General features: G+C 39.3%; 53 protein-coding genes, 3 pseudogenes and 1 riboswitch. Of the genes and pseudogenes, 14 read left to right on the top strand and 42 right to left on the bottom strand.

The features are described 5' to 3' along the window. Nucleotides 1-212: pseudogene (locus H8Z82_RS17170) on the bottom strand (MerR family transcriptional regulator); the annotation flags it as partial. A 31-nt stretch (nt 213-243) separates the two neighbouring features. Next, nucleotides 244-1,137: a hypothetical protein gene (locus H8Z82_RS13375; protein WP_118670301.1), complete on the bottom strand. Its 894-nt coding sequence runs from the start codon at nt 1,135-1,137 to the stop codon at nt 244-246. 449 nt (nt 1,138-1,586) lie between these two features. On the opposite strand from H8Z82_RS13375, the pseudogene H8Z82_RS17790 reads away from it, so the two are divergent. The 9 genes and pseudogenes from H8Z82_RS17790 to H8Z82_RS13420 form a co-directional block, all read left to right on the top strand. Further along, nucleotides 1,587-2,045: pseudogene (locus tag H8Z82_RS17790) on the top strand (CHAP domain-containing protein); the annotation flags it as partial. 202 nt (nt 2,046-2,247) lie between these two features. Continuing rightward, entirely contained in the window at nt 2,248-2,838 is a 591-nt protein-coding gene (locus H8Z82_RS13385) for a TetR/AcrR family transcriptional regulator (RefSeq protein ID WP_118670300.1), read from the top strand. A gap of 68 nt (nt 2,839-2,906) precedes the next feature. Further along, nucleotides 2,907-4,664, top strand: a complete 1,758-nt coding sequence (locus H8Z82_RS13390) for an ABC transporter ATP-binding protein (protein ID WP_025655070.1) — start codon at nt 2,907-2,909, stop codon at nt 4,662-4,664. A 1-nt stretch (nt 4,665) separates the two neighbouring features. Then, the gene (locus H8Z82_RS13395; RefSeq protein WP_015535505.1) at nt 4,666-6,390 is read left to right on the top strand and encodes an ABC transporter ATP-binding protein; all 1,725 of its coding nucleotides are present in this window, start codon (nt 4,666-4,668) and stop codon (nt 6,388-6,390) included. A gap of 11 nt (nt 6,391-6,401) precedes the next feature. Beyond that, nucleotides 6,402-7,901, top strand: coding sequence for an ABC transporter ATP-binding protein (locus H8Z82_RS13400; RefSeq protein WP_025655069.1), 1,500 nt, complete (start codon nt 6,402-6,404; stop codon nt 7,899-7,901). Next, complete coding sequence (locus tag H8Z82_RS13405) at nt 7,894-8,598, top strand: energy-coupling factor transporter transmembrane component T (RefSeq protein ID WP_025655068.1); 705 nt, start codon at nt 7,894-7,896, stop codon at nt 8,596-8,598. The genes H8Z82_RS13400 and H8Z82_RS13405 overlap by 8 nt, the downstream gene beginning before the upstream one ends. Before the next feature lie 14 nt (nt 8,599-8,612). Continuing rightward, nucleotides 8,613-9,200, top strand: a complete 588-nt coding sequence (locus H8Z82_RS13410) for an MptD family putative ECF transporter S component (protein ID WP_025655067.1) — start codon at nt 8,613-8,615, stop codon at nt 9,198-9,200. A 38-nt stretch (nt 9,201-9,238) separates the two neighbouring features. Continuing rightward, nucleotides 9,239-9,631: a metal-dependent transcriptional regulator gene (locus tag H8Z82_RS13415; RefSeq protein ID WP_025655066.1), complete on the top strand. Its 393-nt coding sequence runs from the start codon at nt 9,239-9,241 to the stop codon at nt 9,629-9,631. Nucleotides 9,632-9,636: 5 nt separating this feature from the next. Beyond that, nucleotides 9,637-10,044: a winged helix-turn-helix domain-containing protein gene (locus H8Z82_RS13420; protein WP_025655065.1), complete on the top strand. Its 408-nt coding sequence runs from the start codon at nt 9,637-9,639 to the stop codon at nt 10,042-10,044. A 247-nt stretch (nt 10,045-10,291) separates the two neighbouring features. Here the strand turns inward: H8Z82_RS13420 and H8Z82_RS13425 are convergent, their stop codons facing one another. The 14 genes from H8Z82_RS13425 to H8Z82_RS17390 all read right to left on the bottom strand — a co-directional run bounded on the left by H8Z82_RS13425 (nt 10,292) and on the right by H8Z82_RS17390 (nt 22,283). Next, the gene (locus tag H8Z82_RS13425) at nt 10,292-10,915 is read right to left on the bottom strand and encodes a hypothetical protein (protein ID WP_044926524.1); all 624 of its coding nucleotides are present in this window, start codon (nt 10,913-10,915) and stop codon (nt 10,292-10,294) included. 7 nt (nt 10,916-10,922) lie between these two features. Next, nucleotides 10,923-12,164 carry a relaxase/mobilization nuclease domain-containing protein gene (locus H8Z82_RS13430; protein ID WP_182437591.1) on the bottom strand — a complete coding sequence of 414 codons (1,242 nt, stop codon included), beginning with the start codon at nt 12,162-12,164 and terminating at the stop codon, nt 10,923-10,925. Then, nucleotides 12,113-12,493: a plasmid mobilization protein gene (locus tag H8Z82_RS13435; protein WP_118670298.1), complete on the bottom strand. Its 381-nt coding sequence runs from the start codon at nt 12,491-12,493 to the stop codon at nt 12,113-12,115. Before H8Z82_RS13435 ends, H8Z82_RS13430 begins: the two co-directional genes overlap by 52 nt. 514 nt (nt 12,494-13,007) lie before the next feature. After that, nucleotides 13,008-13,187, bottom strand: coding sequence for a hypothetical protein (locus tag H8Z82_RS13440; RefSeq protein ID WP_118670297.1), 180 nt, complete (start codon nt 13,185-13,187; stop codon nt 13,008-13,010). Between the two features lie 81 nt (nt 13,188-13,268). Continuing rightward, on the bottom strand, nt 13,269-13,721 hold the full coding sequence (locus tag H8Z82_RS13445) for a hypothetical protein (protein ID WP_118670296.1): 453 nt from the start codon (nt 13,719-13,721) through the stop codon (nt 13,269-13,271). Further along, nucleotides 13,718-14,662 carry a ParM/StbA family protein gene (locus H8Z82_RS13450; protein ID WP_178044156.1) on the bottom strand — a complete coding sequence of 315 codons (945 nt, stop codon included), beginning with the start codon at nt 14,660-14,662 and terminating at the stop codon, nt 13,718-13,720. Before H8Z82_RS13450 ends, H8Z82_RS13445 begins: the two co-directional genes overlap by 4 nt. A gap of 250 nt (nt 14,663-14,912) precedes the next feature. Next, the gene (locus tag H8Z82_RS13455) at nt 14,913-15,227 is read right to left on the bottom strand and encodes a helix-turn-helix domain-containing protein (RefSeq protein WP_019162573.1); all 315 of its coding nucleotides are present in this window, start codon (nt 15,225-15,227) and stop codon (nt 14,913-14,915) included. Between the two features lie 79 nt (nt 15,228-15,306). Further along, nucleotides 15,307-16,263 carry an ORF6N domain-containing protein gene (locus H8Z82_RS13460; RefSeq protein WP_118670294.1) on the bottom strand — a complete coding sequence of 319 codons (957 nt, stop codon included), beginning with the start codon at nt 16,261-16,263 and terminating at the stop codon, nt 15,307-15,309. Nucleotides 16,264-16,439: 176 nt separating this feature from the next. Continuing rightward, nucleotides 16,440-16,787: a TnpV protein gene (locus H8Z82_RS13465; protein WP_118670293.1), complete on the bottom strand. Its 348-nt coding sequence runs from the start codon at nt 16,785-16,787 to the stop codon at nt 16,440-16,442. Between the two features lie 348 nt (nt 16,788-17,135). Then, the gene (locus H8Z82_RS13470) at nt 17,136-18,620 is read right to left on the bottom strand and encodes a glycoside hydrolase family 32 protein (RefSeq protein ID WP_186995384.1); all 1,485 of its coding nucleotides are present in this window, start codon (nt 18,618-18,620) and stop codon (nt 17,136-17,138) included. A 25-nt stretch (nt 18,621-18,645) separates the two neighbouring features. Then, complete coding sequence (locus H8Z82_RS13475; RefSeq protein ID WP_186995385.1) at nt 18,646-20,325, bottom strand: type 2 periplasmic-binding domain-containing protein; 1,680 nt, start codon at nt 20,323-20,325, stop codon at nt 18,646-18,648. 21 nt (nt 20,326-20,346) lie between these two features. Continuing rightward, nucleotides 20,347-21,243 carry a carbohydrate ABC transporter permease gene (locus H8Z82_RS13480; RefSeq protein ID WP_186995386.1) on the bottom strand — a complete coding sequence of 299 codons (897 nt, stop codon included), beginning with the start codon at nt 21,241-21,243 and terminating at the stop codon, nt 20,347-20,349. 16 nt (nt 21,244-21,259) lie between these two features. Then, nucleotides 21,260-22,141, bottom strand: coding sequence for an ABC transporter permease (locus tag H8Z82_RS13485; RefSeq protein WP_243176481.1), 882 nt, complete (start codon nt 22,139-22,141; stop codon nt 21,260-21,262). Next, a complete protein-coding gene (locus H8Z82_RS17390) occupies nt 22,065-22,283 on the bottom strand; it encodes a hypothetical protein (protein ID WP_243176482.1) in 219 nt (72 codons plus the stop codon). Before H8Z82_RS17390 ends, H8Z82_RS13485 begins: the two co-directional genes overlap by 77 nt. A 140-nt stretch (nt 22,284-22,423) precedes the next feature. Here H8Z82_RS17390 and H8Z82_RS13490 point away from each other — a divergent pair, with 140 nt between their 5' ends. Beyond that, nucleotides 22,424-23,449 (top strand): LacI family DNA-binding transcriptional regulator, encoded by a 1,026-nt coding sequence (locus H8Z82_RS13490; protein WP_186995388.1) that lies wholly within the window; start codon nt 22,424-22,426, stop codon nt 23,447-23,449. A 229-nt stretch (nt 23,450-23,678) separates the two neighbouring features. Here the strand turns inward: H8Z82_RS13490 and H8Z82_RS13495 are convergent, their stop codons facing one another. From H8Z82_RS13495 to H8Z82_RS13550, 12 genes are all read right to left on the bottom strand, one after another. Continuing rightward, a complete protein-coding gene (locus tag H8Z82_RS13495) occupies nt 23,679-24,884 on the bottom strand; it encodes an ATP-binding protein (RefSeq protein WP_186995389.1) in 1,206 nt (401 codons plus the stop codon). A 507-nt stretch (nt 24,885-25,391) separates the two neighbouring features. After that, on the bottom strand, nt 25,392-26,966 hold the full coding sequence (locus H8Z82_RS13500; protein WP_186995390.1) for a response regulator transcription factor: 1,575 nt from the start codon (nt 26,964-26,966) through the stop codon (nt 25,392-25,394). Continuing rightward, entirely contained in the window at nt 26,944-28,590 is a 1,647-nt protein-coding gene (locus tag H8Z82_RS13505) for a sensor histidine kinase (RefSeq protein ID WP_243176483.1), read from the bottom strand. Before H8Z82_RS13505 ends, H8Z82_RS13500 begins: the two co-directional genes overlap by 23 nt. A gap of 204 nt (nt 28,591-28,794) precedes the next feature. Beyond that, nucleotides 28,795-29,643 carry an MBL fold metallo-hydrolase gene (locus H8Z82_RS13510; RefSeq protein ID WP_022380412.1) on the bottom strand — a complete coding sequence of 283 codons (849 nt, stop codon included), beginning with the start codon at nt 29,641-29,643 and terminating at the stop codon, nt 28,795-28,797. A 20-nt stretch (nt 29,644-29,663) separates the two neighbouring features. After that, nucleotides 29,664-30,494, bottom strand: coding sequence for a carbohydrate ABC transporter permease (locus H8Z82_RS13515; protein ID WP_330607974.1), 831 nt, complete (start codon nt 30,492-30,494; stop codon nt 29,664-29,666). A 1-nt stretch (nt 30,495) separates the two neighbouring features. Next, the gene (locus H8Z82_RS13520) at nt 30,496-31,380 is read right to left on the bottom strand and encodes a carbohydrate ABC transporter permease (protein WP_119254027.1); all 885 of its coding nucleotides are present in this window, start codon (nt 31,378-31,380) and stop codon (nt 30,496-30,498) included. A gap of 87 nt (nt 31,381-31,467) precedes the next feature. Continuing rightward, a complete protein-coding gene (locus tag H8Z82_RS13525) occupies nt 31,468-32,727 on the bottom strand; it encodes an ABC transporter substrate-binding protein (protein WP_186995391.1) in 1,260 nt (419 codons plus the stop codon). Between the two features lie 262 nt (nt 32,728-32,989). Further along, complete coding sequence (locus H8Z82_RS13530; RefSeq protein WP_207724678.1) at nt 32,990-36,136, bottom strand: response regulator; 3,147 nt, start codon at nt 36,134-36,136, stop codon at nt 32,990-32,992. Then, on the bottom strand, nt 36,117-36,674 hold the full coding sequence (locus tag H8Z82_RS13535; RefSeq protein WP_019160356.1) for a phosphatase PAP2 family protein: 558 nt from the start codon (nt 36,672-36,674) through the stop codon (nt 36,117-36,119). The genes H8Z82_RS13530 and H8Z82_RS13535 overlap by 20 nt, the downstream gene beginning before the upstream one ends. 119 nt (nt 36,675-36,793) lie before the next feature. Next, nucleotides 36,794-37,708 carry a 4Fe-4S binding protein gene (locus tag H8Z82_RS13540; protein ID WP_330607975.1) on the bottom strand — a complete coding sequence of 305 codons (915 nt, stop codon included), beginning with the start codon at nt 37,706-37,708 and terminating at the stop codon, nt 36,794-36,796. Further along, nucleotides 37,709-37,873 carry a CD1871A family CXXC motif-containing protein gene (locus H8Z82_RS13545; RefSeq protein WP_186995392.1) on the bottom strand — a complete coding sequence of 55 codons (165 nt, stop codon included), beginning with the start codon at nt 37,871-37,873 and terminating at the stop codon, nt 37,709-37,711. Between the two features lie 3 nt (nt 37,874-37,876). Continuing rightward, entirely contained in the window at nt 37,877-39,073 is a 1,197-nt protein-coding gene (locus tag H8Z82_RS13550) for a TlpA family protein disulfide reductase (protein WP_186995393.1), read from the bottom strand. A gap of 486 nt (nt 39,074-39,559) precedes the next feature. Here H8Z82_RS13550 and H8Z82_RS13555 point away from each other — a divergent pair, with 486 nt between their 5' ends. Together H8Z82_RS13555 and H8Z82_RS13560 are read left to right on the top strand one after the other, a co-directional pair. Further along, nucleotides 39,560-40,228: a response regulator transcription factor gene (locus H8Z82_RS13555; RefSeq protein WP_019160352.1), complete on the top strand. Its 669-nt coding sequence runs from the start codon at nt 39,560-39,562 to the stop codon at nt 40,226-40,228. Between the two features lie 4 nt (nt 40,229-40,232). Beyond that, nucleotides 40,233-41,393 carry a sensor histidine kinase gene (locus tag H8Z82_RS13560; protein WP_186995394.1) on the top strand — a complete coding sequence of 387 codons (1,161 nt, stop codon included), beginning with the start codon at nt 40,233-40,235 and terminating at the stop codon, nt 41,391-41,393. 25 nt (nt 41,394-41,418) lie between these two features. Here the strand turns inward: H8Z82_RS13560 and H8Z82_RS13565 are convergent, their stop codons facing one another. From H8Z82_RS13565 to H8Z82_RS13575, 3 genes are all read right to left on the bottom strand, one after another. Further along, nucleotides 41,419-42,474 carry a threonine aldolase family protein gene (locus H8Z82_RS13565; RefSeq protein WP_186995395.1) on the bottom strand — a complete coding sequence of 352 codons (1,056 nt, stop codon included), beginning with the start codon at nt 42,472-42,474 and terminating at the stop codon, nt 41,419-41,421. Nucleotides 42,475-42,574: 100 nt separating this feature from the next. Beyond that, nucleotides 42,575-42,979 carry a DUF1284 domain-containing protein gene (locus H8Z82_RS13570; protein ID WP_186995396.1) on the bottom strand — a complete coding sequence of 135 codons (405 nt, stop codon included), beginning with the start codon at nt 42,977-42,979 and terminating at the stop codon, nt 42,575-42,577. Nucleotides 42,980-43,149: 170 nt separating this feature from the next. Further along, on the bottom strand, nt 43,150-44,025 hold the full coding sequence (locus H8Z82_RS13575) for a DMT family transporter (protein WP_118342329.1): 876 nt from the start codon (nt 44,023-44,025) through the stop codon (nt 43,150-43,152). 604 nt (nt 44,026-44,629) lie between these two features. Next, nucleotides 44,630-44,733, top strand: a riboswitch (TPP riboswitch). A 112-nt stretch (nt 44,734-44,845) separates the two neighbouring features. On the opposite strand from H8Z82_RS13575, the gene thiW reads away from it, so the two are divergent. Together thiW and thiM are read left to right on the top strand one after the other, a co-directional pair. Then, on the top strand, nt 44,846-45,433 hold the full coding sequence (thiW, locus tag H8Z82_RS13580; protein WP_186995397.1) for an energy coupling factor transporter S component ThiW: 588 nt from the start codon (nt 44,846-44,848) through the stop codon (nt 45,431-45,433). Then, complete coding sequence (gene thiM / locus H8Z82_RS13585) at nt 45,363-46,142, top strand: hydroxyethylthiazole kinase (protein ID WP_186995398.1); 780 nt, start codon at nt 45,363-45,365, stop codon at nt 46,140-46,142. Before thiW ends, thiM begins: the two co-directional genes overlap by 71 nt. 153 nt (nt 46,143-46,295) lie before the next feature. On the opposite strand, the gene H8Z82_RS13595 is transcribed toward thiM, so the two are convergent. The 11 genes and pseudogenes from H8Z82_RS13595 to H8Z82_RS13645 all read right to left on the bottom strand — a co-directional run. Then, entirely contained in the window at nt 46,296-46,472 is a 177-nt protein-coding gene (locus tag H8Z82_RS13595; RefSeq protein WP_186995405.1) for a hypothetical protein, read from the bottom strand. A gap of 407 nt (nt 46,473-46,879) precedes the next feature. Continuing rightward, nucleotides 46,880-47,338: pseudogene (locus tag H8Z82_RS13600) on the bottom strand (lysine--tRNA ligase); the annotation flags it as partial. A 164-nt stretch (nt 47,339-47,502) separates the two neighbouring features. Beyond that, nucleotides 47,503-48,741 carry a site-specific integrase gene (locus H8Z82_RS13605; RefSeq protein ID WP_118401237.1) on the bottom strand — a complete coding sequence of 413 codons (1,239 nt, stop codon included), beginning with the start codon at nt 48,739-48,741 and terminating at the stop codon, nt 47,503-47,505. A gap of 36 nt (nt 48,742-48,777) precedes the next feature. Continuing rightward, the gene (locus H8Z82_RS13610) at nt 48,778-48,942 is read right to left on the bottom strand and encodes a CopG family transcriptional regulator (RefSeq protein WP_243176484.1); all 165 of its coding nucleotides are present in this window, start codon (nt 48,940-48,942) and stop codon (nt 48,778-48,780) included. A gap of 108 nt (nt 48,943-49,050) precedes the next feature. Next, a complete protein-coding gene (locus H8Z82_RS13615; protein ID WP_015543500.1) occupies nt 49,051-49,242 on the bottom strand; it encodes a DUF6462 family protein in 192 nt (63 codons plus the stop codon). A gap of 387 nt (nt 49,243-49,629) precedes the next feature. Next, complete coding sequence (locus H8Z82_RS13620; RefSeq protein ID WP_044924637.1) at nt 49,630-49,881, bottom strand: helix-turn-helix domain-containing protein; 252 nt, start codon at nt 49,879-49,881, stop codon at nt 49,630-49,632. Further along, nucleotides 49,853-50,305, bottom strand: coding sequence for a sigma factor-like helix-turn-helix DNA-binding protein (locus H8Z82_RS13625; RefSeq protein WP_118401238.1), 453 nt, complete (start codon nt 50,303-50,305; stop codon nt 49,853-49,855). Before H8Z82_RS13625 ends, H8Z82_RS13620 begins: the two co-directional genes overlap by 29 nt. Before the next feature lie 246 nt (nt 50,306-50,551). Further along, nucleotides 50,552-51,142: an accessory gene regulator B family protein gene (locus tag H8Z82_RS13630; protein ID WP_118401239.1), complete on the bottom strand. Its 591-nt coding sequence runs from the start codon at nt 51,140-51,142 to the stop codon at nt 50,552-50,554. Nucleotide 51,143: 1 nt separating this feature from the next. Next, nucleotides 51,144-51,293 carry a cyclic lactone autoinducer peptide gene (locus tag H8Z82_RS13635; protein WP_118401240.1) on the bottom strand — a complete coding sequence of 50 codons (150 nt, stop codon included), beginning with the start codon at nt 51,291-51,293 and terminating at the stop codon, nt 51,144-51,146. A 149-nt stretch (nt 51,294-51,442) separates the two neighbouring features. Further along, nucleotides 51,443-51,850: a response regulator gene (locus H8Z82_RS13640; RefSeq protein WP_117801568.1), complete on the bottom strand. Its 408-nt coding sequence runs from the start codon at nt 51,848-51,850 to the stop codon at nt 51,443-51,445. A gap of 100 nt (nt 51,851-51,950) precedes the next feature. Beyond that, a partial coding sequence (locus H8Z82_RS13645; RefSeq protein ID WP_186995401.1) for a sensor histidine kinase occupies nt 51,951-52,762 on the bottom strand: 812 nt, incomplete at its 5' end.

Consider the following 52,762-nt stretch of genomic DNA (forward strand, 5'->3'; position numbering starts at 1 on the left):
GGAAACCCCTCTGTCACTTCTTCCCTCAGCAAAAAAGTTACATACCGATCTGCCTTTTTTTGCCAAAGAATACTGGATTTTGGAAATAAGGAACTCATTTCCGCTGGTATAGTAAGCCCACGTTGTTCCTGTGGAAGTGTTTGCGTATGCTGCACCCGTGAATAAAGATACGGATTTTCAATATACCGACGCAGCTTGTCCCTTTCAATCAAGTCAAAAGATACAATGCAACAGTTACCTCTGCTATCCTTTGTTAATAACGCTTTTACTTCCCACATATGTCAACAGGAAATAACTTCCATATACGAACACAATAAATATTGATGTTACAAGGATCGTGGATGCTACATTCATATCTCCAAACACCTTAATAACTTCACGGCTTGCCACCGTCAAGCCGACGACTGAATGAATCACAGCCAGTAAAAGTGGAAGCAGATAATAGCTGAGAATTTGTATAAACAGTGCACGATTCAGTTCCCGGTGTTCTACACCCAGTTTTTTTAGGAGCTTGTATCGTTCTACATTGTCAGTGGCTTCGGAGAGCTGCTGAATAGCAAGGATTGCTGCACAGGCTATCATAAATACAATACCAAGGTAAATTGCCAGAAATGCTATGATTGCCTTTGTAGTGACCGAGGATTCATATGCCTGCTGCTTTCCTACATAATAGGCAAAGGCACATTCTCTTTTGCTCTTTTTCTGATAATTATCCAGCAATGTATCAAATTCTTTTGCTGCGTCTTCACTCACGCACTGTACATTCCATATCATCGTATCGACATTCATATTTTTCATCCATGTATCTGCGACTACAAATATGATTTGGCCCATGTCACTATTTGACATGGTAAATTCTTCAGCTTCATTCACCGGAGAAAGTACATTTTCCTCAATAGTAAGATTGATACTTTTATCATGAAATTGTTCTGCAAGTCCACGAACATTTTCTTTATTATATAAAATTCTATAATTGTTTTCTAATAAATCAACGCTGTCCATACCTTGTAGTTTACGCATGCCATTATAATCTGACAGGCTTACAAATGTCAGAGGACTATCTCCATATCCATAAGCAGACAATGTTTCTGGTATCTCAACATCGTAATCCTTATAATATGCCTTTCCCTCTGCCATGATCCCTTCCATACATCAACGCCGAGTACGAGGAAAAGCTGGAGGAAATCAAAACATCCCACACCTACGACGTGCTGGAGATGTCCGGCAGCCGGGCGGTTTGGAAAGAGGTGCTTGCGGTGTATGCCGTCAAGATCACCACCGACCCGGACGCTGCCCAGGAAGTGGCCACCATGGACGATTCCAAAAAGCAGCTCTTAAAGGATATTTTCTGGCAGATGAATGAAATCTCATCCAGCACCTCTACCCAGACGGAAACCATCATTGAAACCTCAGACGATGGGAACGGGAACATCGTAGAAACGGAAGTCACCGTCACCCGCACCTATCTGTATATCACCGTCAGCCACAAGACGGCGGAGGAAATGGCCGATCAGTTCAGCTTTCACGAAGATCAGCGGGAACAGATGGCGGAGCTTCTGGCCGATGAGAACAATTCCCTCTGGAGCCAGGTGCTTTACGGCATTACCGGAGGCGACGGCGAGATCGTCACCGTGGCGCTCTCTCAGGTGGGGAACACAGGCGGTGCGCCCTATTGGAGCTGGTACGGCTTTGGCAGCCGTGTGGAATGGTGCGCCTGCTTTGTGAGCTGGTGTGCCAATGAGTGCGGCTATATCGACGCTGGTGTTATTCCAAAGTTTGCAGCCTGTGCGTCCCAAGGCGTCCCGTGGTTTAAGGAGCGCGGGCTGTGGCAGGATAACAGCTATGAGCCGCGCCCCGGCGACATCATCTTTTTCGACTGGGATGATGGAGGCCAGGACGGTTCTTCCGACCATGTGGGGATTGTGGAGAAGGTGGAGAATGGCCGCGTCTACACGGTGGAGGGCAACTCTGGCGACTCTGTGCGTCAGAACAGCTACCCCGTGGGATACTATGAGATTTACGGGTATGGCACACCCGCCTATTAACAGCCCCAAAAAAGAAGAAGCCCAGCCGCGCAGGCGGCTGGGTACATAATGATAATAACAAAAGCATCGTCCCCTTGACAGCAAGACAAAAATATGCTATCCTAACTTTTGTTTGATAATTGGATTATCTTAAATAAAGTAATTATCCGAGAAGGGAGGAAATATTTTGAGTTACTGTTCCGACTTGACAAGAGAGCGAATTATGGAATGTGCGAAAGTGGAATTCCTAAAAAAAGGCTTTCAGGCAACGCAGCTTAAAGATATTGTTACCGCTGCAAAGGTTACAACAGGTGCAATATATCGACATTTTAAGGATAAAGAAGCGTTGTTTTTTGCCTTAATCGAAGATGTTTACCATTATACATTAGATTTTCTGGATAATGCAGAACCTTACGATAAAGTTGGAATTAGAGAAGCTATTGAGAGGGATTCTGTTGAAGCGTCATATGTTCAGGCAATGACATATGTCAACTATATGTACGAGCATTTGGAGGAATTTCAACTCTTGCTGAAATGCAGCAAAGGTTCTCGCGTCGAAAACTTTATAGAAGAAATTACAATTCAATATACGAAACAGAATGCCCTATTTGTAAAGGCGGCATATGAAGCGGGATATGCGAAATGTCTGCCAAACGATATAGAAATACACATTTTGACGCATGGATATATTACTGCACTATGTGAGTGTATTTTGCACGATGTTCCTTATGAAAAGGCGGAGGATTATGTAAAAAACATCATAAAATTCCAGCACTATGGCTGGTATGGTGTATTAGGGCTTCCGCTAAAATAAGTGGCTTTTGCCATTTATTTTTTGCCAAATAGTTAGTTTTTGCTAACCTATTTAAGGAGGATTTTTTCATGAAGAAAAAAACGAAACCTGGAGCAATTCAGCAATTGTTGAGTTATGCAGGAAATAATAAAAAGCAACTATATCTTTCAACCTTTCTTGCAACGCTGGGCGAACTATTCGGGATGGCCCCCTTTATTACAGTGTCATTATTAGTCGCGGAACTATTTAACAAAACAGCTACTATTCAAAATGTATGTATCTTGTTTGCAGTCGCTTTGGGCGGGCAAATATTAAAACTGTGGCTTACATATCAATCCTCTTTTATGTCGCATAAGGCTACATATAAAATATTGAAAAATATCCGTAGCAAAATCGCAGATAAAATGCTTCGGGTTCCAATGGGCATCATGTTGGATACGCCGACCGGAAATTTCAAAAATTTGATGGCAGATACAGTTTCAAAATTAGAGGATTCGATGGCTCATTTTATGCCTGAAATAACCTCTAATGTAGTGGCTCCCCTATGCTGTATACTACTGGTATTTATTCTTGACTGGCGCATGGGATTAGCTGCATTGATTACAATTCCCCTCGGACTTTTGGGTTACATTGGAATGATGAACGATTATGTGAATAAAAGTACCACTTATATGAAATCACAAAATGCGATGAACAGTACGCTGGTTGAGTATGTAAATGGTATAGAGGTTATTAAGGCATTTAATCAAGGAAGTGCTTCTTATAGTAAATTTACAGGTGCAATTAACTTCTTCCATGACAGTACTCTGGCATGGTGGAAGCAGAGTTGGCTTTGGTCAGCAGTCATTCAGGCTGTAATGCCGACAACATTGTTGGGAACGCTTCCGATTGGCGCATGGCTTTATATGACTGGAACATTACCATTATCAGATTTTATCACTTGCATTATCCTTCCTATTGGATTTATTGCCCCGCTTATGCGAGTAGGAAAATATTCTGAACAATTTAATATGGTGAAAGCCTGCCTCGATCAAATACGGGATTTTATTGAAAAACCGGAACTGAAACGTCCAGAAAAAAATGTTGCACTGGATGAAACAGCCTATCGCTTTGAAAATGTTTCTTTCGCTTATAACGAGACGGAAGTTCTGAAGAATGTATCCTTTGAAATCAAACCAGGTACTGTTTCAGCAATTGTCGGCCCTTCCGGTTCCGGAAAATCAACGATTGCAAAACTCATGGCTGGTTTTTGGGACGCCACAAAAGGAAAAGTTATTTTTGGCGGAAAGAATATTAAAGAGATTCCTTTCGCACAGTTGATGGGTGAAGTCAGTTATGTTGCACAGGACAATTTTCTGTTCGATGAAAGTATCCGTGAAAACATCCGGCTCGGAAAACCGGATGCGACAGACGATGAGGTGGTAGCTGCTGCAAAAGCTGCCTGCTGTCATGAGTTTATTGTAAAGTTGGAAAACGGATATGATACAAATGCCGGAGACGCAGGAGGAAAACTTTCTGGCGGAGAACGTCAGCGAATTACTATCGCAAGGGCAATTCTAAAAAATGCAAGAGTAATTATTCTTGATGAGGCCACGGCCTATGCTGATCCAGAAAATGAGTATCTCATTCAAAACGCTATCAGTAAACTTGTAAAAGGAAAAACCCTCATCGTAGTAGCTCATCGTCTTGCGACCATCCAGAAGGCTGATCAAATCCTTGTGGTGGAAAATGGAAAGATTGTTGGCTGCGGCAGGCAGGAAGAGCTTTTATCAGAATGCCCACTTTATCAAAGATTATGGAGTGATTATGTGAGTTCAGCTGATCAAGTGGAAGGAGGGACATTTTAATATGTTTTCAATTATAAAAAGGATTTTACGGTTATCTGGGAAATATCGTCCCCGTGTAATTGCCGGACTGATCTTCAATGCTCTGAAATCCTGCTGCGCTGCCTTTGTATTTTTTGCTGTGCTATTGGTAATGTTGAATATCGAACACTTAACAGAGACTGTCATTTTACAGGCATTTGGAATTGTTGCACTTAGTGTTTTGGGCCGCTTTTTGTTTCAGTACCTAAGCGATGTGCTAATGAGTGCGTCTGGATATGAGATTTTCCGGGAAAAGCGTCTTGAGATTGGAAATCAGCTCAAAAGGGCACCAATGGGCTATTTTACAGAAAATAATCTCGGCACCGTACAAACAGTATTGACAACAACAATTTCCGATCTGGAAGGGAATTGTATGCTTGCACTAACATTTTTGGTGGGAGGTTTTGTACAGGCGCTTGCCATGACGCTAATGTTGGGTATATTTTGCTGGCAGATTGGGTTTTTGGCTTTAACAGGAATTTTAGCGGGAATTCTTGTACTGGGCCAGATAAAAAAGCGGGCCGGCGCGCATACGGAAGATATGCAAAATGCTCAGGAATTGTTGGTGGGAAGTGCATTAGAATACATAAAAGGCATTTCTGTTCTGCGCATATTCGGAAAAGGCAAAGAAGGAAAAGGAAAAGTGGATCAAGCCTTTGAAAATAAGTGTCGCAGCGATATAGCGGTTACAATTTCTACTGCCGGAATTATGAAGCTGTATGAAGCCGTATTTAAGATTACAAGTTGCCTGTTATTTTTATTGTCAGCTTTGCTCTATTTGTGGGGAGTTATCACATTGCCCTATTGCCTTTTATTTATCATCTGTGCATTTTTAATGTTCATGGAATTGGAATTGATGAATGACGGGGCCTTTTTGAGTAAAATGCTCGCTACGCAGTTGGATCGGCTGGATTTCATCTCAGATATACCGGTTTTAGATGGAGACGGAAAGGATATTGTCCTGAAATCATATGAGATTGAACTGAAAGATGTTATTTTCGCTTATGACAGCCGTCCGGTTTTAGATGGAATCACCTTGAAAATCCCACAGAACTCTACTTGTGCTATCGTTGGGCCGTCAGGTTCAGGGAAAACAACTTTGTGTAATATGATTGCAAGATTTTGGGACGTAAATTCTGGAAGTGTTAAAATTGGAGGACACGATGTAAAAGAATTTACTTGTGATAGCCTTTTATCATATGTAAGTATGGTATTCCAAAAGGTGTATCTGTTTAATGATACGATTGAAAATAACATCAAATTCGGAAAACCTAACGCGACCCATGCGGAGGTGGTAGAGGCCGCTAAAAGGGCCCGCTGCCATGATTTTATAGAGGCGCTCCCGCAAGGCTATGAAACAATGATAGGAGAAGCAGGTTCCACTTTGTCTGGGGGAGAAAAACAGAGAATTTCAATAGCAAGGGCGATATTGAAAGACGCGCCCATCGTTATTTTGGATGAAGCGACATCCAGCGTAGACCCGGAAAATGAAAAAGCTCTTTTGGACGCAATTTTTGAATTGACGAAAAATAAAACACTAATTTCTATCGCTCACAGGCTGTCTACTGTTCGGACGGCAGATCAAATTATTGTCATTGATCAAGGCCATATTGTTCAAAAGGGAACCCATAAGGAATTAGCAGAAAAAGAAGGGATTTATCGTACTTTTTTGAAGTGCAGGGAGAAATCCATCAGTTGGAAGCTATGAGGTGTGTTGCCATGAAAAAACAATTTCCAATTATATCTTTTGAACATGCCTCTTTTCAGTATGAAGGACAGTCTCAGGAAAGTCTAAAGGATGTAAAGCTTATCATAAAATCGGGAGAATTTCTTGTTATTACTGGGCAGAGCGGATGTGGAAAGACCACATTAACCAGGTGTATCAATAATTTGATTCCCCGCTTTTTTGAAGGCAGATTATCCGGCGAAGTCATTGTATCGGGACGTTCCATAAAAGAATCGGACGCCGGTGAGGCTGGTAAAGAGATTGCTTCAATTTTTCAAGATCCCCGCAGTCAATTTTTTACTACAAACAGTTCCAGCGAAGTTGCGTTTGCCTGCGAAAACTATGGAATTCCACATAAAGAAATCGTTAAACGTGTTAACAGCGCCTTTCAGTCACTGAATATGGAGAACCTAAAAGACAGAGATATTTTTGCCCTGTCCAGTGGAGAAAGGCAAAAAGTTGCTTTTCTCGCAGCGACTACTCTTAATCCACAAATTTATGTGCTGGATGAGCCTTCGGCTAATTTAGACATTCATACAATCTTACAGGTAAGAGGGATTCTTTCTGCTTTGAAAGCCGCTGGACACACGATTATTGTTTCAGAACACAGATTGTTTTACTTATACGGACTCGCAGATCGCTTTTTAATTATGGAGGATGGTCAAATCTGCGAAGAATTAACAGGTGAGGAAATGGCAGAATTATCTGCTGTCCAAATGCACAACAGAAGGCTTCGCCCGTTAAATTTGGATTTAATACAAATAGAAAGGAAAGAATCTATTTGCCGCTCGGAAGTATTTCTCCAAATTAGAAATTTGAGCTTTTCGCATAAAGCCATGCCGGAACTTCTTCACAACATTTCATTAGAAGCCTACAAAGGCGAAACGATTGCCTTGATTGGAGAAAATGGTTGCGGGAAAACAACATTGGGGAAAATCCTGTCTGGCTTGATTCGCTGCCGCCAAGGTGCGTTTTACATTGATGGAAAGAATGTGAAGCAACAAAAATTATCCGACTATGTGTACTTTGTTATGCAGGAGGCAGATCACCAGCTTTATACAGACAGTGTGACGGAGGAATTGAGGTTAGGAAATAAAAGGATTCCAAGCATAGATGAAAAAGTGTCTCAAATTTTGAAAATGCTCCATCTGGAAAACTTCAAAGACTGCCATCCGTATGCTTTATCAGGCGGTCAAAAACAGAGACTGACAATAGGAGCGGCAATGCTTTCGGAAAAACCAATCATCGTTTTGGATGAACCAACAAGCGGGTTAGACTGGGATAATATGTGCGCTGTTGCCAATGCTGTTAATTATATGCGTGAGGCTGGAAAGCTGGTCTTTATTATTACGCATGATCTGGAGTTTATCAGCCTGACCGCCTCGCGCGCTTTGCTTTTGAAGGAAGGGATTATTAAAGATGATTTACAAATGACGGAACAAAACAATTTCAAAATCGTAAAGAATTTTATGGTTGAGGAAGGTGGTGAATAAATTGAGAAAGCATGGAGTATATTACGATTCTCGCATAAAACTTCTGTTGATTCTATTGACATCAGCTTTGGCGTTTGCTTTGGGTGGAGGCTTAACAGGCTTGTTACTCTTTGGCGTCGTTTGCCTGTTTGCTTTGCTAAGTGGACTTTGGAAAACAAGTATCAAATTTGCAATAGTTTATATAGTTCTGCTTGTGTTGGCGCAAGTCCTTCCAATTCATTTATCTTCCGTGATAACATTCTTTTTACTAAGAATTTTGACTATTGCACTTGCTTTGAATATTCTATTTCAGACTACGGAAATATCGGAATTGATAGCAGCGCTTCAGGCAAGTCATATCCCTCAAGCAATTGTGATACCAGTGGCTATCATATTGAGATTTCTTCCATCTTTGAAACAAGATGTGCTTTATATAAAACAAGGGATGAAAACGAGGGGCGTGGGATTGTCTTTTTGGAGAATAGTAAGTCATCCGGCGCAGACATACGAAGGCTTTTTAATCCCTATACTTATGCGCCTTCTGATGACGGCGACAGAATTATCCGCATCAGCGGAAACGCGAGGCATCAGCTATCCTTGTGAAAAAACTCACTATATATTAGTTGATTTCCGCTTAAGAGATAGTATTTTGTTGATAGGTATGCTTGCTCTTTTTGCGGTTGTCATATGGACATCGTTCCAACCAATATCATTTTAAGGAGGATTTATTTCATGCAAACCGAAAACAAAAAAGGCTTTCAAGTAAAGGATTTGATTGTCACAGCTCTTTTATCTTTGTGCGCACTTGTTATCTATATCCTTTGTGCGTTCCTATCTTTTTCTCCCTACACGATGTTAGTGGTAAGCCCATTGTGGTCACTATTGGCAGCTATTACATATTTCCTTGTAGCAGCTAAGACTAAGAAACCGTGGACACTGTTCATTTTTTGTGCGATAACAGGCATTTATGGATTTTATCCGCCCATGATAATTTGCTGCATTATTGCTGGCATTATTTCTGCGTTGATCGCGTGGAAAACAGGTTGCACTAATGGAAAAACACTTACGATCAGTTATATCATTTATATGGTTTTAGCAGCATTCAGTGGTACATATATTCCCTTCTTGTTTTTCTCAAATCAAACACTTGAGCAGTATGCGGGAATGTTTGGCGAAAGTTATTTGGGAATTTTGCAAACGTTAGTATCACCTGTAACAGCTATCATAATGCTTGTCGTTGTTGCAATTTGCGCCTTTGTTGGCGCGCTCAACGCTAAGAAACTGCTCAAGAAGCATTTCAAAAAAGCAGGTATGGTGTAAATGAAGTAATTATATGTGTCAGAAGGAGGTGTGCCATTATGCCCTTAACATCATCTATGGAGGACTATTTAGAGGCTGTGCTGGTGCTTCAGCAACAAAAGGGCTATGTTCGCTGCGTAGATGTGGCGGAGCTTTTGGATGTAAAAAAGCCTTCTGTGAGCCGGGCTGTCAAAGAACTGTCTAAAAAGAAATGCCTGATAAAAAAGGACGATGGCACACTCTCCCTCACAGAGCAGGGCCAGCAAATCGCCCAGCAAATCTATGAAAAGCACCAGTTCTTTACCAAACGACTCGTGGAAGCTGGTGTTCCACAGGATATTGCAGCACAAGACGCTTGCAAGCTGGAGTATGTTATTAGTGAGATAAGTTTTAAGAAATTGAAAGAGGCCGTTTGGATAAATGACCGGGAGGTGATACCATCGGAGAAATAATCATTATGAAACTGAACGAGGAAGAAAAAAAGATTTTTGAAGATTTCCTTTCATTTTTGCAGCTCCATCCAGAGCTAAAAAAATGGGAGCTTTCCTCGGAACCGGTGCTATCTCTCCCCGATCTTGAGATTGACCCCAGCCAAAGGCTGGTGCGCTGTAATCAAAAAGAAGTGGGCCTAACAGCAAAGGAATATAGTCTCCTATGCCTGCTGACAGTTAATAATGGACGAGTGTTGACCTATTCCCAAATCTATGAAAAGGTATGGGGTGAAGCTCTAACAATAAATGAACGAGGCACCATAGGATACCATGTACGAAACCTACGCAAAAAGCTCTATTCCGCTGATCCGCACCACCCTTTTATTATAGAAAGTGTCCGCGAGGTTGGGTATCGCTTTCAAACAACTTCCTAAATATTCACAGAGCGCAGTCTGAATGGCTGCGCTTTTCTTTTTCTCAAGGTGAGGCTATTCGGGAGGATTTTTCAAATTTCACACCTTGTCGTTTGTGTTTGACAACTTTCGGATGGATTGAAGAATGGATAGGCAGAGGTATGCAGGAATCCGCTAAGACTATGGCTGCACTATTGGCAACAAATGGAATGAAATAACTATATGTTACCCTTTCCAGCACTCCGCTGCTTTTCCTATACATTCTTATTCAATCATACATTTGAGGATATTTCTTTTTCAAATATGCTCTGAGCAAAATAGTTCCAATATTTATAAACAGAATCACAAGTATCAGATTAAGCGGAAGATATTCTCTTATCAAATTTCCCAATACTGCTACAAATGAAATACTGGATATTAAAACCATTTTATATAGGTCATCCCATATCTTCTTATATTGTTCAACTCCAGCCCAAACAAGGAATACACATCCGAGAATCCCAGCAGTAATCATAAGCATAGAGAAAAACCCTTTAAAGAGCATTTCTCCGGCAGTATCGCTTATATATTCCAACCGTTCAAACCATGCTATATATTCTTTGCACCAATTTATCGGTATCATTATTAGTTGCAGCACATCTTGTTGAAATGCTCCATTTTGAAGAAACGAAAAGAAAATTACACAAAGATATCCCCAGTCCCAAAAGAACTGATTTTCTTTCATATCAGCAATTTCCGATTTTGCTTTTCTCCTGGCTCTTTGTATCTCCATATCTGCCCGGTTCTTTTCCCTTTCAATCTGGTACTCTGCCTGCCTTGCCTGTTTTTCTGCCTCTTCCTGTTTCTTTTTTGCCTGTTCAACCGCTTCCACCGATGATTGGTTCACCTGCATTACTAATTTAGAGTTCCGGTCCCGAACGTCTTTTATTTCTTTTTCGAGCTGCTCTTGCTCGTTCCTTCTCATCAAGCCGTTTCTGTTCCTCAAGTCGTCGTTGCTCTGCTGTAAAGACTGATTGAGTTTCCGCATTTCGGACAATTCTTCTGTCATCTGCTGAATTTCGGCATTCGACTTCTGCATTTCTTCTTGCATTTCGTGATTCTCGAAGAATAGCCTCTGTTTTTCCATTTTCAGACTGTGTGTTCTTTTCTGAAATTCCAGGATAAACTCGTTCATCTTCTGATTTCTCACCTGTAACTCGTCCCTCTCTTCCGTCACTTTCTCCAGTGTTTCTGCCTGTTCCTTCACAAGCTGCTTCCACCTGTCGGTAGTACCCAATGAGTTCTTCGTCTGCTCCTGCTGTTCGCTCTGCTTCGGCTCGTATCCTTTCGTAATTTCCATTAAATTCATGCTCCAACGCCTCCTTACTGATATCCAGATGAAACGTTTTGGACAGATTGCTGTCACGCACTTTCTTCCCATCCTGATTCTGGAATGTGATATGCTTTCGCTTTTCCGTCCAGTTCACCCTCCATCCGAACTGTTTCATTTTTTCTATAAACTTTTCTTTGCTGATACAATTTTCCAGTGCCTTTAATACCGCCATTGCACAGTCCGCTACAAAACTGTCCTTTACCTGTTGACGGAACAGGTTATATTTATCTTTGCTCCATGCAATGACTTCCCCTTTTTCAATCTGGCTTCCATCAAAGTGCTTTCCTTTCTCGACAACTGTCAGTCCACGTTCTCGGCACATCTGATTGGTAAGCTGTTTCATACGTTCCAGATCCTTTTTGGTGTTATGCAGTTTTCTCCCATCTTCATAACTCACAGAATTTGTCACCAGATGACAGTGAATATGGTCTTTATCCTTATGGACTGCCACTAAGGTCTGAAATCCCTGAAACCATTTTTCTGCGAATTCTTTTCCAAATTCAAATGCCTGTTCCAGAGTAATCTGCTCGTCCTTATGCCAGGAAATAATGTTGTGAGCGTACATTCTCCCAGAATCTTTATCCCACACCTTCTTTTCCTCTAAAAATGCTCTGTACACCAGATCATAATTGATCTCATCATGGCAGTACGGTCCAGTCACATAGGTAAGTTGTTCACTAGTCTTATCCTGCCGCAGCACATATTCGATGCAGTTTCTCATTGCTCCATGTGTATTTGTCCGCTTATTAATCGTCTTATTAATAGCCATATCTTTTCACTCTCCTTCCTGTACTTAAGAATATTTTTATTAAGGAAATACAGCATACTGTCATTCGGAATTTCTCCATCTGTATGCAGCTTTCTTGCAATCTGATTGATATTTGTAGTAGCTCCACGAAGCTGACTGAGAATATCTGCAAACATCTGGTTCAATCTTTTCAGTTCTTCCACTTCCTCTGTAGAAGCTATCTTCAAGTCTGCAATTGCTTTTATCACAACTTCTTGCTGTGTTCTTCCGGATTCCTTTATTTTGCTTTGAAGTAGCTCATATTCCGCTTTATTCATCCGTATAGTTACTGTATGATTTCGTTTTCTCATAGGCTTTTATTTCCTTTCTCTACTTGATTTCTGCTCTATATTTACAACCATAGCGTTATGTCTAAATTAACAGGGGATTCCATAAGGGGATGTGTAACGTTCCCCTTTGGTAGATGCAAGACAACGTCTTAGCCAATCCGTGGCAATCTGAGAAGAAGTATCCAGTGGATATTTCTAACACAGAATTGTCACCATTGGCGTGCCGGGGTTCCAAGGGGCAGACGCCCATGGCAAGTTTAGGAACAGCCCAAAGGCTGGCTCCGGTGCAGAGTGGCTTGCCACTTTGCGAAACTTGCCTGTCATCTCCCCACCACTGAACCGACACGTACCAAGCCATATTTTCCACCCTACGTTATCAGATCAAAATGGAGATGACAGTGGTCTTGTGGTGCAGGAACTGACTGTGGAAGAAAAAGAAAAACTCCCCTTCCATAGATTTTCTCTTTCTGAAACAGGCTGTTCATGCATCACTCCGATACGAAGTATCGGACAATCCTATGCCGTATCCGGCACTTTATTCTTTTCTTCGCCTTGCTTGTTCAATCCGCCCATCTGCCAACGCTTTTCTGTTATATTTTCCTGTTATTTCTGTCTTTCTTTTTCTGGATCTCTTTCCATTTCTGCTAAAAGACATAATAATAGCAGTCGTAAACATTCCACTGATCTTTACCAATAGAAATGCCATCACTGCCATCGTCTTTTTCTGCTATTCTGTTTTTGTAAATCTATTCCTTACTGTCAGTTTGTTTTCCTGTTACTGCTATTTCATAACCATCTAAAAACTGTCTGCAAAATCCAGTGCTGCATCCATATCAGCTTCTTTCTCCCAGTCCAGATTATCTTCTGCGATCTCTCCATCCGTTTTCTCCATTATTAGTGTTCTGTCCGACAGATTACTTTCTCCTACCGATTCTTTTACAAACGGTACAAGCATTTCCATCAGGTTCTTCGCTATAGCCATCGGAACGGATTCTTTCACTCCATCCCTGACAGCTGTTTCCACTTTTTCCAAAAACGCATCTTCCTTTTCTCTGGTTTCCAGATACGGATCTGCTTCATTCCTGTACTCTCTGGAAAAATAATCGTTTAAAGCAACTACAACTGCTCTGGTGTACGATTTATATTTTTCCCTGTCCATCGTCTGCAAATATTCCCATGCCTGCCTGTCCTGTTCATCACAAAGATTTAAACGGATATTTGTATTGATGATTTTCCGTTCTTTTCTCATACAAGCATCCCTCCGTTTCTCTGGATTTTCCTTACGGTCATTGCTTCATAACCTTTCGCTGTGGCACAGATATCCCGTACAATCGTTACCCGACTCTTGTCATATTCTCCAAAATTCTGGATCATACAACCGCCACCGCCGACCACGTACAGACGCATCAGTTCTGGATTATATTCCCGTTCTCTCAGCTTATGGAAGATTTCTTTCGTATAATCTCCGGCAGCTTTACTAATGACTGTCAGATATTTCTCACCAATATCTGCTGTCCCGGTACGGATCACCTGCTCAATCACCAGATCGTCCACCACTGTTCCCAATTCTTTCAGCAGGGATTCCCTTACAGCAAGCACACACTGATGCGTTCCATATTTCTCTGTAAAGCATTTCTTCTCTAATGGACGGGAATTGTTGATATACATGATGTTCATAGTTCCGTTTCCAATATCTACCAGCATGTTGATTCCTTTGAAATCCTGTAAGCGGTAAAAGGCTGCTGCAAATCCCTGTGGGTAAATATCAGCTCCTGCAAACTCTACATGATACTCTTTATTACGGAATATAAAATCTACACTTTCATTCTGGAGAAGATATTTCTGGAAATCTTCTTTCTGTGTAGCTACCCAGGTAAGCGGAAGTCCGGCTGCAATGTGTACCTTTGCCCGATTCATTCCTTTCCCATCAAGTTCTCTTGCGATAACCGCCAGTGTCAGCACATAATAGTCCTCATCCTGCGTTTTCTCTGCACAGAACTCCTTGTGTTCCTCTCCGATCTGGTAATACATTCCATTGTAAACAAGAAGATTATTCTGAAAAATTGGCTCCTCGTCATATCTGGCTACACCGGATGGAAAGCATCTGGTGGCAGTTTTCATGTTTCCATAACCATGATCAATCCCGATCACCATAATTGTTTCATTTCTGTTATTTTTCATCATTCTCATAATCATACCTCATTCTTTCTTTTCTTATCCAATCCTATTAATACTTACGTGAATTGATAAGATAGATATTTTATTTACTAGTTCTTTAATAATTCATATTTAATAACATGGATTATTAATAGCAACGGTTTGTCCAGTATGGGATTTACCATATCTGGTTTTCCTATTTTCTGATGTCCGGAGATAGAAATTTCCTATGACCTGATTGTCCAAAATTGGACTGTCCACCATTAGGCATTTTCTCCTTCGCTTAATCATTTTCTTCTCCTAATGGAACTTCCCGGATAATATATTCGGTATCGCCATAAAAGCCATATTCATTACGCAATCTATGGCGTTCCACATATCCATGATGCTCTAATTCCTTAATTGCAGAACGAACAGAATCAATCCCATCTCTGCTCAGTGTTGCCAGTCCTTGCATATTGTAATTCCAGTCATCTGGCAAACTTAACATCAGCGATAATAGACCTTTCGCTTTCAATGTCAGATTCTTATTCTTGAAATGGTGATTACTCATTACCGTAAAATTCTTAGTTCTCTCTACACGAAAAATCTGTGCCATGCTCCCCACTTCCTTTCCAGACAGAAAAAGACGCAAGCCATATTCTTATGACTCACGCCTTTCTGCATAACTTACTTTTCTATTCTTCTGTTTCCAATTCCAATCTCTGTAAAATATCTCTTACAATACCTGCATCTTCAATCAGATTAATTCCAAAACATTTTTTACCTGCATCCTTCAAAGACGCACCCACATGATATGCTTTCGTTTTATCAAGAATTAAAAAACGATCATGAAATGCTCTTGTGTACTTCACATCCAGTTTAGGATACTGTGCATTAAAGTTATCTACATCTGTTTGAGATAATTTTGTCCGTTGCTGTGTATAAACTATCACCGCCACATTTTCTTTCTTCTTTGACAAAATATTTAATGTTCCTACATCCACATATCCATCTACCAGAACAATTTCCATTTCTGCTTTCTGAATCAGTCCTATCAATAAGTTGAATGCATCATATATCTGACCATCAAAAAATATCTTTTGATTAGACTCCTCATGATCTGATATGTACTCAAAAATCTGCTCCAGTTTTTCATCTGTCTTTTTCTGATATTCCAGTTGTTTTAGCTCAACGTTACTAATCCTTTCAAACAAAAGTGCATTGTTGGCTATAAACCGTCGCATTTCTACAAATGCACGCATAATACCTATACTTACATTAATTGCCACCTCGCTATGCAATACACTTGCAAGCATGGATATTCCCTGCTCTGTAAATACATACGGTAATGTACGTCTGCCACCATAACCATTTTCTGTTCCACTGCCATTTGAGGTGCCAAATTGGCATTTCAAGTTTTCATATTCATCTTTTGTAAGCTGAAATCGAAAATCTTCTGGAAATCTGGCAATATTTCTTTTAACAGCCCTGTTTAACGCTCCCGTTTCTACCTGATAAAGCATTGCCAGATCACTATCCACCATGACTTGTTTGTTTCTTACTACATAAATCAGATTTTCAACGTCCGGTGGCATGATTTCAACTATTTGTGTTTCCACTGGTTCCATTTCTCTTACTTTCTGATCCGCCATTCCATCTCCTCTATAACTTGAAATGCCAAACTGGCATTTCAAGTTACTTTACCGCACAATCATTTCTTATGAGTTTCCAAAATCCATGTTCCCATTTTACCCTATTTTTCTCATTCTGCCTACTGCTATTTTTCATACAATAATGAGGTCGCAATCCACGACCTCATCACCTTCATTTAAACATAAATCAATTCCTTGAGAATAATCTCTTCTGCAATTGCTTTGTGTTGATTAGCAGCTCTTACCCAGGCAATCTGATCTTTCTCTTTATCCGGCAATGGTTCTTTTTCTTCTAACTGTTTCAGTATTACCTCTTCCCGTTCTCTGGCTGCCTTGTCCACTTCCAGAAGATGCTCTCCTATGGTATCCTGTAAAAGCATCACCTGATAGGTTGAATTTCGATAGTTTTTCAGATAATCTCTGCGAAGAAAACCATACTTGCCAAGTTGCTCCATCTGCTCACCGGATTTATAGGTGAGATTAGGAATCAGGTATCCATTTACATTCGTATACGTTAATTTCATTTTATTAGCACTCTCCATTTCTCATCATTTTTTGACCACAAATTTACGACATTTACAACAAATCTGACACTGCTTTACAATACCAGACAAAATGACTGATTCTCCGAAAAGCCTGTAAAACAGGCACTTCCAGAGTACACAAGACAGGACAAAAATCAACTTCCATTATCAAGAGGTGAGTGCTAATTATTTTGTGAAGAATTTGTGAACTATTTATATGGAAGCAGTGATATTACCTCTATCATCAATACCCTATGCGCCTATACTGCAAAGGGGATTCCCGTTTCAGGAATCCCCCATCATTATCCATATGTCTTCAAACTCCATGTAAGTTTTATCATGTATTTCTCAAACCAGATCGTATTTCACTACATCAATTTTAGCTGCACCTTCAACAAAGAAGGAAATCCCGTTTGCCTCTTGTTCTGTAAATATGACAACCGACATAACCTGCTCGCCATCATTAATAAATATTTCTGCGCTGAATCTATCCAGAATCACACGAAGCTTTAATTCATCGGCATCTCCATTTACCAGACATCTTCTCTGATGAACCAATGCTCTTTCACTTCCTGAAAATTTTCTATCAATTTTCAGGACAGACTCATCCGGGCGGAAGCACAATTCTGTATGAAACCTCTCATTCTGTGCAAAACGTAATGCGAATTTCTTATAGACATTTTCCTTATCTTCCGGACGTATCACAAGTTCCATGTCTATGGTTCGTCCTTCGATTTTATCTAATGAGATCGTATCATTATTTATTACTACATTGTTGTACTCAACTCTGTCTTTTCGCATCTCATCGAGTTCTTTGATCGGCGTTTGATAAAGTCTTCCGTTTTTCACAGATAATTCTCTCGGCAGACTCATTTGTGCAAACCATTTTGAGTCATTGCAACGATAAGCAGTGGTGTCCCAGTTCTGCATCCAGCCAATCATAATTCTCCTGCCATCCGGGGCTTTCAACGTCTGCATTGCATAAAAATCAATTCCATAATCCACAGACTGCGTAAACTGCTCTTTTAAGGTATATGTATCCTTGTCCATTTCTCCTATGATACATAAAGTACCGTTTCCGTTATGATATTCCAAGCCTTCCGGCAGCATATCCTGTGGACTGGTCAAAAGAACGTGTTTCCCATCCAGTTCAAAGAAATCCGGACATTCCCACATCTTTCCAAAACGTTTTTTATTTTCTGCAAGAATGCTGACAAATTCCCACTCAAATCCGTTCTTGCTTCTATAAAGAAGAATCTGTCCACTTCCGTCTGCCGGTCTGCTTCCGATAACACAATAGAAGTTCCCGTCTTTTCCTTTCCAGATCTTTGGATCACGGAAATCCACTTTACTTGCACCTTCCGGAAGATCTTTGGCTGTCAGAACCGGATTCTTCTCATATTTCTTATAATCTCTTCCATCTCCAACAGCCACTGCCTGTGTCTGAATATCCCTTACAGTTCCATCTTCCATTTTCTCCTGATCCACTGCAGTATAGATAAGCAGCTGTCTGCCGTCTCCTAACTCTGTTGCACTTCCTGAAAAGCATCCAATCTTATCATAATCTTCATCCGGTGCCAAAGCTGCCGGAAGATATTCCCAGTGAAGCAGATCCTTACTAACCACATGCCCCCAATGCATACTGTTCCAGTGTGTATCGTATGGATGATACTGATAAAAAAGATGATACTCTCCCCGATAGTATGAAAAACCATTCGGATCATTCATCCATCCGACATATGGACTCACATGAAAAACCGGTCTGTCTTCTGCCTTTATCTGCTTTCCTTGTTCATCTTCATATTTTCTAGCCTTTTCTAACATCTCACTCATGCGAATTCTCCTATTATTCGTGTCGTTATTTTTTTTCACTCAATGACTCCTGATACTGATCAAAGTATTTCTGTTTAATTGAAAGATAATCAGGAAGTCCGTACTGTTCCATTTTCTTTAGATAGGAATCCCACTCTTTTTCAATTCCGCCATTCAAAATCCAGTCTGCTTTCTTTTGCTCTGCATATTTTTTAATATCTGTATCGTACTGAGATACTTTATTGGTATCATCAATGCTCATAAAGACGTTTGGATAAACATACTTGCTGTTCATATCCTGTAGATAAGTTTCATGCATATTGTCTAAACGCCATTTTGCATCTTCTGGCTGTGTTACATATACATCATAATATTCATTCAGTACTGCAAGCGGACCATTTACAGATTGTGCCTCACGTACTTCTACCGGTGACTGAGTTCCAAGATCCATATGCTTCAGCATTTCTCCGCCATCTTTATTCTTGGACAGTTCAAAAATGTTAAAAGAATCCTTTTCTCCATAAGTTCCCCAGTTATTCTGTGGTGACTGAAGGGGTGCATACATCTGATCGATCCATGCGGCAGCAAGTGCTGTGTCACGACAGCTGGATGTAAGGACACATCTTCCACGATCAAATCCGCTTGTTTCGCTGTTGTTCTGTCTTGTGATATTTCTCATTCCATCCGGTCCTGTCAAAGCCGGCAGCATAACATAATCTTCATTGTTATCAATATTTGCAATATCCCATGTAAAGCAGAGACCATATCTATGATTCTTTCCTTTTGCCACATAGGTGGACCACTCTTGTGTAAATGCTTCCGGGTCAACCAGATCCTCTGTTACAAGCTTATGCAACCATTCAATCCCTTCTTTATAACCCTCCTGAACCGTCGTGTAAATAACTTTTCCTTCATCCGTTACAGCAAAATGATCCCCTGTATCTCCATAACCTTCTCCAAATCCATTGATCAAAATTGCAGGATCCTGATCTCCATTATTGATAATAAATGACATTGGGATCACATCACCTTCAACGGAAAATTCTTTTTCAAGTTCATCTGCATGATCACGGAACTGAATTAATACCTGTTCCAATTCATCTGTTGTTGTCGGAATCTCAAGTCCAAGATAATCCAGCCATTTTTTGTTAATATACGGAATATCTCCGATTGCCTGAATGGCTTCTTTCCCAGCTCCAAGTTGCTCAATCCATGGAAATGAATAAATATGTCCATCTGGTGCTGTACACATTGTCCTGTATTCCGGATATTTTTCAAAAACCGCCTGTAAATTCGGCATATATTTATCTATCAGATTTTCCAATGGAATGATAATTCCCTGCTTTGCATAACGCAATAAATCGTAATCACTCATTCCGGCATTAAATAATCCATCCGGCAGATTTCCAAACTGAGCAAGTGCCAGGTTTTTCTTATCAGAAAACTGATCTGATACAAAACAAGTCCAGTCAATATGAACATTGGTCTGCTCTTCCATGCGCTGAAAGATCACTCGTTCATTTGGCTCCTGTGTTGATGTAGCCGGTGCACTTGTAATAAAGGAAAGTTCTGCAGTTTTCTTCAATGGAAACTGCACTTCCGATACAGGTGTATCCGGATCAATTTCAGCTGCAAGCTGCTGCTCTTTTCCACATCCTGCAACTCCCACCATCATCGTCATAGATAGTACAATTGCAAGTAATGCATTTACTTTACTTTTCTTCATATCTGTATCGTTCCTTTCTTATTAGCCTTTTACCGATCCTACCATAATTCCTTTGTCAAAATATTTCTGGAAGAATGGGTACATTACTAACAGTGGTAAACTTGATACTACAATGGTTGCATATTTAAGCTGTTCTGCTATTTTTGCCATTTCTGCCGTGCTTTGGATATCGGCGATCATTCCCGGCTGTGGTGTATTCTGTACCAGGATAGAACGAAGCACTAACTGCAATGGCTGCAGATTTGCATCATTCAAATAAATCATTGCATCGAAATAACTGTTCCACATTCCAACGAAAGACCAGAGTGCCAGAACTGCAATGATCGGCTTACATACCGGAATCATGACTTTAAAGAAATGCTGGATCTCATTCGCCCCGTCAATCGCAGATGCTTCTCTTAATTCTGTCGGAATTGATTGATAATAAGTTCTTGCAAGAATCATATTCCATACATTAAATGCCCCCGGAATCAAGATTGCCCACACCGTATTAACCATGTGCAGCTGATTGATCAAAATGAATGTAGGAATCATTCCACCCCCAAAGAACATTGTGATCAGGAAAATAATATTGAAAAATTTTCTTCCTACAAATTCTTTTTTAGACATCGGATATGCTGCCAGCAATGTCACGAAAACGGAAATAACTGTAAATGCAAGTGAATACAGGAAAGAATTCAAAAATCCACGCCAGATCATTTCATTCTGTAACACTCTTCGATAGGCATCTAATGTCCAGTCCTTGATTTTAAAGCTCAATCCCTGGTTATTCAAAACAGTCGGATCCATAAAGGACGCTAATACCACGTAGATAATCGGTATTGCTATAGAAAGGACGAATACACCAAGAATGGCAAACCCGATTCCAAGGATTACTTTGTCTGTCCTTGAATATTTTTTCTTCTTTTTTTTCTCCATCTTTTCTACCTCTTTCCTATAATCCTTCTCCGTCATTCAGTTTCTTAACAACCCAGTTTACAAAAATCAGCAAGATAACATTTATAACAGAATTGAAAAGACCTACTGCTGTAGAATATCCATAATCTCCATTCAAAAGTCCGATACGGTATACATATGTAGACAGGATTTCTGATGCCGGCAAGTTCATATCTGTCTGTAACGCATAAGCTTTTTCAAAACCTATACTCATAATATTTCCGGCCTGTAAAATAAACTGAATTACAATAATATTTTTAATTGCAGGCAACTCTACATACCAAATTTGCTGCAGAAGATTCGCTCCATCCATGATGGCTGCTTCTTCCAGCTCTTTGCTGGCATTCGCCAATGCTGCTGTATACATAATAGATGCCCATCCTGCCGCCTGCCAGATTCCGCTTGCAATATAGATTGTCCGGAATGCAGAAGGCATTGTCATCCAGTTTGTGCTGATTCCCAGTACTTTATTCAGCGGCCCTACAGGTGATAAAAGCATACGAACCATACCACAAAGTACGATGACGGAAATAAAGTTCGGCATATAGATCAAAAGCTGAACTTTCTTCTTGATTCCTGTCCTTCGGATACGATTCAGAAGCAATGCAAGAATAATCGGAACCGGGAACCCCCACAACAATCCGTAGATACTCAATTTTAATGTATTCATCAGATAGTTCATGAAATCTGGTGAAGATAAAAATCGTCTGAAATACTCAAGTCCGACCCAAGGACTCCCAAGAACTCCTTTGATTACATTGTAGTCTTTAAACGCAATCAAAAGCCCCCCCATCGGGAGATACTTAAAAATAATTGTCAGCAAAAGTCCCGGCATCAGGAAGAATAGATATAACTGCCAGTTTTTCTTCACATAAGTCATCTTTTCTCTCCAGGTTCGCTTGCTTACGGACTTTGTTTGGTTTTGCATTCTTTTCATGCATTACTTCCTCCATTCCTTTAACTTTTCGTGCAAAACCGGTTAAGTAACCGGTTACTTTATAATTTGATAATACTATATCCATCTCACTCTGTCAATACTTTTATACATTAAAATAACCAGTTACGTAATCGGTTATTTTCCAATTGCGTTTTTCCATAAGAATTGCTATACTAAAGGATATTATAAACCGTTAGCCGTCACATTGAAGGAGATTCAACTTTTATGAGTAAAAAACAGGTAACTTTTGCAGATATTGCAGAATACACAAATTTTTCAAAGACTACAATATCAAGATACTTCAATCATCCTGATTCTCTTACCTTAGAAAATCAGGAAAAGATTTCACAGGCTCTTGACACACTTGGATATAAAAAGAATAAGCTGGCAAAGGTCCTGGCCAATGGAAAAAGTGAATTTATCGGAATCATTATTCCAAACCTCTACCTGCATTATTATTCTGAGATGCTGACACAATTTCTTTCCAGCTACAGAGATTATCATTATAAATTTCTTGTTTTTGTCAGCGAACATGGAGCTGAAGAAGAACAACAGTACATTGAAGAACTTCTATCTTATCAGATTGAGGGACTGATTGTTTTAAGTCACACGCTTCCATCCGAGAAGCTCGCTTCCTATCAGATTCCTGTCATCGCAATTGAGCGTGAGGCAGAACATATCAGCAGTGTCAATACCGATAACTATATGGGTGCACTTCAGGCTACTTCCCTGTTGATCCGGGATAAATGTGACATATTGATTCATATAAATGTCAATGTGGATAAATCCATCCCGGCTTATGACCGCATCCGGGCCTTTCAGGAAACTTGTGAAGAATATCATGTTCCATATGATATCGATCTGAGTGTAGAAGGTAATTCTTATCATGAGATTTTAAATGTAATCCGGGAAATTTTTAATAAGATAGAAGCAAAATACCCAGATCAAAAAAAAGGTATCTTTGTTGCAAATGATACCTATGCCAATATGTTTCTTAATTTAATTTTCCAAAAATACGGAACTTTTCCTTCAACTTATGAGATTGTTGGATTTGACAATTCCCCGATTGCCAGCGAGGCAATCCTTCCAATCACAACCGTTGGCCAGCAGATTGATGTAATTGCCAAAACCGCCATGGATCTTCTGGTCCGACAGATGGATGAGCAGAAAAAGCGTGCTCCCAAACCATTGGGCGAACCTATTCACAAACAAATTACACCTGTACTGATCCGTCGTAATACAACACAATAGTTTATTTTTCCAGAGTCAAGCGGATATTCGCAATCCGCTTCGCTACTTGCTCATAACCGAATAACTGCTTCGCAGTTTATCAGAAGGAGCTTGCACTCCTCCTGATACAAGCAAATCCCCACCCACTGCTTATTGCTTTTCACAGTTGAAGCAGGGGACTTACTTGATTCGGTTAAAACAACAAATGTATATTCTATTTTTATATATTATTACCATGAATTTACATTGTTCAGTCTACAATCCCCAATAACCAGTCTCTGGCATTAATACGTCGAATTCCCTCATATTGTTCTTCTGGTTCTTCATCCATTGTTAAGATAATCTTTGGATAATGATCTCGTATCGCCTGTAATGGTCTTAATTCTCTCAAAAGTGTATTTTCATCTCGTACAGTCAGTGCCACCTGGAAATATACTGTTCCCTTTTTATTCTGTGCCACAAAATCCACTTCATATGAATCGATTTTTCCAACATACACATCATATCCTCGACGTAACAATTCCAGATAGACTATATTTTCCAGAACATGTCCTGCATCTGCCTGCCTCGAACCTAAAAGCATATACCTCATTCCAATATCAACTATATAATATTTTTCAAGAGTTTTTAAATATTGTTTTCCCTTTATATTATAACGTTTTGCCTGATATATAATATAGCTCTCGCTATAAGCCTCTAGATATTTTTCCACCGTTTTTGTATCAATTTTTCGCCCTTCTGAGGTCATCGTATCTGCAATTTTTTTTGATGACAATGGATTTCCTATATTATCAAACACAAATCTTAAGACACTCTTAAGCATCATAGTATCTGTAATTTTTTTCCTGTTTATAATATCCTTTACAACAATCGTATTATAGATTCCTTCCAGATAATCTCTGATCTCATCTGGCTGATTTTTTAATTCCAGTGTAAAGGGAAATGAACTATTCTGCAAATACTCAGCATATTTGATTCCTCTGTCATTCATACTGCCAGTACTCTCCATATATTCCTTAAAAGACAACGGCAACATTTCAATCTGAATATATCTTCCTGAAATCATAGTTGCAATCTCACTGGACAACATATATGCATTGGAACCAGTCACATAAATATCTATGTTTTTTTTAATATAAAGACTGTCTAGCACTTTCGGAAAATCTGTTACATTCTGAATTTCATCAAGGAAAATATATGTCATTTTTCCATCAACCAGACGTTCCTTTAAATATTTATATAATTTCCTGTAATCTGTCAGTTCTTCATAATCAAGATCTTCAAAATTAATAGAAATAATCTGTTCTTCCTCAATCCCATGCTCTCTTAAATAATTGCGATAAATTTCCAGAAGCATAGATTTTCCACAACGTCGTACACCTGTAACAATTTTAATCAACTGCTTATCTTTCCAGGCTATCAGTTTTTCTAAATATTCTTTTCTTTCTATAATCATAATAATTTTCCTTTCTTTTTTATTAATTATATTCCAAAAACGATAAAAAAATCAATAGTTTTTGGATTGCAGTCCCAAAACTATTGATTTTTATTTTTATCAGTACAAAAGTCAACTCACTAGTACAGCGAATATTAAGTAACTGCTATATTGACTTGTCTGATTTTTCATCTGCGGCGTTGTCGTCAATCGGCGTAGCCACCGAATCAAATCAATCATATGTGAATTGTCAAGGTGCTCCAGCTACTGAAAAGTAGTCGGGGATTTTTTTCTATCATACCTAAAAACTAAGCGCTTACCTTATTGCTTTTCGCAATCACGCAGTGTGCTTACTTGATTTAATAAAAAAATAAATGCAACCTCTATATCTCTTTTTTTCCTGCTTACAGATATAGGGACTGCATTTGCCTTTACATTTATTTGTATGTAGCGTTGCAAGATTGCCATTATAGAGTCGACTGTCCTTATACTTATAAAATACTGTATAAAGTTGCAACATAGTAATATTTAGAAATAAGTTGTAATTTTCCGATACTCTGCCGGTGTCATATTCATCTGACCAGTAAAAACCCGGGTAAAATATTGTAGATTGGGATATCCTACCTGTTCTGCTATCTGAGTAATCTTTAAATTAGAGGAACGTAATAATTTTTTTGCCTCCTCCAAGCGCAGTTCTACAAGAATTTCAGAAAATTTTCTTCCGGTAGCCTGTTTGATAAAACGACTGATATACGAGGGATTTCTGTTTACATGTTCTGAAACATTTGTCAGACCGATTGGTTGTGAAAAGTTATCATTCAGATATTTATAAATTTGCTGGATTAGCTGATCCTGGTCATTATTATGCATACTTTGAATATTATCTGCAATATACTCCAGCCAATACTTCATATAGTCTGCTTTTGTCTTTCTTTCCGATTGTACATGAATCTGCTGCTCAAACGATTCCGTAATCTTATCTTTGCTTTCCTTATCCAATGGAATTCCTGAAAGAAATAAAAATATATTGGCACCTATCAACTCCATGATATTGTTAAAATATTTCTCTGTCTCTTTCTCTGTCTCATCGATGATCTTCTGCATCTGTTCGAGTATTTTTTTCTTATTACCAGAGCGAAGATATCTGATCAGTTCTGTAATTGCTTCTGTAACATCGAAAAAGTCATTTTCCCTGTATTCCATCGGTAAATCCTGATATGAAAGCAGCTGCATACATCCTGTATCTTTTCCGTATTCCAGACATTTCAACACTTCCTTTTTCATCTGTTGGATATCAGACAGATTTTCAGAATAATGACTGACAGCTATCATACAATCCATTGGCTGCAACTGGGCCAGTTCTCTTCTGATCAGCTCTAATTTACTGCAGAATTTCCACAGTATTTTTTCTTCTGTTGGCCAGATCATATAAAAGATACCACCATGTTCCAATGCCAGTATCTCTTTAAATTTTTTCAGAAAGAATTCATGGATTATATAACTATAATAGCTCTCTTCTTCCAAAGGCATACGATTCCTGTCATATGTAACAGCCACCACCCTATATCCGTTTATTGCAATCCGCAGCTTCTGCTTTTGCAGTTCCATCTGTTTTTCTGAAAAAATTACAGGTTGAAAAAAGAGTTTTTCCACAAATTGTTGTCTGATCAGCTCCTGATTTTTGACAAAATAATCCTGGAAAATCTGATACATTTCCGTATGTTTTTGTTCTGCATGAAATGCACTAATCGCTCGATTTATGCACTTGATTGCTTCCTGTTCATCTACGGGCTTTAAAAGATAGTCAAAAACTTTATACTCTATTCCATATCTGGCATATTCAAACTCTGCATATCCAGTCAGAAAAACAATTTTTGCTCCATAATCCATTTGATTAATCTGCTTTGCCAACTCGATTCCAGTGATGCCCGGCATACGAATATCTGTCAAAATAACCCCAGGTTTTTCCTGTTCAATATAATCCAATGCCGTCTGTGCATCTGCAAAAGCACAAACCGTATGCATACCCCGTAATCCCGTTTCCATGATTCTTTTTAATTTGTCTGATATCAATGGTTCATCATCTATAATTACCACTTTCATATCCTTTTTCCCCCTTTGTTTTGGGAATACAGATGGTTACTGCTGTCCCCGATGGCTTTACACGTTCCACAGTCAAACCATATTCTTTTCCATACAGCAGCAAAAGTCTTTGCTGAATATTAAAGATACCAATGTGTTCCTTCTCTTTCAGTATTCCATTTTCTCTTATTTCTTCCAACTGTCTGATAATAGTTTCCGGCATCCCATTTCCATTATCTTTTACAGTAATATAAATTGCATCTTCCGTTTCCTTCCCGGTTACTGCTATCATTCCTGTTTCTTTCAATTCTGAAACCCCATGGACAATTGCATTTTCCAAAAGTGGCTGTATCATCAGCTTTGGAATGTAATATTCATATAATTGTTCCGGTATTTCTACCAGACAGATAATATGTTCCTGAAAGCGCATTTTCTGAATATACAAATATTGATTTACATACTTTAATTCTTCTTCAATCTTTAAAAACTGCGCCCCTTTAATGGACATTCTCATAATGCTTCCAAGAGACGTTACCGTCTTTTTAACTTCCGCAGTCTTCCCCATATCAGCAAGACTATTAATACAGTCTAATGTATTATATAGAAAGTGTGGGTTAATCTGAGCCTGAAGAGATTCAATCTGGGCATCTTTCATTAACAACTGTTGTTTATATACCTGCTGAATCAGCAAATCAATTCTTTCCAACATCGCATTATAAACATTTGCCAATTCTCTAAATTCGTCATTGGAATCAACCTCAACATACGCATTGGAATTTATCTCTGTAGTCTGGCGTAATTTTACAATAAATTTCTGAATCTGTTCTGCAATTTTAGCCGCAGTTATGAATAATGCAATTGCAATAATTGAAATTGCAGCCAAAATCATCAACATCTCTTTGAAGAAAATTTTATGTACACTCTTAAAAAGCAGATTTTTATCCAAAATTCCTACAAGGCTACACCCATCATATTGAAGATTATATCTGATAATTTTATAATTTCCGGATGGTTCTTTCAAAATGGTTTTACATTTATCATCAGGTAAATTTGAACCATTGACCAGGATATTATTTTCCGAATCCAATATGAGAATAGCGTTCACATCTCTATCCTCTCCTGTCTGTATAATTTTTTCCATACCCGTTTTATCAATATCCATCATCAGAAATCCGATTTTTTCATCACTTTTTTCTATTTGGGGAACGGAGATATTTCTTGCAAAAGTAATCATATTTTTCCGCACGGGATTTATACGAAGCACCGGCTTTCCATGCTTTTCTTCTGCTGCTTCTTTCAGTATTTCTGCAAAATCATTTGTCTGTTCTATTGTATTATAATAAATTGCATTATTAATATATAATTCGTTAAACTTATTATAAATACACACATTCATTAACGCATCCTGATTATTTGTAATAAGAGATCCTATCTGATAAGAAATCATATCAGTCAGTTTTTCCTGCTCTTCAATGCTTAATACACTCTGACGGGTATTTAAATATTCCTGCACTTCATCTGTATAATATAAAAATTTTATGGTAGCCTGATTATAATTATCTAATAATGTATTAACCAGCTTCTTTTTTTCCATAACATTTTGTTCTGTCTGATCATATACCATCTGCTTCATCTGATCAAACATAATAACTGTAGTACTATAAAAAATAAAAAAATACCCTAAAACAACAAATGGGAGACAGGAAATAAGTAATTTATTTCGAATCGTTAATTTTCCATAAAACTTATATAATCGTCCTTTTTTTCCTTCATCTCTTTTTAGTACCTCTCTTACAAACAGGAATCCCCGATATAGCGCATACATCATGCGTCTATACCGGAGATTGATTCAGCAGATTCTATCTTCTGTATATAACACAGAAGCTAAAGCCTTTTGGTAAAAATACACTTCGCTCTTTGTCATACCACACTCTTCTTTTTCTCCAAGCAAATGCTTTTCTAATATTTCCTGAATACAGGCAATCTGGTCATCTATATAGATGCTTCCGATCGGTCGGAGATAATGACCCGGAAAAATAAGTTCATATGAATTTCTTAATTGAGCTAATTTTTTCAATGATTCCAGATATGTACTCATTGTATCAGAAAACGTATCAAACATCAATACTGGCGTACTTACAACAGTATCTCCGGAAAATAGCAATCTGTATTTTCTGTCTAATAAACAAATTCCATCCTTAGTATGTCCTGGTGTATCCAAAACCTCCAAATCTCTATTTCCAAGATGGAAAACAAATCCTTCTTCTATTCCTTTCATCTCAAAGTCACCCATAATTGATGCATCAAATTCCAGGCTTGCTTCATAATTGTATTCTGGACGGGCTTCCTGTGAACGGAAAAATTCCTTACGTGACTGCAGATTATTCTGTTCCTGAATAACCGGGATTGCTTTTTTATGTGCATAAACCATTGAAAAGCGCCCATTTCCACCCACATGATCATAATGATGATGCGTATTTACTACATCATAAGGCAGATGAGTCATTGTTTCTACTACTGACCGTATATTTCCTATTCCAATACCAGTATCAATCAATAGGGCTCTTTCCGTTCCAATAATCAAATACATAATATCTATACCAAACTCATCAATTGCCCATACATCCCTTGATACCTGCTGAAGTGTAAAACCGTTTATCTTTTTTATGTTCATATTATCTTCATAAAATGTACTCATCTTTACTTCTCCTGTCTTTTTTATTTTACTGCACCCGCTGTTAAACCGCTTGTAATATGTTTCTGTCCTACAATATAAATAATTATAATTGGTATCATACTTACAACTAATCCTGCAATCAAAAGATTCCATTGAGCATTAGTAGAAGATTTAAACATATATAAATTGACTGTAATTGTACGAAGGTTCACATCACTGATCATAATACTTGGAAGTAACAAATCATTCCATGTCCAAAGGAAAAACAAAATGCCAATTGTCACTGTTGTGGATTTTACCAGTGGCAAAATAATCTGCACCATTGTTCTGAAAGGTCCCGCACCATCAATTGCAGCAGCTTCTTCCAACTCTCTTGGCATACTCTTCAGAAAACCAACATATGTCATAACACCAAATGATGTATAAAACCCACTATAAAATATAATCAGTCCTAAATGCGTATTAGTCAGTCCCAGTTTTGTAGATAACATAGAAATTGCAATCATAACTGCATGAAATGGAATAATCTGTCCTACTACAAACAATGTGTATAATTTGTCACCTGTCTTTTGAGGAAGATGTGAAATTCCATATGCACTCATAAAAGACACGGCACTGGCAACTATAACAGTACATACCGTCACAAACAGCGTATTGCGAAATACTGTCCAAAAGTTCATAATCCGCATTGCTTCAGAAAAATTTTCCAGATATAAACTTTTTGGAAATGAGATAAATGAGGTTAATATATCATTATTCGGTTTAAACGCATTCATGATAATAAGAAAAACTGGAAGTATAAAGATAATTCCAAGGCACAGCCACAAAATACTTTTTAAAACTACTGTTTTATTCATTCCTTCTTTTTCCACTTTACATCTGTACCTCCCTTTTTCTAGTAATCTTAAGCTGAATCAATGCAATAATACCTACCAGTAAAAACAGTATTATAGATTTTGCAGAGCCATATCCCATTTTAAACGAACCAAATGCATCATTATATATGTTCAGTGCAATTGTCTGTGTACTATTTGCCGGACCTCCACCAGTCAGTGATAACGGAATGTCAAATGCTTTGAAAGCTCCTGCAATTGATACAAAGAGATTAATTGTAATTGTCGGCATTAACAATGGCAATTGGATATAAATAATTTTCTTAATTCCTGTACATCCATCCAGAACAGCTGCTTCCAACACATCTTTTTGTATTGTCTGCAATCCTGTAATATATAACATCATAAGAAAACCGGTAGACTGCCATGTTGTTACTAAAATAACTGTAAAAGCCGCAGTACCTGCATTTCCAAACCAGCTGATATTAGCCAATGCATCTATATGCAAAATTTTGGCCAGATTTGGAATGGCTCCTGTAAAAATAAAAGACCATACAAAAGAAACCATTACACCACTGATAATATTAGGAATAAAAAACAAAGAACGTATTACGCCTTTACACCGTACATTTGAATCTAAAAAATATGCTATTACAAAGCCGATCAAATTTGACATTAAAATTGATATTACCGCTAGAATTAAAGTAAATACCACAGAATGAATAAATGTCTCGTCTCCAAGAAGCTTAGTGTAATTTCCCAGACCGACAAAATCTTTATTTCCTTTTATTAAATTCCAATTATAAAAAGACGCCGGAAGTGTTCCTAAAAGCAATGGACCTGCAAGCGCAAGAACGTATAATAACATCGACGGAATCGTAAGGCCAAAATAAAACCATTTATTTTTTTTACAACAATCCAACATAAAATCATCTTCCTTTCTGATAACAAAAGCTTCTGCAACATTTCTGCAGAAGCTTCTGTTACCACTTATACATTTCCCGATTTTACTTTACTCAAGAAGCTCTGAAAACTTCGAATCTAACTGATCTAAAGTAGTGTCCATATCCGTTGTTCCGGCAAAATATCCCTGAATTACCGGCCCAATCATATCGCCAGCGCCTGACTCAAGCTGTGAGTATACCCATGGTCTTGTCTGGTTATTTGACATATAATTTTTATAATCTTCGAAATACTGATATTCTGTTGACATTGTAAAATCCATTGCAGGTGGTGCTGCGCCCATCGAATCAGCACTATAATGCATCCATCCATTTTCATCTGTGTTATCACTCAGATAATTCAGAACCTCACGCACTGCATCCAGATGTGGAGTATTCTGATTTACTGCAATACAAATTCCTACATCTACATCAAGTTTTGCATCTTCCTCATTTTCTGTAAGTGGTACTCCAAACAGACCAACCTGTAAATCCGGATTAATACTTTGTGCATTCAGAAGAGAAAATTCTCCGGTCACAATCATAGCAGCTTCACCTGATGCAAATGCATTAAATCCTGATGTGGAATCTGCATCCATATAATTTCCACCGGAATTTTCTTTCATCATATCCATAAAATCAAATTCAAGTGAAGAATTATCATTCCTGAAACTTCCTTTTCCTGCATTCATATCTGCAACCCATGACTCATAGTCTCCAACTGCGGCTCCCTGCAGACAGCTAAATAAATGATTCAATGTCCATGCATCTTTATAGGTAGCCGCAAATGGTGTAATACCACTTGCCTGAAGTTTTTCACATACTTCTTTCATTTGTGAGAATGTTTTCGGTACTTCTGTAATTCCGGCCTTTTCAAATAACTCCTGATTATAATAAACTCCCAGCATTTCCAGAGCCATTGGATACGCATAAATTTTTCCATCATAGCTACATGCATCTTTTACAGAATCATAAATCTTTGTTGCAAATCCTTCCTCGCTCAAATCCACAATTCTGTCTGTTGCTGCAAACTGCTGCACCTGTGCATATGGATTCAGGAAAAACATATCCGGAAGATCATTAGATGCCACCTTTGCTCCAAGATATTGGCTATAATCTCCTGATTGCATTTCAACTACAAAATTAATTTTATCCTGGCGCTTATTAAATTCATCTGCACCTTTCTGAAAATTATCTGCTGCTCCAGAAGACCACACCGCTAATTTAACGGTTTCTTTTTCGTCTGAATCCGCTTTTACAACTGTTGCTCCACTAATCATGACTGTCCCCATAGCGACTGTCATCATCAGGCTAATCATCTTTTTCCTCATAAAAACTCCTTTCTTTTACCTGCTTTGTCCTTTTGTCATTTTAGAAGTACTTCTTTTGTTAACAATATAATAACAACCCCTGCTTTCTTTTTCCATACGTCAAATTATGACAAAACATATACATTTTTTTACCTTTCCAAACGGAAAAAGACGCAAGCCATATTTTTATGTCTCACGCCTTTCTCTACTCATATTTTCGTCATCCGGACTTTTAACTCTGCTTCTGATAATTTACTGATGACAACAGACCTTGCAGATAACATTACTTTCCGCAACACTCCACAATGGTCTTCTCCACATCCTCTATCTGAAATGGTTTTGCCAGATGTGCGGTCATGCCGGCTGCAAGACATCTTTTTGCATCTTCCTCAAATGCATTTGCAGTCATTGCAATGATCGGAATTGTTTTTGCATCCGCCCTGTCCATGGCACGTATGGCTTTTGTTGCTGCAATCCCATCCATAACAGGCATCATGACATCCATCAATATGGCATCAAAGGTTCCCGGAGGATTACTTTCGAAGTGCTCCACTGCCTGTCTGCCGTTTTTTGCAACTGTAACCTTGGCACCGTCATCTGTCAGCAGCATTTCTACGATTTCTGCATTAAGCTCATTGTCCTCAGCTGCCAGCAGATGCAATCCACGAATATCATATTTCTCTGCAATTTCCTTATCCTTTTTCTGTTCCTGGGCAATCTCAAAGGGAATGGCAATGACAAACACAGATCCAACTCCCACCTGACTTGTCACTTCAATACTTCCATTCATCTGCTCAATCAAGCCTTTAGTGATCGCCATTCCCAGACCGGTTCCCTGATAAACACTCCGGGCATCTGTTTTTTCCTGTGAGAACGGATCAAAAATATGACTCAGGAACTCCGGACTCATCCCTATACCTGTATCAGAAATCGTCCATCTGTATGTACAGATTCCATCATGTACATCTGCAGCCTCCATTACTGTAGTGATCTTTCCTCCCGGCCGGTTATACTTAATACAGTTTCCATAGATATTCAGAAAAATCTGGCGAAGATACAGTGAGCTTCCATAGACATAAGGATAAGGAATATCCTCCTTATTTTTCTCATAAATCCACTGAATATCCTCATCTGCTGCCCTGTGAGTGATAATGCTCTCAATCTCATAGACCAGATCTTTGAGACAGATATATTCATGAGTCAGAACAATATGACCTTCCTCTATTTTACTCATCTGCAAAACATCATTGATAAGGGAAAGCAAATAATCCGCTGCTATCTTCATCTTTTTATGATTTTCCTGTATCAGTGCCTTATCCTCAAAATGGGTCTCATCAATCTTTAACAGACCAATAATACCATTCAAAGGTGTTCTGATATCATGGCTCATACGGCTGAGGAACTTGGTTTTTGCCCTGCTCTCGGCACGCATCTCATTGAATGCAGCCTGAAGACGTGCCTGTTCCTGTTCATCCCGTTCATGTCTCTGTGTGGTATCCTGCAGCAGAATGATTGCATAGATCATAGGGACCTCAGCAAGGATTTCTGTATCAAACACTACCATCCTGGTCATAAGCACTGTTTTCTGTACCCAGCGGATACTTCCATCGTCTTCGCGGGCACAATATTCCACAGACATATTTGTTTCTCCGTTCTCAAATCTCTTACGAAGCTTTTCGCAATTATCTGTCATACAGTAACCGGCAATTGTTTCCTGGGTGATTCTTTTCTCATATTCCCAGCAGTAATCCTGATAAGAGTACGGAAGCGGATAATCCATAAAAAGCTCCCTGCTCTTCTGTTCTTTTCCATTCAGTACGATTCTTCTTTCCAGAACATCCTTTGTCAGATTTACTGTATAGATCACATCTGATAATTCCAGAAGTGCATCCACATAGCTGTCATTTTCCAGGATTGACTGTTTCAGCTGTTCATAATAAAGCTGCAGCTGCTCTTTTGCACCTGTCTGGCCTTCAGAAGTCTTTCGGATGGTTTCAAATGCCAGAAGAAAATGATGCAGCTTTTTGTCCTCATCCCAGTCCACCGGAATCAGTGTCAGGCGGTTATATGCCCCCTGTTTTCCGATATTATACTCATATTCCAGCACATCTTTCTTCGCATGCATCTTCTTTTGAAGCTCCGAAATCTGCAGCCCTTCACGGATATCTGCCTGACAGGAACTTTCAACCTGTTCCTCTATGATCTGTTCCACTGCTCCGGAATATGCACCGTCAGAAGCCAGGAAAAAATTCTCGCTGGAACGAATCGCCCGATAGGTATCCATCCTGGCATCACAGTACAGACAGTCTGAGAAATTACTACCGTGCTGATTAAGCAGTTTTAACAGCTGATATCCCTGATTCTTTTCTGCTGCAGCCTCTTCCCGTTTCACATGATTCTTATTGATATACATGTTTTTGTCTGCGCAGTTAAACAGTTCTCTCATTGTACTTCCGGGAAAATCGCCGGCCAGTGCAAATCCCACCGCATAGCTTAAGGGAGTATCCGGATACACTCTGGATTCCTCTGCCATATCTCTGCGCACCTTTTCAAGGCACTGTGTCATCTGTTCCCTGTCCAGTCCATGGGTAACTGCAAGAAACTCATCTCCACCTGCTCTTCCCACAAACTGCTCAGCCGGCATGGAATCCCGCAGGCAGATAGCAAATCTACGGATATAGGCATCACCGGCTTCATGTCCTCTGCTGTCATTAATACGCCGGAGATTATTAAGATCAAAACTGCAGACACCGGTATCTGCATCCGGTTCTTCCTCACTCAGTAATTCTTCACATTTATTTTTGTTCGGAAGTCCTGTCGCATCATCCAGATATACCTTTCGCTGCAACAGACGGTTCATTGCAGCATATTGTATCGCTTTGATAAACTCATATCCGATCAGCAGCATCAATACAACAATATCTGCTGTGATATATTTTTCAAGCAATGATAAAGATGTGGCTTTTTTCTGCGAATATTTTTCAGCCAGACCTGTTGCTTCATCACAGATTACAAAGAAATCCTCACTTCTGGATATAATATCTGTTTTTTCATACCCTTCAGACCGCCCTAAACAGATTTCTTTATACAGATCAGAAAATCCCTCGTCCAGTTCCTGCATTTTATTCTGAAAATCCGTATCATTCAGATATACCAGATTCAGTTTCGTATTTCCATTGCGCAGACCATCAATGAAAGACTTTACTTCCTGAATCATTGCATCGTCCTGTTCCCCGGCGACCTCCAGCTTGATGATCCTCTGTGTCTCTCCACGGACTAAACCGGTATAATTTACAACACGGGCTGTTCCCTGAATGTCAGAGACAATCACCATCATTATAATAATAAGGATAGCCAGAATGACTGCCAGAACACCAATACTGACCTGAATAATACCGGATTTCTTTTTCTTATTCTTCACTTCGGACATGGCCCTCCCCTTCTTGTTTTATTCTGTAAAAAATGGCCTGGATGAACCGATATCCCAGATATCCTGATATAGCGCCTGCCAGGGCTCCGCCAAGAACATCTGTGGGATAATGCACATACAAATACAATCTTGATATTCCTATCAGACAGGCAAGAACCAGAACCGGTTTCCACAGCTTCTTTTCTCCTGCCAGATATAAAGCAGTTACTGAAGCAAATGCCGCTGCTGTATGTCCTGACGGAAAAGAATAATCATGAAGTCTGGATACCAGAAGCTGCACTCCTGTATTTACATCATAAGGTCTTGTCCTTGCAACCAGATTTTTTAATATTACATTGCAAAGTAATAAATCTATTATCAAAGCAGCTGCCATAACTGCACCTGTTTTTCTCATTTTAGGAATCAGAAGAAATACTATCGTCATCACGATCCATATAATCCCTGCATTCCCCAAGCTCGTAATAAACACCATCAATTTGTCCAGAAACGGCGTGTGTAGAGTCTGAAACCAGTCCAAAATATTTAATTCAATGCTCATATCTTTTCTCCCATTCTTTCAGCATATGCATTATTTTACCCTACTTTTTCCTGTATGCCTACTCAAATTTGAATGTATTTATTTATAAACAGGCAAAAAAACACCTGACAGACTACTTTTTATAATCTGTCAGGTGTTTTTCTGATTCCACACTGGATTGCACCTGTCGGACAGGCCTTCTTGCATCTGCCACAACGGATACATTCCGGACTATTAGAGTTTTCCACAGGGTCTACGATCATCTGGCATGCTTTTGCACATTTTCCGCATTTTATACACTTATCCTTATCCACTCTGTATTTATACAGAGAGACAGGATTAAAGACGGAATAAAGTGCTCCCAGTGGACAGATATATTTGCAGAACGGACGGTAGATTAAAATGGAAAGAATAATCGTTATAATCAGGATCACATTCTTCCATATGTACAGCCAGCCCAGTGCACTGCGCATGGATTTATTCAGAAGTACCAGCGGCAGTCCGCCCTCCAGTGTTCCTGCCGGGCAGATCAGTTTGCAGAAATAGGGTGCACCCTGTCCCATAATATCCACCAGGAACAATGGAAGAAGGATCACAAACACTGCAAAAATCACATATTTCAACTTGCGAAGCAGTTTATCTCCCTTGAATGTACGAATTTTCTTAGGAAATGGAATCTTATTCAACAAATCCTGAATCAATCCGAAGGGGCAGAGAAAACCGCAGATCAGTCTTCCCACCATAGCTCCGATGAAGATAAGAAATCCCACCACATAATAAGCCATCTTGAAATTCCAGCTCCCTATCACAGCCTGAAGAGAACCGATAGGACAGGCGCCTACAGCACCGGGGCAGGAATAGCAGTTCAGGCCCGGAACACAGGCATTTTTTAGTTTGCCTGTGTAAATTTTGCCTGTAACAAAGCCGGTAACATGACTGTTTGTAATGAACGCCCACAGTGCCTGGATTCCGTGTCGGGGCCACTCATTGATCTTCATATTTTTTGTATTTTGTTTCTTATTACTTTTGTTATCACTGTTCTTTTTATTACTCATTTATCCAATTCCCACACATTCCATACAGATGTTAATGGCTTTTGTAAACACCACTGCCAGCTCTCCGCGGGAAATCCCATATCCCATAAAGCAGGCTCCCACAAGCATAAGAATCAACGCCGGCCATTTACTGTTCCATATTTTGCTGGTTTTCAATTTATTCATTTTTTATTTTCCCTCTGTGACATTCGCCAGCTCTTTTTCCACAATTTCTTTCCACTCGTCCAGGCTGTGGCTTCCGGAGTAAGTCTCGCCTACAATATTTCCATTTTTGTCAACAAAGAATGTTTCCGGGAAAGCGGAGATTCCATTGAGACGTCCGTTCATCATTCCGGAATCCGGGATCAGGAATGGATAGGATGCCTTTGTTTTCTCCTGAATTACCTGAGCCTTTTTCACTGCTTCCTCATCCTGTTTTCCACCACTGCCTATTGTATCCCGTGTAACGCCTACTACTCCCACACCTTTATCCTTCATCTCCTGATAAAGCTTCTCCAGATCAGGAATCTCATTAATACATGGAGAACACCAGGTAGTAAAAACATTTACCATAGTCAGATCGTATTTGCTGAAGATATCCTGTGTATAGGTTTTTCCGTCAACTCCTGTTGTTTCAAATTTGCCTACATTTGTTCCTTCAGCTGCATCTGTACTGTCAGAAGTATCCTGCGGCTGGTCAAATGCAGAAAGCATCTGGAACGGGGTCATTTCTGTAAGTGTTACTTCAATCCCCTCCACATCCTTTAGCAGGTCTGCATCTGCATCCTTGTTTGTGCTGAGATAATATTTATATTTGCCGTCACTGCTGGTGCCCAGTTCTTTATGCTCTGTGCATCCGGTAATCGTATCCAGATCTTTCTGGGATTCCTCGTCATACATTCCGATCACACCTACTCTGCTGAGACTTTTCAGCCAGTCGTCATATCCGGTGCCCATCTTGTCCACCTCTGCATCCTTCTGCTCGTCTGTCAGGGTACACCAGCTGGCTGTGGCATATGTGACTGCCTCTGCATTGTCATCCCATCTCTCATCTGTAAACATGGAAATATTCTTCTTCTCCATCTGCTCTTTCAGGTCTTTGGAAATCCCTAATTTCATTCCAAGGAATGGATATTCATAAGTATCCTGTGCAGGCTGAGCAATCTCTGAGGGTTTGAAGGATTCAGCAATCAGACCCTCGGAAGCTGCCACACTGCCATCTTCTGCTGCCTGAACATCCTTACCATCCGTCTGGACTACACCTGCTTCATCTGCTGGCACTGCAAGAGCCTCCCCTGCATGTACAGTTACAATACCTCCCATAGATGTCACACTTAATACACTTGCTGCAAAAATCGCCATTAATCTCATTCTTCTGTTTTTCATTGTAAGTAAACTCCCTTCATTTTTTACTGTTATGATTTTTATATTACTTTTAATTATTTTCCTGTGTCTGTCTGCAGATCTGGATTTTATCCCCGCATAACAGGCATCGTTTTATTGATATGCACACATTATAGCATCTGAGAAATAAAATCTGTGTTAAGAAAATAACTTTTTTCGAATTTTATTTTGTAATCAATCCCGAACAAATCTGAAACGTAGTCTGGCAGATATTCGCAATCCGCTTCGCTACATGGATCTACACCGAATAACTGCTCCGCAGTTTGATGCGGTTAAAAAACTTTATAATCAGATATTTTAATATGAAATCGTTTTCTTTTTTATACGAATTTTATACTTCGTGTGCTATGATAAAATTGATAATATGTCAGAATCAAAAATCCTATCGTACAAACACTGACTATCTTCTAACCTTTTGATTCTGATATTATAAAACTATAAATCTGGAAATTCAAAAAGGAGACCATCATGCACATTTTAATTATAGAAGACGAAGAACAGCTCTGCCGTTCCATGGCAGAGGGACTCCGCATGGACGGATACGAAACAGATACCTGCTTTGACGGGGAAGAGGGACTGGAATTATGTATGACAGAGAATTACGATCTGATCCTTCTGGATCTGAACCTGCCGGGAATTGACGGTCTGGAAATCCTGCGTCAGTTCCGTACCTTCAATACCAATACTCCTGTTCTCATACTCTCCGCAAGAGTACAAATCCAGGATAAGGTGGAGGGTCTGGATCTGGGAGCCAACGATTACCTCACCAAACCATTTCATTTCGAGGAGCTGGAAGCCCGTATCCGCAGCCTTACCCGCCGTAAATTTATCCAGGAGGATGTTTGCCTGAGATGTAGCCGTATTACCTTTGACACACGCACAAGAGAAGCCAGTGTAGATGGCACACCTCTTGCTCTCACCAGAAAAGAAAGCGCACTTCTGGAATATTTTCTGCTTCACCGCAACCGGATCATCAGCCCCGAAGAAATGATCGAGCATCTCTGGGATGGCAGCGTGAACAGCTTCAGTAACTCTATCCGGGTGCATATTTCTTCTTTAAGAAAAAAACTGAGAACCGCCCTTGGATATGATCCTATACAGAATAAGATCGGACAAGGTTATATTATGGAGGACTAAATCTATGAAATTTTACTCAGAAAAACTTTCCCCCCGCAGGCTCTCACTCCAATGGCGGCTCACATTGCTGATCTCCGGACTGGTTATCACAGCCTGTGCACTGATGTATTTCTTCATCAGCCGTTCTGCTGTGACCGGTCTGGAAGGGATTTCCGACTATGTGGTTCTAGTCACCCCTGACAATTCAAACCCGATCTCTATCAATGTAGATCCAAAAATCCTCATCCCTGATCTGGAAAACCAGATCCAGAATACCAAAAATATTTTTCTGTTCCAGAGCATGATTGCCACAGGTATCATTATTCTTCTCAGCAGTATCTGTACCTGGTTTGTCACCAGAAGAGCCCTGGCCCCCCTACGCAGATTCAGCGACAGGATCAGCCAGGTACAGGCTCAGAATCTGTCTGAACCGCTGGAAGTCCCACTCTCAGAGGATGAGATCTCACGTCTGACCAGATCCTTTAATGACATGCTTGCCCGCCTGGATAATGCCTTCTCTGCACAAAAGCAGTTTGTGGCAAGTGCAGCACATGAGCTTCGCACACCCTTAGCTGTAATGCAGACAAATCTGGAAGTTTTTTACAAAAAACCGGAACACACACCCCAGGAATACGACAGACTTTTCACTATGCTTCAGGAACAGATCGGCCGGCTTTCCCATCTTGCGGAAATCCTGTTGGACATGACAGGCCTTCAGACTGTAGAGCGTTCCGACACTATTTCCCTTGCAGCACTCACAGAAGAGGTTTTCTGCGATCTGGACCCGGTTGCAGACAAGCATCAGATCCGGCTTATTCAGACAGAAGGTGACTGTACTGTTACAGGCAGCTATATCCTTCTGTACCGGGCAGTCTATAATCTGGTTGAAAATGCGATCAAATATAACCGGCCTTCCGGTTCCGTTACTGTAAGCATTCATTCTGCAGAATCTGCAGTCCTGGAGGTAACTGACACAGGCATCGGTATCTCCCCTGAAAATCAGGAAAAAATCTTTGATCCCTTCTACCGTGTGGACAAATCCCGCAGCCGCGCCATGGGCGGTGCAGGTCTGGGGCTTGCTCTTGTAAGCGAGATTGCCAGACAGCACAAGGGTCAGGTAAAAGTAACCCAGAGCAGCGAAAAAGGCAGTACCATTGCCCTGATACTGCCTATAGCAATTCCATAAATCAACTGACTATTGATTTTTTCTCTTATTTATTTTTTTCCAGAATCTGAATCAGTTTCTGTGTATCTTCCATAGTCGTAGCCCAGCTTGTGGCAAAGCGGATCACAGAGTGTGTCTCATCATACTTCTCCCAGAATCCGAACTCCACATCCTGGGCTATTTTTTTCATTACATCATTAGACACAATGCAGAAGATCTGATTGGTGGGCGTATCCAGAGAAAGCTGATATCCATACTTCTTCAGTGCAGCTTTGATCTGCTCTGCAGCTTCCATTGCAGGTTTGCCAATCTGCAGGTACAATCCGTCCGTAAACAGCTCACCAAACTGGATCCCTGCAATCCGTCCCTTGGCAAGCAATGCTCCATGCTGCTTGATGATCGTAAAGAAATGAGGAATCCGTCCTTTCTGCGGTATAACCACTGCTTCTCCAAACAATGCTCCGCATTTGGTTCCTCCAATGTAAAATACATCGCTAAGTTCTGCCAGATCAGTGAGAGTCACATCGTTCTCCGGGCTTGCCAGTGCATAGGCAAGGCGGGCGCCATCCACATAAAGGGGGAGATGATTTTCCCGGCAGACTTTGCTGAGAGCTGCTAATTCTTCTCTGGAATACAGGGTACCATATTCTGTTGGCTGGGAAATATATACCATCCCAGGCATTACCATATGCTCATAATTGGTATCATCATAGAAATCCTTCACCAGCTTCTCAATCTGCTGTGCAGAGATTTTTCCATCTTTCTGCGGTACTGTCAGAACCTTATGTCCGCCAAATTCAATGGCGCCCGATTCATGAGTTGCAATATGACCTGTATCCGCAGCCACAACTCCCTGATAGGATTTCAAAAGTGCATCGATTACTGTGGCATTGGTCTGTGTTCCGCCAACCAGCAGGAATACTTCTGCCTCCGGTGCATTGCAGGCTTCTCTGATCTTTTCTTTCGCATCTTCTGTATATGGATCCTGACCATAGCCCACTGTTTTCTCCAGGTTTGTTTCCATCAGCTTCTTCATGATCGCAGGATGCGCACCTTCCATGTAGTCACTGGCGAAATATAAACGTGATTCTGTATTTTCCATTTTTATCGTTATGTCCTTTCTACTGCACTATTTGCACATTTGACTTTTTTATTCATAGCTTCTGTACCGGAACACTATTCATTCTGTTACTCTATTTTTCTTAGCATTTCTCCCATCTGCTCTTCTGACTTTCACAGATGGAGTTCCACTGACAATTCCCACAGATTTCTTTCCTCTTTCCTGATGCCAGGATTTTCTTTTGAACAACATCTGTAAAATCATCAAATTCCATAATCTGTCCATTTTCCAGACCGCACAGTTCCAGCACTGCATTGTCATATGCTTCTACAAGCGAAAAGGAAGAACAGCATCCTTTTTCATTATTCGGACAGGCAGAACAGATCTCGTCTGTATCTGCATGAAGCTGTATCTTCGCTCTCTTCTGGAAAATATCCAGCATTTCCTGCATATGTGCGGAAAATCCATCACTGTATCCTTCACCCTTGAAATATGCAAGGCACATTCCATGGTGAGGACGTAGTGGAATATTTTTTATAAAAGACATCTTTGTGCACCCTTCTCCTTAATTTTTTAACATATTGGATACTTTAACACAAAGCGTTTTTATTGACAACTTTTTTTATTTTATAGTTTACAATCCAATAATTCTATATACTGATCGGATTTCATCAGACTTACTGGATAAAATCAGAAAAATCCTTTTTTACTTTTTCTTCATTTACCAGCCTTAGCTACCCTCATATTATAAAGAAAGGTACCCAATGATGCCAGAATAATCAGCACATATCCTGTAAAGCTGTACTTATCCGGAATCTCTCCAAACAGGACAAATCCCAGCATCGTGGCAAAAATAATCTGCGAATAATCAAAGATGGAAATCTTCCCTGCAGGTGCATAGGTGTATGCAGCCGTAATCGTAAACTGTCCGCCCGCTGCGAATAATCCTGCCATCAGCAATGTCACAAGCTGTTTCATACTCATGGGTGTGAAATGGAACAACATCCAGGGTACAACCGACAAACAGGAGAAAAATGAAAAATAAAACACGATAACCGGTCCCTTCACTCCGTGAGTTCCCAGTACACGCACCATCGTATAGGCAATTCCTGCTCCCAGTCCACCGCAGACTCCGATCAGTGCCGGAACAAGTGCCGCATTCTGAAATCCCGGTTTCACTACAAATAAACATCCGATAAACGCCAGAGCAACACACGCAGCCTGCGCCGGTCTGATCTTTTCCTTTAATAAAAGGAATGAAAAAATAATCGCGAAAAACGGAGACAATTTATTCAGGATCGATGCATCTGCCACCAACAGATGATCAATAGCATAAAAGTTACACAGAATCCCCAGTGTCCCGCACACACAACGCAGGATCAGCGGTCCCCAGTATTTCTTATCCACCTTCGGCACTGTACGATTCTTACAGAGAATTATCGCTGCAAACACTGCCGCCACCAGATTCCGGAAGAAGCTCTTCTCCACAGACGGCAGATCACCTGCCAGACGTACGCTCACATTCATACAAGCAAAGAAAAACGCCGACAGGATGATCATTATCATACCCTTTATGTAATTTTCCTGTTTCATCAGATTTAACCTGCCTTTCTGTCCATGCAGACAGCTTCTTTTTCATAATATGCTGTCTGTCATCTACCTGTTAATCATAGCACGGACAATCGTTTTAGTACAAATAGATTTTTTATTTCAATTCGTCCTAAACCATGATATACTATAAGAGCTGTCGAACCTCCAGCAGAAAGGAGGTGAGTTTCATGGAAGAAATTCTCGTCACATTTCTTGTCTCTGTTTTAGCAGGCGTAGTTAGCTACTACATATGCAAATGGCTGGACGGCAGACGCTAGACAGCAACAGCCTAAACGGAACAGCTCACCGTAACGAGCAAGAAAGCCCTCAGAGCTGCAACTCTGAGGGCTTTTGTTTCTTTAGTTCGCTTCATGGAATCTCGTCACATTCCTTAGCTACTGTTAGTATATGCTGAAAAAAATAAAAAGTCAACTTAAAAATAATATTAGGTAGTGTAAATTTACTGTAGGAAATTTACACTGCTTTTACATCCCATTGACTTTTCCAAAAGCTTGTGTTACTCTAAAGCGTGTTTGAAAAATTGTAACACACATCTTGCGTAAAGCATTTTTCAAATACGCTCTAACAAAAGAAAATCTGCATAATGGATAATAACAACGGGAGCCTGTGGGACAGGCTGAGAGGAAGATAGATCTTCGACCGCACCTGATATGGATAATGCCAGCGTAGGGACTGTATTTGTGAATTAAAATCTGCCAGTGTGTTATTCCGGCAGATTTTTTTTGCAGGATTTTATCTGTTTCCTGCACAACCGATAATGTCTGCTTCAGCAGACTAAATCTTCATTTCAAGGAGGTTCATTATGAACACAGACAGATCCAAAACATTCAGAATGGTCATGCTCGCCATGATGGTTGCCATCGGCGTTGTCATCTCACCCATTCTGAGAATTGAGGGTATGTGCCCTACTGCACACCTGATAAACATCGTCTGTTCCGTACTTCTGGGACCATGGTATTCACTTCTTTGTGCCACTCTCATCGGAATCATCCGCATGATGTTTATGGGTATCCCGCCACTTGCACTGACAGGCGCCGTATTCGGCGCATTTTTATCAGGTGTTTTCTACCGCGCTTCTCATGGAAAGATTATCTGCGCAGTGATCGGTGAAATCTTCGGAACCGGTATCATCGGCTCTCTGGTTTCCTATCCTGTAATGGCATTTTTTATGGGCAGAAGCGGACTGAATGCATTTTTCTACACACCAATGTTTCTGGCAGCAACCTGCATGGGCGGCACCATTGCCTATTTCTTCCTGAAAGCCTTAAGTCACACAGGAATGCTTGCCAAATTTCAGCAAAGCCTTGGAGCAAAAGTATATGACCGTAAATCAAACAAATCCCAGACAACTGACCCGAGCAGCACAGCCGCTGATTCACTGCATCACTAATCCAATTTCTATCCATGACTGTGCCAATATTATTCTGGCGGCCGGAGGCCGCCCGATCATGGCAGAACATCCCGCTGAAGTAGCTGAGATTACCAGAAGCTCTCATGCACTGGCACTGAATCTTGGAAATATCACTGATGCGCGTATGAAATCCATGCCTGAATCTCTGAAAACTGCAGCCAGTCTCCATATTCCTGTTATGCTTGATCTGGTAGGTACTGCCTGCAGCAATCTGCGTTACGAATTTGCAAACAGACTTATGAACATTCATATGCCGGAACTTCTCAAGGGCAATATGTCTGAGCTTCTTGCCATGTCCGGCCAGACCGCCCATGCCATTGGCATTGATGCAGGGGATGAGGATACCGTTACAGATATCAATCGGCTTCATCTGCAGGAACTCTTCCAGGAAAAAGCTGCTCAATGGAATACTACACTCCTGATCACTGGTAAGGAAGATATGATCGTTTCTGCAAACAAATGCTCATTTATCAAAAGAGGCACTCCTGCCATGTCGCAGATCACCGGAACCGGCTGTATGCTTGGCATGATCTGTGCCACTTATCTGGCAGTCACAGATCCTTTCACTGCAGCTTTCACTGCAGCTACAGAATTTGGTATCGCCGGCGAAAGAGCTGAAAAAAACAGCTCCGGCCCCGGAAGCTTCCAGGTGGAGCTGTTTGATCAGTTTTACCAGTTATCCTTATGATAAGCAGATAAAAAAGGGCGCCTATTTCCTGGCGGCCCTTTTTATCTACTTAATCTTTAGTACAGCTTAGCACCTGTCGGGATTCTGTCATCTACCATCAGAAGGTTCAGTTCTTCATGACCATCTTCCTCTGCCATAGGAAGCATCATAACTTTATACATTTGCATTCCTGTACCTGCTTTCTAATTCTGCAAAAAACTCTTTGTAATCTCTTCCTTTTCCTTTTTCAATATCATGGTAACTGTCCATTGCCATCTTACGGACATCCTTCTGGTTCTCTTCCATTGCATCTATAAAATCTGATTTTCTCACTGTTGCTGTTGCTCCCATCGACAATTCCTCCTTTCAAATTATTCAATGTTTCATTCACTTGTTATAGTCTATAGCTCCATAGCTTATCTTTTGTTTCCTTTACATTTATTATAATCTTACTACCTCTGCTTATGCAATAAGATTTTTTCGACAACGCCAGAAGAGAATCACGCATCCTCTTCCTGTCTGTTTTTCCACTCCTGCTTTTTTTTCAGGAGCTGTTTGTCACTACAGTCTCTTATTTCTTACTCTATACATACTCAGACAAAAAAATAAAGGAAACCAGAGCTATTGCACTCTAATCTCCTTTATTTCACATATCCTCACATAATTCTACAGAAATTCCCGAAAGATTGGTACAAAATTGGTACAAAACCTCGAAAATTGGTACAAACTACATGATTATTTATTATTATTTTTTGCTCTTAGTATAACTTTGCACCAGCCGGAATATGGTTATCAACCATCAGAAGATGAAGTTTTTCTTCGCCCTCTTCCTCATGGATTGCACTAAGTAACATTCCACAGGATTCAATTCCCATCATAGCTCTTGGCGGCAGGTTTGTGATAGCGATCAGTGTTTTTCCAACCAGTTCTTCTGGCTCATAATAAGCGTGAATACCGCTTAAAATGGTACGATCTGTGCCTGTTCCATCATCCAGAGTGAACTGTAACAGCTTCTTGGATTTCTTAACAGCTTCACATGCTTTTACCTTTACAGCTCTGAAATCTGACTTGCTGAAAGTATCAAAATCAACCATTTCTTCGAATAACGGCTCAACTTTTACCTTGGAAAAATCAATCTTCTCAACTGTCTTTGTTTCCTGTGCTGCATTGTTTGCTTCGTTCTTTGCAGCGCCCTGTGACTTCATTGTCGGGAAAACTGATTCGCTTACCATACTATCCCGTACTGTCGGGTATTATACATTATTTTCAAAAAGACTTCAACCTATTATAAGGTATTATTCAGTATGTATTTGTTGTAGTTCTGTTGCACACCACATAATTCTGTTGCACCTCATAGAATCAAGCCCACAAGGACTCTTTCCTAGAATATGTCTAAATTATGTGATAATTTTTCTATTGCTTCTGTTTTTTTCATATCGGTGACTTCGGCATATATATCCATCGTTGTCTCAATATTTGCATGTCCCATAACTGCCTGTATCACCTTAATATTCGTTTCATTTTCGCAGAATCTCGTACAAAAAGTATGTCTCAAATGATGGCAGGAAAAATGTGGAATAATGATCGGCTCCCTTTTCTCCTTTTTTGCTTTCAAAATTTCTTCTGCATTATAGTTTTCCCGGATGCGTTTGATCGTCCGGTTGACTGCCTGCGGATTATGAAGATTGCCAAACCGATTTGTAAATATAAATCCCTCCATACCGTCCAGTGTAACGGTACTGAATCCATTTTCTTTCTGATATTCATACTCTTCCATAAAAGCATTATATACTGGCTCCATCATCGGAACTGTACGAATACCCGCCTCTGTTTTAGGTAATGAAACAGCAAATTCGCATTTGGTTGTTTCTGCTCTGCGTGGATAATATGTAACACTATGATTAATATTAATCAGTCGTTTCTCTAAATCAATATCTTCCCATCGAATCCCAATAATCTCACCTATACGACACCCTGTACCTAAAAGAACGGTAAACAATGGTGCCCAATGATTAAATACTGGACTGTTCGATGTATAATTCATAAATGCTCTCTGCTGTTCTACTGTCAACGCATGTCTCACTCCATGATTCCTCCCTGGTTTCTTTTTTATTTCTGACATTACACCATGAGATGGATTGTTTCGGATAATATCATCTCTCACTGCTAACTGAAATGTTGGATGAAGCACCGTATGAATCGTTTCTAATGTATTAACCTGTAATTTCCTTTCATTTATCAAATGATAATAAAAGTACAGTACATCTGAATATTTGATTTCTCCGATTTTCTTCTTTCCAAAACTGTCTCTGACGTAATGATCATACATGTACATATAATTGGTATAAGTTGTTCGCCTCAACTCTGTTTTCGTAGAAATATATCTATCAAATACAAAATTAAGATTGGCATTTCCCGCAGCATACACATCAAGACCATCTAATTGGTCTTTTAACAATTTCTGCTCTTTTTCCCTTAACTTAACTAAATCCTTAGAATATGTATATTTTCTTTTTCCAAATGGATCTGTATAAGTGTATATGTACATCAGGTCGGACTGGCGTTGACTCTCGCCTTTGCGTAAGGCCCTGCCTCTATTATCTTTTCTTGCTTTTGCCACTGTAACTCCTTCCTAATGTAGCAAGGAGTCCTTGTGTTACTTTTCTGGCATCTGATATAAAAGATCAATACCTTTTTGTATCGCTTGTGTTGTAGTCAGCTCATGCTTCGCTGCATACTCTGACAATTTCTGATATTCTTCCTCTGTTAAGCGGAAACTTACATTTTTCTTTTTAGGGGATTCTGCTTTCGGTCTCCCCATTTTAGCCACCGTATGCACCTCCTTCATAGCTTGATTACATTATACTTTTTGTCATGCAAAAAGTCAATACTTTTCGTAGCACAAAAACTCTTGCAATACTATTTATCATTAAATACCGGTTCGGAATGTTTCCAGATATGCCTCAAAAATATCACAATTCACCAGTACCAATTTATCCAGCTTATAGACAGCATTTGCTTCCTTTGCCATTTTTTCAAACTTACTTTGACACATGCTGTACATTTCTGCACCTTCTTTATAACGAACAAATCTTTTCCTATTTATAATATGTCTTTGCATTCTTTCGCTCCTTTCCCAATTTATAACAATCCCACAGGCAGCCATCGGGTAATAGCTTCATTGGTATTTCACCATCTTTCCAGACCGGGCAGCTTTCCCGGAAGTATCATTATCAGAAACAGTATCTTCGCCACAAAAATCCCACTTCCTGATTACAGCCAAATATTTATCGCTCGTGCCTTTACTTCAATATCATTTTGATATTTCTTCGTTTACAACATTTCTACTTTGCGTCACGATGTCGCAAAGTTATAATGCAGACAGTCTTGGCGTATTTGCTATATAGCTCCTCTGTTTCATATGTCCTGCAGAATAAATATTAAATTTTCAAGGTACAAACAACGCTAAATAGCTTTTTCAGCAGAAAGGGATGCTTTCAAATGTTTTTTAGCGAACTATTTTAAATCCAATAATTGTTTTTATCAATTTTGTTTCCAGACGTCTGCGAAGTGTTTCATCTACACAATAATGAACACAGCCATACTCATCATACATTTTTCTGACCGATAATTTTGCAATATATCCTTCATAATGTTTCAGAATTTTATTTATCGCCTGAATGTCACCCTCCAATGCTCTTTCGATTACCCAAAACGGTATCAATTTTTTATTATTTACGCTTTTTTCTTCCGTTTTCACCTACATTTTCCTCCAGCATAATCTTTAGTATTTCAAGCGATCGTGTACGATGCTCATGTACCGTACTTCTGACAAGGTTCAGTTTTCTTGCTATATCCGCATCATTCATTTCCATAAAGTATGACAAAAGAATAATGTCCCTTTTTCTCTCTGTCAGCGCAGTTAATGCTTCTGCCAATAGAGCATTTTTTACCTCCACATCATAACCACCTGCTCGAAAATAGCTTTTTTCCAATTCATATTCATCAAATATAGAAAGGCTCTCCATCTCTTGTTCAGATAATTCTGAAAACAAAGTTTCGTGTTTTCTAAGATAAGCTAAATGTCTTTCATAATCCACTATTTCGCCCTTTAATGCCAATTTGCATTTTCGATCAAACTGGTGCATTACCGTTTTCTCATCGTAGGAAGAAGATTGCTCCATAGAGTTCACCTCCTTCCCGACCATGAGATATGAGCAAAGGTCTTTTTCCCTTTCACCCTTATCCCGATTGGGAAACCCCCATTGTTCGGGTTTAAAAGAAAAACTCTATAAAAAGTTCTTATGATATACAAAAAAACGTCCCTATGGATTGAAATCCATTGGACGTTTTCATATAAATAATCTAATATTCAAAAATAATTTTCTCCCTCCATTCCATATAATAAAAAAAGCGGAAACAATTTTTTATCATCTCCGCTTATTCTTGCTCTTTTCAATTTTATATTTCAAAATACCAACATACTGAGAGATTAAAATTATAAAGGAAGTCAGTGCAACTAAGGAAAGTATGTCTAGTATTCCTGCAAGTGTACAACAACCAGCAAATACAATAACAGCAATTAAGACTTTCATGGTTACTTTTTTGCAGTGTTCTTTTTCAGTATCATCAAGTTCTCGATTAATGCACTCTACTGGTGCAGCTTTCAAGATCAGTATCGCACTTACTAATATAAGAAGCCACGCTGTACCTACCGTAAACTTATATTTACTGTTAAAATACATTGCTATTATCTGTACAGTGACTGAACATATAAAACATGATCCAAAACTGTTAAGATGCACGCCACCGGCATAAGTCCGTAGCAACATAAAAATCCCAGTAAATATTGCAAATTCCGGAATCATATGCATATATATTGCTATACTCAAACAAGTTACGAAACAGCATAGCATCTCAAGTCCAATCTGAAAGCCATATTGATATATATCATATGATTCCGAGGAAACTGTACCAGTCTTAATAACATATTCTGTTAATTTTTCTGACAGCCGTCTCATTTCAAATCTTTTTAAGTTTTTTCAAGTTCTTCGGAACTTTCGGCTGGTGAAAGATATAGCAACATGCGCTATCTGCTGATACTTTTCCAAGTTTTAAAGATACATTTGCCAGTGCTTTCGCTGACTGATTTTTTACATTTTTCATAGTCATAGTAAAACTCTCCTTTCGTCTTCTTTTTAAAACAATACTACAAAAATACATTCCATTTCTTTTCCTGTAAAAAAAACGAGTATTCATGTAACTTTTTCCTGGGGCACTACAAACATCAATATTTCCTAACAAAAAAGGTTGCAATGAATTCATTGATCATTACAACCTTTTTGAGAACCATATTTTTTCAAGTACCATACCCACAATAATATCTCTTCTATTTTTTTTTGATATTCCTGTAAATCCTCCACATTCTCCAAATAATCATACACTCCAGCCTTCAGTATTGAAAAAATATCCTGCTTTGTCCCATTTTCAATCAGAGCAAGAATTGGAATTGTATTTCCCAACATTCCTTTTACTCTGATAATAAATTCAAATGTTCCTTTTTCAACCATTTTTTTATTAAAATACATAATAATAACATCTGGATTAAAATGCTTATCATCGTTCAACCAATCATAGGTACACCACCTCAATTTATATTTTCCTTTTGTTATTTTACTTGTAGTTTTAAATATTTCTCTATGGTCACTAAATAATAATATTTTTTTCATTTTACCCTACCATGACATTCAAATCGTAAAATTATTTTTATATTTTATCATGTTATTTCAAATATTATTTACGTGGTAATAATTCCGGCTATTCATGTAATTATTCCTTTTCTCCATACAACACAACTCTCACTAGAAATCTTTCTGGTATAGAATCGTCAACTGTAACCGTTCCATTGTACTTTGCTACAGCTCGGTAAACCGACGGCAAACCAACACCATGATTTCCAGCATCGGATTTCGTAGATTTCAGTCTCTTATCCTTCATTTTGATTAATCGCCCCTGGTAACTATTCATTAAAAATATCAACAGATTACCTCTATCATATTTCATTTGGATTTTTATGTACTTCTTCTTTTTTGCCTTTTCAGCCGCTTCTACAGCATTTTCTAATAAATTCCCAAGTATTAGACATATATCTGCACCCTTAAACTCCATCTTCATAGGAACCTTTATGTTCAAGGAGAAATCTATCCCTTTCTTTTGAGCTGTTACATACCAATATCCAAGTAGAGAATCAATTACAATGTTACCACTATTTGCAACCTCCGATATTGATAAGCCACTTTCTTCCATTATATCTTGGATAAATTCTATGATTTTCTCATCTTCTCCTTTCTCTGCATAAGCAAGAATAGATACTAGATTATTTTTCATATTATGTTTTATGTCCCTTAATTGCAACATAGAAAGTTCTCTTTCTTGTTGATGACGTTCACATAATTCCAACTGTTGTTCATAAACAGAAGTCATTCGTCTTAGTTGTAAATCATCCATCAATTTTACATAAATATAAAAAATCAGTACATTTAAGCACAGCAAAATAATTGCTGCAATTGCCGAATGAAAATATGCACGATCATTATTTATTTTGTAACTAAACAAAAAAATTTCGTTCATAACATAGATAC

This window comes from Blautia difficilis (assembly GCF_014297245.1).
Lineage (GTDB): Bacteria > Bacillota > Clostridia > Lachnospirales > Lachnospiraceae > Blautia_A > Blautia_A difficilis.

Coding starts and splice junctions, on each gene's coding strand:
- H8Z82_RS13375 (WP_118670301.1), bottom strand. CDS start 1,137: ATGGCAGAGGGAAAGGCATATTATAAGGATTACGATGTTGAGATACCA.
- H8Z82_RS13385 (WP_118670300.1), top strand. CDS start 2,248: ATGGAATGTGCGAAAGTGGAATTCCTAAAAAAAGGCTTTCAGGCAACG.
- H8Z82_RS13390 (WP_025655070.1), top strand. CDS start 2,907: ATGAAGAAAAAAACGAAACCTGGAGCAATTCAGCAATTGTTGAGTTAT.
- H8Z82_RS13395 (WP_015535505.1), top strand. CDS start 4,666: ATGTTTTCAATTATAAAAAGGATTTTACGGTTATCTGGGAAATATCGT.
- H8Z82_RS13400 (WP_025655069.1), top strand. CDS start 6,402: ATGAAAAAACAATTTCCAATTATATCTTTTGAACATGCCTCTTTTCAG.
- H8Z82_RS13410 (WP_025655067.1), top strand. CDS start 8,613: ATGCAAACCGAAAACAAAAAAGGCTTTCAAGTAAAGGATTTGATTGTC.
- H8Z82_RS13415 (WP_025655066.1), top strand. CDS start 9,239: ATGCCCTTAACATCATCTATGGAGGACTATTTAGAGGCTGTGCTGGTG.
- H8Z82_RS13420 (WP_025655065.1), top strand. CDS start 9,637: ATGAAACTGAACGAGGAAGAAAAAAAGATTTTTGAAGATTTCCTTTCA.
- H8Z82_RS13425 (WP_044926524.1), bottom strand. CDS start 10,915: ATGCAGGTGAACCAATCATCGGTGGAAGCGGTTGAACAGGCAAAAAAG.
- H8Z82_RS13430 (WP_182437591.1), bottom strand. CDS start 12,164: ATGGCTATTAATAAGACGATTAATAAGCGGACAAATACACATGGAGCA.
- H8Z82_RS13435 (WP_118670298.1), bottom strand. CDS start 12,493: ATGAGAAAACGAAATCATACAGTAACTATACGGATGAATAAAGCGGAA.
- H8Z82_RS13440 (WP_118670297.1), bottom strand. CDS start 13,187: ATGGCAGTGATGGCATTTCTATTGGTAAAGATCAGTGGAATGTTTACG.
- H8Z82_RS13445 (WP_118670296.1), bottom strand. CDS start 13,721: ATGAGAAAAGAACGGAAAATCATCAATACAAATATCCGTTTAAATCTT.
- H8Z82_RS13450 (WP_178044156.1), bottom strand. CDS start 14,662: ATGAGAATGATGAAAAATAACAGAAATGAAACAATTATGGTGATCGGG.
- H8Z82_RS13455 (WP_019162573.1), bottom strand. CDS start 15,227: ATGGCACAGATTTTTCGTGTAGAGAGAACTAAGAATTTTACGGTAATG.
- H8Z82_RS13460 (WP_118670294.1), bottom strand. CDS start 16,263: ATGGCGGATCAGAAAGTAAGAGAAATGGAACCAGTGGAAACACAAATA.
- H8Z82_RS13465 (WP_118670293.1), bottom strand. CDS start 16,787: ATGAAATTAACGTATACGAATGTAAATGGATACCTGATTCCTAATCTC.
- H8Z82_RS13470 (WP_186995384.1), bottom strand. CDS start 18,620: ATGAGTGAGATGTTAGAAAAGGCTAGAAAATATGAAGATGAACAAGGA.
- H8Z82_RS13475 (WP_186995385.1), bottom strand. CDS start 20,325: ATGAAGAAAAGTAAAGTAAATGCATTACTTGCAATTGTACTATCTATG.
- H8Z82_RS13480 (WP_186995386.1), bottom strand. CDS start 21,243: ATGGAGAAAAAAAAGAAGAAAAAATATTCAAGGACAGACAAAGTAATC.
- H8Z82_RS13485 (WP_243176481.1), bottom strand. CDS start 22,141: ATGACTTATGTGAAGAAAAACTGGCAGTTATATCTATTCTTCCTGATG.
- H8Z82_RS17390 (WP_243176482.1), bottom strand. CDS start 22,283: ATGGATATAGTATTATCAAATTATAAAGTAACCGGTTACTTAACCGGT.
- H8Z82_RS13490 (WP_186995388.1), top strand. CDS start 22,424: ATGAGTAAAAAACAGGTAACTTTTGCAGATATTGCAGAATACACAAAT.
- H8Z82_RS13495 (WP_186995389.1), bottom strand. CDS start 24,884: ATGATTATAGAAAGAAAAGAATATTTAGAAAAACTGATAGCCTGGAAA.
- H8Z82_RS13500 (WP_186995390.1), bottom strand. CDS start 26,966: ATGAAAGTGGTAATTATAGATGATGAACCATTGATATCAGACAAATTA.
- H8Z82_RS13505 (WP_243176483.1), bottom strand. CDS start 28,590: ATGTTTGATCAGATGAAGCAGATGGTATATGATCAGACAGAACAAAAT.
- H8Z82_RS13510 (WP_022380412.1), bottom strand. CDS start 29,643: ATGAGTACATTTTATGAAGATAATATGAACATAAAAAAGATAAACGGT.
- H8Z82_RS13520 (WP_119254027.1), bottom strand. CDS start 31,380: ATGTTGGATTGTTGTAAAAAAAATAAATGGTTTTATTTTGGCCTTACG.
- H8Z82_RS13525 (WP_186995391.1), bottom strand. CDS start 32,727: ATGAGGAAAAAGATGATTAGCCTGATGATGACAGTCGCTATGGGGACA.
- H8Z82_RS13530 (WP_207724678.1), bottom strand. CDS start 36,136: ATGTCCGAAGTGAAGAATAAGAAAAAGAAATCCGGTATTATTCAGGTC.
- H8Z82_RS13535 (WP_019160356.1), bottom strand. CDS start 36,674: ATGAGCATTGAATTAAATATTTTGGACTGGTTTCAGACTCTACACACG.
- H8Z82_RS13540 (WP_330607975.1), bottom strand. CDS start 37,708: ATGAGTAATAAAAAGAACAGTGATAACAAAAGTAATAAGAAACAAAAT.
- H8Z82_RS13545 (WP_186995392.1), bottom strand. CDS start 37,873: ATGAATAAATTGAAAACCAGCAAAATATGGAACAGTAAATGGCCGGCG.
- H8Z82_RS13550 (WP_186995393.1), bottom strand. CDS start 39,073: ATGAAAAACAGAAGAATGAGATTAATGGCGATTTTTGCAGCAAGTGTA.
- H8Z82_RS13555 (WP_019160352.1), top strand. CDS start 39,560: ATGCACATTTTAATTATAGAAGACGAAGAACAGCTCTGCCGTTCCATG.
- H8Z82_RS13560 (WP_186995394.1), top strand. CDS start 40,233: ATGAAATTTTACTCAGAAAAACTTTCCCCCCGCAGGCTCTCACTCCAA.
- H8Z82_RS13565 (WP_186995395.1), bottom strand. CDS start 42,474: ATGGAAAATACAGAATCACGTTTATATTTCGCCAGTGACTACATGGAA.
- H8Z82_RS13570 (WP_186995396.1), bottom strand. CDS start 42,979: ATGTCTTTTATAAAAAATATTCCACTACGTCCTCACCATGGAATGTGC.
- H8Z82_RS13575 (WP_118342329.1), bottom strand. CDS start 44,025: ATGAAACAGGAAAATTACATAAAGGGTATGATAATGATCATCCTGTCG.
- thiW (WP_186995397.1), top strand. CDS start 44,846: ATGAACACAGACAGATCCAAAACATTCAGAATGGTCATGCTCGCCATG.
- thiM (WP_186995398.1), top strand. CDS start 45,363: ATGACCGTAAATCAAACAAATCCCAGACAACTGACCCGAGCAGCACAG.
- H8Z82_RS13595 (WP_186995405.1), bottom strand. CDS start 46,472: ATGGGAGCAACAGCAACAGTGAGAAAATCAGATTTTATAGATGCAATG.
- H8Z82_RS13610 (WP_243176484.1), bottom strand. CDS start 48,942: ATGGGGAGACCGAAAGCAGAATCCCCTAAAAAGAAAAATGTAAGTTTC.
- H8Z82_RS13615 (WP_015543500.1), bottom strand. CDS start 49,242: ATGCAAAGACATATTATAAATAGGAAAAGATTTGTTCGTTATAAAGAA.
- H8Z82_RS13625 (WP_118401238.1), bottom strand. CDS start 50,305: ATGGAGCAATCTTCTTCCTACGATGAGAAAACGGTAATGCACCAGTTT.
- H8Z82_RS13630 (WP_118401239.1), bottom strand. CDS start 51,142: ATGAGACGGCTGTCAGAAAAATTAACAGAATATGTTATTAAGACTGGT.
- H8Z82_RS13635 (WP_118401240.1), bottom strand. CDS start 51,293: ATGACTATGAAAAATGTAAAAAATCAGTCAGCGAAAGCACTGGCAAAT.
- H8Z82_RS13640 (WP_117801568.1), bottom strand. CDS start 51,850: ATGAAAAAAATATTATTATTTAGTGACCATAGAGAAATATTTAAAACT.